General features: G+C 40.1%; 55 protein-coding genes (2 of these 55 running past the window's edge). 28 read left to right on the top strand and 27 right to left on the bottom strand.

Features of this window, described 5'->3' with window-relative positions; all coding sequences use genetic code 11:
• The 14 genes from nikA to DK861_RS02300 all read left to right on the top strand — a co-directional run.
• Nucleotides 1-188: the 3' end of a nickel ABC transporter substrate-binding protein gene (nikA, locus tag DK861_RS02365; RefSeq protein ID WP_109399140.1), read on the top strand. It extends 1,387 nt beyond the left edge of the window; the window shows 188 of its 1,575 coding nt (coding positions 1,388-1,575); its start codon lies beyond the left edge, outside the window; the stop codon is at nt 186-188.
• A gap of 71 nt (nt 189-259) precedes the next feature.
• The gene (gene opp1B / locus DK861_RS02360) at nt 260-1,186 is read left to right on the top strand and encodes a nickel/cobalt ABC transporter permease (RefSeq protein WP_109399139.1); all 927 of its coding nucleotides are present in this window, start codon (nt 260-262) and stop codon (nt 1,184-1,186) included.
• A gap of 2 nt (nt 1,187-1,188) precedes the next feature.
• A complete protein-coding gene (gene opp1C / locus DK861_RS02355) occupies nt 1,189-2,058 on the top strand; it encodes a nickel/cobalt ABC transporter permease (RefSeq protein WP_109399138.1) in 870 nt (289 codons plus the stop codon).
• The gene (locus DK861_RS02350) at nt 2,036-2,851 is read left to right on the top strand and encodes an ABC transporter ATP-binding protein (protein ID WP_109399137.1); all 816 of its coding nucleotides are present in this window, start codon (nt 2,036-2,038) and stop codon (nt 2,849-2,851) included. The genes opp1C and DK861_RS02350 overlap by 23 nt, the downstream gene beginning before the upstream one ends.
• A 24-nt stretch (nt 2,852-2,875) precedes the next feature.
• Nucleotides 2,876-3,628, top strand: a complete 753-nt coding sequence (locus DK861_RS02345; protein ID WP_109399136.1) for a dipeptide/oligopeptide/nickel ABC transporter ATP-binding protein — start codon at nt 2,876-2,878, stop codon at nt 3,626-3,628.
• A gap of 544 nt (nt 3,629-4,172) precedes the next feature.
• A complete protein-coding gene (locus DK861_RS02340; protein WP_109399135.1) occupies nt 4,173-5,759 on the top strand; it encodes an FGGY-family carbohydrate kinase in 1,587 nt (528 codons plus the stop codon).
• A 50-nt stretch (nt 5,760-5,809) separates the two neighbouring features.
• A complete protein-coding gene (locus tag DK861_RS02335; protein ID WP_109399134.1) occupies nt 5,810-7,456 on the top strand; it encodes a signal transduction protein in 1,647 nt (548 codons plus the stop codon).
• Between the two features lie 10 nt (nt 7,457-7,466).
• A complete protein-coding gene (locus DK861_RS02330; RefSeq protein WP_109399133.1) occupies nt 7,467-8,396 on the top strand; it encodes a dihydrodipicolinate synthase family protein in 930 nt (309 codons plus the stop codon).
• Nucleotides 8,397-8,418: 22 nt separating this feature from the next.
• A complete protein-coding gene (locus DK861_RS02325; RefSeq protein WP_006534529.1) occupies nt 8,419-9,471 on the top strand; it encodes an exo-alpha-sialidase in 1,053 nt (350 codons plus the stop codon).
• 20 nt (nt 9,472-9,491) lie between these two features.
• Nucleotides 9,492-10,466 carry a tripartite tricarboxylate transporter substrate binding protein gene (locus tag DK861_RS02320; RefSeq protein ID WP_228407144.1) on the top strand — a complete coding sequence of 325 codons (975 nt, stop codon included), beginning with the start codon at nt 9,492-9,494 and terminating at the stop codon, nt 10,464-10,466.
• 61 nt (nt 10,467-10,527) lie between these two features.
• Nucleotides 10,528-10,989 (top strand): tripartite tricarboxylate transporter TctB family protein, encoded by a 462-nt coding sequence (locus tag DK861_RS02315; protein ID WP_006534532.1) that lies wholly within the window; start codon nt 10,528-10,530, stop codon nt 10,987-10,989.
• Between the two features lie 19 nt (nt 10,990-11,008).
• Nucleotides 11,009-12,526 carry a tripartite tricarboxylate transporter permease gene (locus DK861_RS02310; protein WP_006534533.1) on the top strand — a complete coding sequence of 506 codons (1,518 nt, stop codon included), beginning with the start codon at nt 11,009-11,011 and terminating at the stop codon, nt 12,524-12,526.
• 56 nt (nt 12,527-12,582) lie between these two features.
• Nucleotides 12,583-13,587, top strand: a complete 1,005-nt coding sequence (locus tag DK861_RS02305) for a LacI family DNA-binding transcriptional regulator (protein WP_006534534.1) — start codon at nt 12,583-12,585, stop codon at nt 13,585-13,587.
• Nucleotides 13,588-13,842: 255 nt separating this feature from the next.
• Nucleotides 13,843-14,433: a DUF4291 domain-containing protein gene (locus DK861_RS02300; RefSeq protein ID WP_109399132.1), complete on the top strand. Its 591-nt coding sequence runs from the start codon at nt 13,843-13,845 to the stop codon at nt 14,431-14,433.
• Between the two features lie 50 nt (nt 14,434-14,483).
• Here the strand turns inward: DK861_RS02300 and metF are convergent, their stop codons facing one another.
• On the bottom strand, nt 14,484-15,383 hold the full coding sequence (gene metF, locus DK861_RS02295) for a methylenetetrahydrofolate reductase (RefSeq protein WP_109399131.1): 900 nt from the start codon (nt 15,381-15,383) through the stop codon (nt 14,484-14,486).
• Nucleotides 15,384-15,661: 278 nt separating this feature from the next.
• On the opposite strand from metF, the gene DK861_RS02290 reads away from it, so the two are divergent.
• Entirely contained in the window at nt 15,662-16,024 is a 363-nt protein-coding gene (locus tag DK861_RS02290) for a DUF488 domain-containing protein (RefSeq protein ID WP_072064908.1), read from the top strand.
• A gap of 112 nt (nt 16,025-16,136) precedes the next feature.
• On the opposite strand, the gene glpD is transcribed toward DK861_RS02290, so the two are convergent.
• The 6 genes from glpD to gntX all read right to left on the bottom strand — a co-directional run bounded on the left by glpD (nt 16,137) and on the right by gntX (nt 21,433).
• Nucleotides 16,137-17,630 (bottom strand): glycerol-3-phosphate dehydrogenase, encoded by a 1,494-nt coding sequence (gene glpD / locus DK861_RS02285; protein ID WP_109399130.1) that lies wholly within the window; start codon nt 17,628-17,630, stop codon nt 16,137-16,139.
• 309 nt (nt 17,631-17,939) lie between these two features.
• On the bottom strand, nt 17,940-18,698 hold the full coding sequence (locus DK861_RS02280) for a DeoR/GlpR family transcriptional regulator (RefSeq protein ID WP_006534541.1): 759 nt from the start codon (nt 18,696-18,698) through the stop codon (nt 17,940-17,942).
• A gap of 38 nt (nt 18,699-18,736) precedes the next feature.
• Nucleotides 18,737-19,576 (bottom strand): rhomboid family intramembrane serine protease GlpG, encoded by an 840-nt coding sequence (glpG, locus tag DK861_RS02275; RefSeq protein ID WP_109399129.1) that lies wholly within the window; start codon nt 19,574-19,576, stop codon nt 18,737-18,739.
• A 19-nt stretch (nt 19,577-19,595) separates the two neighbouring features.
• Entirely contained in the window at nt 19,596-19,922 is a 327-nt protein-coding gene (gene glpE / locus DK861_RS02270; protein WP_006534543.1) for a thiosulfate sulfurtransferase GlpE, read from the bottom strand.
• 179 nt (nt 19,923-20,101) lie between these two features.
• The gene (nfuA, locus tag DK861_RS02265) at nt 20,102-20,680 is read right to left on the bottom strand and encodes a Fe-S biogenesis protein NfuA (RefSeq protein ID WP_006534544.1); all 579 of its coding nucleotides are present in this window, start codon (nt 20,678-20,680) and stop codon (nt 20,102-20,104) included.
• Nucleotides 20,681-20,740: 60 nt separating this feature from the next.
• Nucleotides 20,741-21,433, bottom strand: coding sequence for a DNA utilization protein GntX (gene gntX / locus DK861_RS02260; RefSeq protein ID WP_109399128.1), 693 nt, complete (start codon nt 21,431-21,433; stop codon nt 20,741-20,743).
• A gap of 37 nt (nt 21,434-21,470) precedes the next feature.
• On the opposite strand from gntX, the gene bioH reads away from it, so the two are divergent.
• A complete protein-coding gene (gene bioH / locus DK861_RS02255) occupies nt 21,471-22,238 on the top strand; it encodes a pimeloyl-ACP methyl ester esterase BioH (RefSeq protein WP_109399127.1) in 768 nt (255 codons plus the stop codon).
• A 95-nt stretch (nt 22,239-22,333) separates the two neighbouring features.
• On the opposite strand, the gene DK861_RS02250 is transcribed toward bioH, so the two are convergent.
• From DK861_RS02250 to yihI, 5 genes are all read right to left on the bottom strand, one after another.
• Nucleotides 22,334-22,564, bottom strand: a complete 231-nt coding sequence (locus DK861_RS02250; protein WP_006534547.1) for a FeoC-like transcriptional regulator — start codon at nt 22,562-22,564, stop codon at nt 22,334-22,336.
• Nucleotides 22,565-22,583: 19 nt separating this feature from the next.
• Nucleotides 22,584-24,911, bottom strand: coding sequence for a Fe(2+) transporter permease subunit FeoB (gene feoB / locus DK861_RS02245; RefSeq protein WP_109399126.1), 2,328 nt, complete (start codon nt 24,909-24,911; stop codon nt 22,584-22,586).
• Between the two features lie 48 nt (nt 24,912-24,959).
• Nucleotides 24,960-25,196, bottom strand: coding sequence for a ferrous iron transporter A (feoA, locus tag DK861_RS02240; protein ID WP_109399125.1), 237 nt, complete (start codon nt 25,194-25,196; stop codon nt 24,960-24,962).
• 398 nt (nt 25,197-25,594) lie between these two features.
• Entirely contained in the window at nt 25,595-27,040 is a 1,446-nt protein-coding gene (locus DK861_RS02235) for a DUF4026 domain-containing protein (protein WP_109399124.1), read from the bottom strand.
• A gap of 225 nt (nt 27,041-27,265) precedes the next feature.
• Entirely contained in the window at nt 27,266-27,763 is a 498-nt protein-coding gene (gene yihI, locus DK861_RS02230; RefSeq protein ID WP_072064892.1) for a Der GTPase-activating protein YihI, read from the bottom strand.
• Between the two features lie 188 nt (nt 27,764-27,951).
• On the opposite strand from yihI, the gene DK861_RS02225 reads away from it, so the two are divergent.
• Nucleotides 27,952-29,424 (top strand): glycosyltransferase family 39 protein, encoded by a 1,473-nt coding sequence (locus DK861_RS02225; RefSeq protein ID WP_109399123.1) that lies wholly within the window; start codon nt 27,952-27,954, stop codon nt 29,422-29,424.
• A 2-nt stretch (nt 29,425-29,426) separates the two neighbouring features.
• On the top strand, nt 29,427-29,975 hold the full coding sequence (locus tag DK861_RS02220; RefSeq protein WP_006534555.1) for a GNAT family N-acetyltransferase: 549 nt from the start codon (nt 29,427-29,429) through the stop codon (nt 29,973-29,975).
• Between the two features lie 78 nt (nt 29,976-30,053).
• Here DK861_RS02220 and DK861_RS02215 read toward each other — a convergent pair whose 3' ends face one another.
• From DK861_RS02215 to greB, 12 genes are all read right to left on the bottom strand, one after another.
• Nucleotides 30,054-31,412 (bottom strand): NCS2 family permease, encoded by a 1,359-nt coding sequence (locus DK861_RS02215; protein ID WP_109399122.1) that lies wholly within the window; start codon nt 31,410-31,412, stop codon nt 30,054-30,056.
• 228 nt (nt 31,413-31,640) lie between these two features.
• On the bottom strand, nt 31,641-32,393 hold the full coding sequence (locus DK861_RS02210; protein WP_109399121.1) for an amino acid ABC transporter permease: 753 nt from the start codon (nt 32,391-32,393) through the stop codon (nt 31,641-31,643).
• A gap of 1 nt (nt 32,394) precedes the next feature.
• On the bottom strand, nt 32,395-33,132 hold the full coding sequence (locus tag DK861_RS02205) for an amino acid ABC transporter permease (protein WP_072064878.1): 738 nt from the start codon (nt 33,130-33,132) through the stop codon (nt 32,395-32,397).
• A 106-nt stretch (nt 33,133-33,238) separates the two neighbouring features.
• On the bottom strand, nt 33,239-34,078 hold the full coding sequence (locus DK861_RS02200; protein ID WP_072064877.1) for an ABC transporter substrate-binding protein: 840 nt from the start codon (nt 34,076-34,078) through the stop codon (nt 33,239-33,241).
• Between the two features lie 214 nt (nt 34,079-34,292).
• Nucleotides 34,293-35,027 (bottom strand): phosphate signaling complex protein PhoU, encoded by a 735-nt coding sequence (phoU, locus tag DK861_RS02195; RefSeq protein WP_109399120.1) that lies wholly within the window; start codon nt 35,025-35,027, stop codon nt 34,293-34,295.
• Nucleotides 35,028-35,041: 14 nt separating this feature from the next.
• On the bottom strand, nt 35,042-35,818 hold the full coding sequence (gene pstB, locus DK861_RS02190; RefSeq protein ID WP_006534565.1) for a phosphate ABC transporter ATP-binding protein PstB: 777 nt from the start codon (nt 35,816-35,818) through the stop codon (nt 35,042-35,044).
• A gap of 29 nt (nt 35,819-35,847) precedes the next feature.
• A complete protein-coding gene (pstA, locus tag DK861_RS02185) occupies nt 35,848-36,750 on the bottom strand; it encodes a phosphate ABC transporter permease PstA (RefSeq protein ID WP_072064874.1) in 903 nt (300 codons plus the stop codon).
• Between the two features lies 1 nt (nt 36,751).
• Complete coding sequence (pstC, locus tag DK861_RS02180; RefSeq protein WP_109399119.1) at nt 36,752-37,711, bottom strand: phosphate ABC transporter permease PstC; 960 nt, start codon at nt 37,709-37,711, stop codon at nt 36,752-36,754.
• Between the two features lie 76 nt (nt 37,712-37,787).
• Nucleotides 37,788-38,828 (bottom strand): phosphate ABC transporter substrate-binding protein PstS, encoded by a 1,041-nt coding sequence (pstS, locus tag DK861_RS02175; RefSeq protein WP_006534569.1) that lies wholly within the window; start codon nt 38,826-38,828, stop codon nt 37,788-37,790.
• A 204-nt stretch (nt 38,829-39,032) separates the two neighbouring features.
• Nucleotides 39,033-40,373 (bottom strand): two-component system sensor histidine kinase EnvZ, encoded by a 1,341-nt coding sequence (gene envZ, locus DK861_RS02170; RefSeq protein ID WP_109399118.1) that lies wholly within the window; start codon nt 40,371-40,373, stop codon nt 39,033-39,035.
• Nucleotides 40,370-41,092 (bottom strand): two-component system response regulator OmpR, encoded by a 723-nt coding sequence (gene ompR, locus DK861_RS02165; RefSeq protein ID WP_006534573.1) that lies wholly within the window; start codon nt 41,090-41,092, stop codon nt 40,370-40,372. The genes envZ and ompR overlap by 4 nt, the downstream gene beginning before the upstream one ends.
• A gap of 149 nt (nt 41,093-41,241) precedes the next feature.
• On the bottom strand, nt 41,242-41,721 hold the full coding sequence (gene greB / locus DK861_RS02160; RefSeq protein WP_006534574.1) for a transcription elongation factor GreB: 480 nt from the start codon (nt 41,719-41,721) through the stop codon (nt 41,242-41,244).
• A gap of 182 nt (nt 41,722-41,903) precedes the next feature.
• Between greB and DK861_RS02155 the strand changes: the two genes are divergently transcribed.
• From DK861_RS02155 to hemN, 5 genes are all read left to right on the top strand, one after another.
• Nucleotides 41,904-44,243 carry a Tex family protein gene (locus tag DK861_RS02155; protein WP_109399117.1) on the top strand — a complete coding sequence of 780 codons (2,340 nt, stop codon included), beginning with the start codon at nt 41,904-41,906 and terminating at the stop codon, nt 44,241-44,243.
• 485 nt (nt 44,244-44,728) lie between these two features.
• On the top strand, nt 44,729-45,403 hold the full coding sequence (locus DK861_RS02150) for a CsgG/HfaB family protein (protein ID WP_006534576.1): 675 nt from the start codon (nt 44,729-44,731) through the stop codon (nt 45,401-45,403).
• 23 nt (nt 45,404-45,426) lie between these two features.
• The gene (locus tag DK861_RS02145; RefSeq protein WP_072064868.1) at nt 45,427-45,780 is read left to right on the top strand and encodes a DUF4810 domain-containing protein; all 354 of its coding nucleotides are present in this window, start codon (nt 45,427-45,429) and stop codon (nt 45,778-45,780) included.
• Nucleotides 45,777-46,433, top strand: coding sequence for a DUF799 domain-containing protein (locus tag DK861_RS02140; RefSeq protein ID WP_109399116.1), 657 nt, complete (start codon nt 45,777-45,779; stop codon nt 46,431-46,433). Before DK861_RS02145 ends, DK861_RS02140 begins: the two co-directional genes overlap by 4 nt.
• An 836-nt stretch (nt 46,434-47,269) precedes the next feature.
• On the top strand, nt 47,270-48,643 hold the full coding sequence (hemN, locus tag DK861_RS02135) for an oxygen-independent coproporphyrinogen III oxidase (protein WP_109399115.1): 1,374 nt from the start codon (nt 47,270-47,272) through the stop codon (nt 48,641-48,643).
• A 147-nt stretch (nt 48,644-48,790) separates the two neighbouring features.
• On the opposite strand, the gene glnG is transcribed toward hemN, so the two are convergent.
• From glnG to glnA, 3 genes are all read right to left on the bottom strand, one after another.
• On the bottom strand, nt 48,791-50,215 hold the full coding sequence (gene glnG / locus DK861_RS02130; protein ID WP_006534580.1) for a nitrogen regulation protein NR(I): 1,425 nt from the start codon (nt 50,213-50,215) through the stop codon (nt 48,791-48,793).
• Between the two features lie 10 nt (nt 50,216-50,225).
• Nucleotides 50,226-51,272, bottom strand: coding sequence for a nitrogen regulation protein NR(II) (glnL, locus tag DK861_RS02125; RefSeq protein WP_072064861.1), 1,047 nt, complete (start codon nt 51,270-51,272; stop codon nt 50,226-50,228).
• Between the two features lie 188 nt (nt 51,273-51,460).
• Nucleotides 51,461-52,870: a glutamate--ammonia ligase gene (gene glnA / locus DK861_RS02120; protein ID WP_072064860.1), complete on the bottom strand. Its 1,410-nt coding sequence runs from the start codon at nt 52,868-52,870 to the stop codon at nt 51,461-51,463.
• A gap of 359 nt (nt 52,871-53,229) precedes the next feature.
• Between glnA and typA the strand changes: the two genes are divergently transcribed.
• From typA to rluF, 5 genes are all read left to right on the top strand, one after another.
• On the top strand, nt 53,230-55,065 hold the full coding sequence (typA, locus tag DK861_RS02115) for a ribosome-dependent GTPase TypA (RefSeq protein WP_006534586.1): 1,836 nt from the start codon (nt 53,230-53,232) through the stop codon (nt 55,063-55,065).
• A gap of 345 nt (nt 55,066-55,410) precedes the next feature.
• Nucleotides 55,411-56,028: a glucose-1-phosphatase gene (yihX, locus tag DK861_RS02110; protein ID WP_109399114.1), complete on the top strand. Its 618-nt coding sequence runs from the start codon at nt 55,411-55,413 to the stop codon at nt 56,026-56,028.
• Nucleotides 56,029-56,095: 67 nt separating this feature from the next.
• Nucleotides 56,096-56,533 carry a D-aminoacyl-tRNA deacylase gene (gene dtd / locus DK861_RS02105; RefSeq protein ID WP_072064855.1) on the top strand — a complete coding sequence of 146 codons (438 nt, stop codon included), beginning with the start codon at nt 56,096-56,098 and terminating at the stop codon, nt 56,531-56,533.
• Nucleotides 56,534-56,569: 36 nt separating this feature from the next.
• Nucleotides 56,570-57,484: a fatty acid biosynthesis protein FabY gene (fabY, locus tag DK861_RS02100; RefSeq protein WP_072064853.1), complete on the top strand. Its 915-nt coding sequence runs from the start codon at nt 56,570-56,572 to the stop codon at nt 57,482-57,484.
• Between the two features lie 183 nt (nt 57,485-57,667).
• Nucleotides 57,668-57,671, top strand: partial view of a 23S rRNA pseudouridine(2604) synthase RluF gene (gene rluF, locus DK861_RS02095; protein WP_109399113.1) — the 5' portion only. Its footprint extends 878 nt past the window's final position; only the first 4 of its 882 coding nucleotides appear in the window; it begins with the start codon at nt 57,668-57,670; the stop codon falls past the right edge of the window.

Here is a 57,671-nt window from a genome sequence, read left to right as displayed (position 1 = left end):
TTACACCTGATGAAACACAACGTCAGGAACTCTATAAAACCTTATTTACCTCATTAGCAGAGCAAGCGGTCTATATCCCATTAACCTATTCACGTACTAAGGCTATCCATCGCAATGAATTAGAAAATGTTGGCTTTAATCCGTCTCAATATGAAATACCGTTTGAAAAGATGCGTTTTAAGCCTTAATTAATACATCAATGAGATTAACCCAAATAAGTGTGGCACGTAATATCAACATGCCACACTGATTAAATCTTATGCTACGTTATATATTCTGGAGAGTGCTGGCTATCTTCCCACTGGCACTGATGATTTCGTTTATTGCTTTTATTCTGTTGGAATTAGCCCCGTCTGATCCTGCGGAGGTTGCGCTACGTGTCAATGAAATCGTACCAACACCCGAAGCCATTGAAGGCATGCGCCATGAGCTAGGTTTAGATAAGCCTTTTTTTACGCGTTATTTTTTATGGTTAATGGCAGGGTTTCAGCTCAATTTTGGTACTTCTTTTCTTACCAGAACCCCTGTTATTGAAGAGATGTTAAGGGCATTACCTCCAACACTTTGGCTAGCCTCGACGGCGCTATTCTTTACGATTATTTTGGCACTGCCTTTAGCATTGTGGTGTGTGGCTAAGCCTCAAAGTTTTACAGATAAGTGTATTCGTTTCATTGTGTTTGTTTTAACGGCTATACCTAATTATTGGTTAGGGTTGCTATTAATCTGGGGAGTCGCTGTTTATTTAGATTGGCTCCCTGTCAGTGGAATGTTATCGCCACAATCTGTTATTTTGCCTGCTTTGGCGCTTTCTTTAGGGTATATCGGTACTTATTTACGGTTATTAAGAGGTGCGATGTTAAACCAATGGCATCAGCCTTACGTCTTTTATGCCAAAGCACGAGGATTACCGGATAAGCTGATTTTACGTCGCCATATTTTACGAAATTCGCTGTATTCTAGTTTAACGGCATTGGGTATGAGTATTCCGAAGCTTATTGCAGGTACAGTGGTCATTGAAAATATTTTTGCATGGCCGGGAATTGGGCGACTATGTATCAGCGCCATATTTGGTCGTGATTATCCGATGATACAAGCTTATATTTTATTGATGTCACTGCTCTTTCTCTTTTTTAATTTTCTGATGGACGTCATTCAAATGGTGGCAGATCCACGGTTAAGGAGATAATAATGTGGCGAATTTTTTGGCAACGACTCGCAAAAGATAAAAGTGCACAACTGTGTTTATTGGTGATTATGATTGTGGTTATTGCAGGAATATTCGCCCCTTGGTTAGCACCGCATGATCCCACATTAACTTCAATACGTTTGAAATTTAAGCCCATGAGTGTTGATTATCCGTTAGGTACGGATAATTTAGGGCGCTGTATCTTTTCAAGGTTATTGTTTGGTGTAAGAACGACAGTATTTTATGCCTTATTAGCCATGAGTGTGACATTAATCATTGGTTGGTTAATGGGGATGTTAGCCGGATTTTTCCATGGAAAGACAGATACCTTGATTATGCGATTATGTGATGTGGTTTTGTCATTTCCTGCAGAAATTATGATCTTAGCGTTAGTGGGAATAATGGGGCCGGGCATTGGTAATATCTTAATTGCCGTTATTTTAGTGAAATGGGCATGGTATGCCAGAATGATCAGGGGGGTTGTTCGCCAATATTCACATCGTAACTATATTGCTTACGCCCGCGTGATTGGTGCGCCTTCTCACCATATTTTACGACGCCACTTATTACCTGTGACGTTTGCTGAAACTATCGTCTTAGCATCAACCGATATTGGCAGTGTTATTTTAATGATCTCGGCGCTCTCTTTTTTAGGGTTAGGCGTACAACCACCGACCCCAGAATGGGGAAATATGCTCAGTGAAGCAAAAAATGTCATGGTATTACATCCAGAACAGATGTTGCCTGCGGGGATTGCTATCACTCTTGTTGTCACCGCCTTTAACTTTTGGGGTGATTTTTTACGTGATGTGTTTGATCCTGATAATCGCCAGTCAGTAGGAGAAAAGCATGAACAACTTACTGACGCTTGAGCATGTTTCTATTACTCATCAAGAAAGCGGAAAAAAGCTGATTGATGATGTCTCTTTCTCGATAAAGCAAGGGCGTACATTCGCGATTATTGGAGAAAGTGGAAGTGGCAAAAGCTTGATGAGTAAAGCCATTATGGGATTACTGCCTGAACAATTAGTAGTATCAGGGGAGATCCTCTTTGAAGGAAAGAAAATCAGTGATGAGGCATTTTCTCAACGTCGAGCTTTATTGGGAACATCTTTAGGTTTGATTGTTCAAAATGGCATGAGTGCGTTTGATCCTTTGATGAAAATAGGTAAGCAAATCAGCCAAACTTTAATCTACCATTTTTCCTATACTAAAAAGCAAGCGCTGGAAGAAACTCAGTTGGCATTATCTCATGTTTTTCCTCATCAATTTCAATCTATTATGCAGGCATTCCCTCATCAATTAAGTGGCGGACAACTACAACGTGTGATGATTGCAATTGCGCTCGCGTTGTCACCTAAACTATTAATTGCTGATGAACCCACAACGGCGCTTGATGCACCTCTTCGTCGAGAGATTTTAAAGCTACTCCAGCATGTCGTCACCACTCATCATTCAACGCTGATTTTTATTTCCCATGACTTAGGACTCGTTAATGAAATTGCTGATGATATTGTCGTGATGCAAGAGGGAAAAATGGTTGAATGTGGTGATAAAGCAACCGTTTTGACATCTCCAACACAGGAATATACGCGTTATTTAATTAATGCACGCCGACAGCTTTCATTACGTTTCGAGCAATTGATTAATAAAAAAACAGATTAATATCATCATAATAAAAGAGATGCTATGTTATTAAACGTTGAGAATATCAGTAAGTTTTATACTCAAAGAAATAACACTTTATTCGGTGAAAAAGTGAAGGTTATTGATGCGCTTTCTTTTAATATAAATACCCAAGAAACTTTTGGTTTAGTAGGGGAAAGTGGTAGTGGTAAAAGTACCTTAGCTCGTTTAATTTGTGGATTAGAATTACCTGATAGTGGTGTTATCTCTTTAAATAATAAGCCCGTTACAAAACGACTTCATCGCCAAGGTATAATCAGTATCGTTTTTCAAGATTATCTGACTTCTGTTAATCCGACATTAACGGTAGGCGAAATTATTGCTGAGCCGATTAAAATCATTAATCCAAGTATTCGCCATCAAGCACTCAGAACACTTATTTTTGCTTTTTTAGATAAAGTAGAATTACCTAACAGTTGCTATACCCGTTATATATTTGAACTGTCTGGTGGTCAGGCTCAGCGGGTATGTTTATGTCGTGCATTAGCGTCTTATCCAAAACTTATTGTATTAGATGAAGCGCTTAGCTCTTTAGATATTCCCACTCAAGTTCAAATATTAGATTTATTAAAACAGTTAAAAGAAGAATTTTCACTCTCTTATCTTTTTATTAGTCATGATATTCAAACGGTGGCTTATTTCTGCGATAAAGTGATGTTCTTTTTACAAGGTAAGAAAATTGAATTATGTGAGGTAAATAATCTAGGTAATGTTACGCATGATTATTCTAAAAAACTTATTCAATCTGTTATCTAATTAATAAACAGCAAGACTTTTAAGTATTTTTTGATGTAATTCTTTTTCTGCTAATGTCGCTGAAAAAGCAGTAGAGAGAGACTGACAGCAATATTTTTTAACATGATCAAACACGCCAAAAATGAATATATAAATTTAAATTAACTTATTAAAAATAAAGTAATAGAGCGTTATAGCAATAGGAATATTATTGTTTTCCCAGATTTCATTATTTTTTGAATAATATCTTTCATTATTAGTGAGATATCTTTTAATAGAAGAGAGGGTATTGTTGAGGCGTTAATATTATTTTAAGTGTTTTTACTTACATTATTAATTAAATGTTCGTTAGTTTTATAGCGAACATAATCGATTCAGTACGTCATCTAAATAATGCATAAAGCCAAATAAATAAATTACCCATAAAATCATATAGTTAAATTATCTATGTAGATCTGCATCACAAACTACTCTTATTGTGATTGTTTTTTCGTCATGCTCGAATTAACTTGCTAACTCGAAGTAGCAAAAATTAGCATAGCGTTAGCAAATGATGAGGGTTCGCATGGAACAACAATATTTTATTGGCGTTGATGTTGGCTCAGCCAGTGTCCGTGCAGCGGTATTTGATAGCAATGGAAAGCGTTTGGGCTTTTCTGTCCGCCCTATTGCTCAATTCCGTCCAAAAACGGATTTCGTTGAGCAATCGTCTACCGATATTTGGCAGCAGGTTTGCACTACCGTAAAAGAAGCGGTGGCGTTATCTGCTATTGATCCTATCCATGTGAAATCTATTGGTTTTGATGCCACTTGTTCTTTAGTTGCAGTGGGTAAGGACGGTAAAGGGCTTTCTGTTTCACCAAGCGGTAACGCTGAACAAGATATCATCATGTGGATGGATCACCGAGCTGTACAAGAAACGGTCACCATCAATCTGACCAATGATCCTTCACTGCGATATGTTGGTGGTGAAGTGAGTATTGAAATGGAATTGCCAAAAATTCTGTGGTTGAAAAACCATTACCCAGAACGTTATCAAAATGTATGGCGATTCTTTGATTTAGCAGACTTTTTAGTTTGGAAAGCAACATCAGGAGATGTAGCAAGTACCTGCACATTAACCTGTAAATGGAACTATTTAGCACATCAGGGACAATTCAGTGAGAGTTTGTTAGCCGATGTAGGTTTGGATGAATTATTAGAAAAAGTACCACAAACCATTCTGGCATTGGGTGAACAAGCAGGTTGTTTAGATGAGTCGGTTGCCAATGCGTTTGGCTTGCACACAGGTGTCATTGTTGCTTCAGGCATTATTGACGCACATGCGGGTGGCTTGGCATTAACGGCATCACAACCTGAAGGGAGTTTGGCAATTATCAGTGGTACATCTAACTGCCATATGATTGTGAGCCAATATCCCATTATGGTGCCCGGTGTTTGGGGACCTTACTTTGGCGCGATGTTACCCGAATTGTGGCTAAACGAAGGTGGTCAAAGTGCCGCTGGTGCGTTAGTTGAATGGTCTGTCCGCCGTCATGAGTCATGGGCTGAATTAGAGCAAGAAGCGAATGAAAAAGGCGTTAACTACTATGCCTTATTAAACGAAGCTGTCGCTGAATTGGAAGAGAATGAACAATATCCAACGACACAGTTTCATGTTTTAGCTGACCATCATGGCAATCGTTCTCCGCGCGCCAATCCTGCTGCAAAAGGTATGGTAAGCGGATTAACACTGGAAAGTGGTCGTGTTGCATTGGCTCGTTATTATCTTGCAACACTGCAATCTATTGCTTATGGCACACGCCATATTATCGACACACTTGAAGATGCTGGACATCAAATCAATCGCATTGTGATGTGCGGTGGAGCAACGAAAAATCCATTGTGGCTACGCGAATACGCCAATGCGACAGGTCGCGAAATTCATTTAGCACAAGAAGAAGATGCGGTGAATTTAGGGGCTGCGTTACTCGGTGCTGTCGCGTGTAAAGCCTTTGATGATTTCTCAAAAGCTGCCAGCGCAATGGTACGAGAAGGCAGCATTATCACACCAGATAGCGACACGTTTGCTTTCCATCAAGCTAAATATCAAGTTTATTTGCAGATGTATCAAGATCAGCAGCGTTATAACGAAATGATGTCAGATTGTTGACCTCTAATTTTTCCGATTATGAACCAAGTTTACCTCACCAGGGATATCTTATGTTGAACTTAAATCTACCAAAATTACCAACAACCATCACAGCAGGTCAGAAAGAGATCCTGATGGTCACCAACGCAGACTTACGTGAGCCTGCAAACGTAACATGCTGGCCTGTACAGAAAAAATTTGAAGATAAATTGGCTGCAGCATTAGAAGCTCAAGGTTACAAAATGAAGCGTGCTCATGAAATTAATGAAGCTCGCGGTCATGGTTTTATCAGTAGTCAGCGTGAAGGTTGCGACATGTTTGCCGCTATCGATCCTGATGCGCCGGTTATCGTGTTATTAACTGCATGGCAATATTCACACCATATTGCCTCTTCATTAGCACACCATCGTGGTCCTATTTTACTGCTGGCTAACTTTGATGGTACATGGCCGGGTTTGGTAGGAATGTTGTGTTTAGCGGGCACGATGACCAGTTTAGGTAAAAATTATTCACGTTTATGGTCAGAAGAATTTGATGATGAATTTTTTGTAGATGGCTTAGCGACTTGGTTAAAATATGGTTATGTAAATCATAAGCTTAGCTATCTTACAGATATTGCGCCAACACACAGGGTAATGGCGACAGAAGCTGGCGAAGTGGGTCGTAAAGTCGGCGAATATATAATTAAAAATAAAGAAATAATTGGTTTGTTCGATACATTCTGTATGGGAATGATTAACGGGGTCTTCCCACAACAGGCGATGATCAATATTGGTATGCCAATTGAATCCCTTTCTCAATCTGCGTTATTGGTCGAAATGGCGAAAGTGCCGACAGAATTAAGAGAGGCATGTTTACAGTGGTACGAAGATAACGGGATGACGTTTATGTTTGGTCAAGATGACAAAACTGAACTCACTCGTGAACAGGTGATGGAGCAGTGCGCCATGATGATTGCAATGGCGCGTTTCGTCAAACGTTTTGGTTTAACTGCGGTGGGTGTGCAATATCAGCAGGGCTTAAAAGATTGTTGCCCAGCGTCTGACTTTGCTGAAGGTGCGATTGGTTCAACCGCGCGTTTCCCACTACCAGATGAAAACGGCGAGATTATCTGCCCTAATACGCCAATTCCTTGTATCAACGAAGTGGATATGGGTACGGCTATTCCTCAAACGATGTTATGGCGTTTATTAACCTCATTAGGATTACCGGCTGAAACCACATTGCATGATATTCGTTGGGGTAGTGAGTATGAAGGCACGTTCTACTGGGATATGGAAATTTCAGGATCGGTTCCTTTTGAACACCTCAAAGGCGGCTTAAAAGGTGCGACAGGTTATCGTCAGCCTCCGATGTTCTTCCCTAAAGGGGGTTCAACTATCGCAGGTCAAGGTAAAGCAGGGCGTTTGTTATGGGCGCGTGCACACTATGAAGGTACTGATGTAATTATGCATATTGGTACTGGCGTAGCGGTGGAATTACCTGAAGCAGAATTTGAACGTCGTCGTAGAGCAACTAACTACGAATGGCCATTACTGAACTGTACGTTAGATGGCGTAACACGTGATGACCTTATGGCGGGGCATCAAAGTAACCACATTACCGTGGCTTATGTTGATGAAGATAAATTGGCGTTTGTGCTTAAAGCATTCGTTGCTCAAGCATTGACTCAAGGTATCCAAGTGAAAGTGGCAGGCGATGCCATTAACTTACTGTAAGGAATTGATGATGAGCCAGCAAAAATACGTCGGTGTTTGGCCTGTTATGTTAACTCCCTTTGATGCCAAAGGGGAGATTGATTGGGCGTCATTAGAGCGCCTTGTAGACTGGTATATCGATTCTGGTGTACATGGACTCTTTGCTGCCTGCCAATCAAGCGAAATGTTTTATTTAAGTGATGAGGAAACTCAAGCACTTACCCGCTTTATCGTTGAAAAAGCAGATGGAAGAGTACCTGTAGTGGCTTCTGGCCATACTGCAACCGCATTAAGCCAGCAAAAAGAACAATTGCAGGCAATGGCAGGTACAGGTGTTGATGGCGTCATTATGATCAGTAATCGCTTAGCGCTTATTGGTGAGTCTGATGATAAAGCGCTGGAAACACTGCAAGTCTTAACCAATGTGGTACCAAAAGAGATTGATTTGGGCATTTATGAATGTCCTCATCCTTACAAACGCTTGTTATCTGAAGAGATTGTAGAGTGGTGTGCACAAAGTGATCGCTTTACTTTCATCAAAGATACGTGTTGTTCTCTACCAATGATAGAGCGCCGTTTGGCATTATCAAAAGGAACTCGCTTGCATCTTGCAAACGCCAACAGTCAAACGCTATTAGCTTCATTCCAAGCAGGATGTCAGGCATATAGCGGTGTTATGGCAAATTTCCATCCAGAGCTTTATGTTTGGCTTTATGAGAATTGGAAAGATAAACCAGAGCAGGCTGCGGTGTTAGCAGATTATTTATCAACAGCAGCGATGACCGAAACACTGGATTATCCAGCATGCGCTAAATATCATCAGCGCCTGATTGGTAACTTCAGCACACTGGTCTGCCGTTCCCGTAACAGCAGTCAGTTTGAAAACTCATTTTTCCCTTCTGCCGTCAATAGCATGACTGCATTGGGTGAGAATATGAAGAAGTGGCTTTCGTTAGATTAATTTAGGACACAGGAGTAGGAATATGCCTTTCGTGATGAAGGAAACCCAGTTTGTGCTTGATAATGCACATTCACTTTTTAATCACTGCCATGCTTCAACGATTGTGCGTGTGCCTAACTCTGAGCGTTTGTTAACCGCTTTTTTCGCTGGCGATAAAGAAGGTAGCGGTAATACCGCTATCTGGCTAGTGATGAAAGAGGGTGATCATTGGCAACACGCTCAACCTGTTGTTAAAAATCCGGGTGTTGCACACTGGAATCCAGTTTTACATGTTGACCCATCAACAGGTAATATCTGGCTGTTTTATAAAACGGGTCCCGATGTACATAGTTGGACGACCCAATACGTTATCTCGAAGGATGGCGGAAATAGCTGGAGTTTACCGAGTGAATTGGTTTCTGGTGATGTAGCACCTAGAGGTCCTGTGAAGAACAAAGTATTAGTGATGTCGAATGGCGAGTGGTTGGCACCAGGATCGGTTGAGGATGACCAATTCTGGGATGCGTTTGTCGATATTTCAAGTGACAACGGTCAACACTGGTTGCGAGTGGATATTCCGATTGAACATCATAAAGGTGGGCAGACGGAACATGAAATCTGGCAGGGTTTAAAGGACGATGCCCTATGGGAGACTGATCTACAACGCGTTTTTCAATGGGATGGCGTGATACAGCCAACACTATGGGAATCCCAGCCTGGGCATGTGCATGCCATGATGCGGAGTACGCGCGGTACTATTTATCGTAGCGATTCAACGGATTATGGGCGCAGTTGGTGTCCGGCTTATGCAACAATATTACCAAATAATAATAGCGGCATTGATGTCGTCTCCTTCGCAGATGGTCAACTGGCATTGGTGTATAACCCGAATTCAGGTAACTGGAGCCGTCGTTATCCTATCTCTGTCAGTCTTTCATCCGATAATGGCAGTACTTGGTCTGAACCATTCGATTTACTCGATGGGGAAGGCGAATTTTCATATCCGGCTATTATTGCTGAAAACAATACCCTACACGTGACCTTTACTTGGAATCGAAAAAACATTGTTTATCAGCAATTAATGGCTACTCAATAAAAATGTGGAGAAAGGGTTTTATGAAAAAGAGTCTACTCGCAGCGTTGGCGATTACGATGACACTGGGCATGGGGAATGCAGTTGCCCAACAGTTAACGTATCCTACAAAAAATATTGATGTTGTCATCCCGAAAAATCCGGGCGGTGGTACTGATACTTCTGCTCGTACTATCATTGAATTTGCAAAAGATGTTATGCCAGCTGGACGTATCTTCGTTCCTGTGAATAAGCCTGCTGGTAATGGTTTAACGGGTCTGATTGAAGTTGCTAATGCGCGCCCAGATGGCACAAAATTAGTGATGACAACCGTCGAATTGGCGATGTTCCCACACCAAGGAAAATCACCTGTTACTTATAAAGACTTTACCCCAATCGCAACAACTATTGCCGACCCAGTGGTATTAGTTGTTAATGCAGAATCACCTTACACCACGTTACAAGAGTTTATCGATGGCGCGAAAGCGAATCCGGGTAAACTGAAAGTCGGTAACTCTGGTATGGGTGCTATTTATCACTTAGCGGGCGTGAATATCGAACGTACTACTGGCGCTAAATTTAACCATATCCCTTATAACGAAGGTACAGGCCCGTCAATCGCAGCATTAGTGGGTAATCACATTGATGGCGTATTAACCACACCAGGTGCGGTTAAATCTCAAGTTGATGCGGGTATTTTACGTGTTCTTGGTGTAATGGATGAACGTCGTTTCCCATTATTCCCAGCGGTACCGACTTTCAAAGAAGCATTGAAATTAGATACTAACGTGAAAATGCGTGCTTGGGCTGTATTAGCAACAACCGCTAATGTACCTGATAACGTGAAGAAAGAGTTAGTGGATGCATTCTCTGAAGTGGTTCAAAAACCTGAATATCAAGAAGCATTGAAAAAACAAGGTATTATGCCTGTATTCATCACTGGTGACGATGCTTACCAAATGATGAAAGAAGACCACGAGATGTATGCTGAGTTAATTTCAACAACCCTGAAAAAATAACCTTTCTATTATTATAAACCACCCTACCTGTTACGGCAGGTAGGGTCGGGGAGATCCCGACATGACAAAAATCAATACAATCATCGGTGCGATTTCAGTGGCTTTCGGGGCACTAATTATCTATCTCTCCCGTGATATGAGCATGTTTGATGATTATGGTGTACCAGGGGAACGTTTTTGGCCTTACGGTTTAGCCATCTTATTTATTTTACTGGGGATTTTTCAATGGATCAGTGTTGTGGTTGATAAAATCAAACATGTACACCAGTCTGTTGACCTGAGTTCTACTGCAGTTAAACGCGCTTACGGTTTGGGCCTCTTTATGTTGGTCTATGCCACAGGCCTGCACTTTTTTGGCTTTATTATTCCGTCACTGCTTCTTATCCCGATCATTATGTGGCTGATGAATGAAAGAAAACCTATTGCATTGGTTGTTATTCCGGTTGTAATAGTTGCCGTCGTTTATGTCTTCTTTGACATTATCTTTAATTCACCTCTGCCAACCTCCGTCTTTTTTGAGTAAGCGGTAAAGGAGCTTTGAGATGGAAATACTAGACGCTTTAATGGTCGTTTTCAGTCTGGAAACGATAACGATGATCCTGTTAGGGGTGTTCGCGGGTATTATTATCGGCGCATTACCAGGCTTAACAGTGAATATGGGGATTGCATTACTTCTCCCATTAACTTATTCCTTCCAAGGAATGACAGGGATCCTCCTGTTATTAGGCATGTATTGTGGTGCCGTTTATGGCGGCTCAATTACTGCGATATTGATTAGTACGCCGGGTACTCCCGCTTCCGCTGCAACGGTATTGGATGGTTATCCAATGGCGAAAAAAGGGGAAGCAGGCAGAGCGTTGGGTTTATCTACGATGGGCTCTATGTTTGGAGGCGTCTTTAGTACGATCGCCCTGATTGTTATTGCGCCTCAATTAGCAAAAGTGGCGACGGGTTTCTCGGCGGCTGAATATTTTGCGCTCGCTGTATTTGGCATAAGTATTATTACCAGTGTATCATCGCAATCGATTGTGAAAGGATTAATGGGGGGTGCGATAGGTTTAGCGATTGCAACTATTGGGCTTGATCCAATGACATCTGGACCTCGCTTCACCTTTGATACCGTTTATCTAATGGGTGGCGTTTCGTTTATCCCTATCTTGGTGGGTCTGTTTGCTTTCTCTCAAGGACTTATTAGCTTTGAAGAAGAGTACCGTGAACGCAAACAGAAGAAGAGCGAAAAAATTAACGCACGTATTCACCGTGTATTACCAACATGGGCTGATTTTAAACGTGTATTACCAACTTATTTTCGTTCATCTGCCATTGGTACAACGATTGGAGCTATTCCAGGAACGGGCGGAGATATCTCATCATTTATCTCTTATAACGAAGCGAAACGTTGGTCTAAACATCCTGAAGAATTTGGTCACGGTTCACCTGAAGGTGTTTCTGCGCCAGAAGCCGGTGCAAACTCAGTCACAGGCGGAACCATGGTGCCGTTAATGACCTTAGGTATCCCAGGTGATGGCGCAACCGCCATTATTATGGGTGCGTTTATGGTTCAAGGATTGGCATTGGGGCCTCAGCTTTTTACGGACAATCCTGTTGAAGTAAACAGTATCTTTATTGGCTTGATGATGGCGAATATTTTCCTCGGTATCTTAGGTTTCTTATGTATGAAACTCTTTGTTCGAGTGATGGATGTGCCACGCCGTGTATTAGTACCTATTATCTTTGTATTATGTAGTGTCGGTGCTTATTCTGTGAACCATAGTATCATCGATGTATTTGTGATGATGGGGGCAGGATTACTCGCTTACATTATGATTAAGCTCGATTTTTCCATGTCTCCTGTGGTTATCGGGATTATCTTAGGGCCGATGGCAGAATCAAACTTACGTCGTGCTTTAATGATGTCTCAGGGTGATTTATCTATCCTGTATACACGCCCGATTACAGCGACATTCTTAGGTATTGCGATACTGACGTTGATCCTACCCATTATTGGACCTTCGTTAAAAGCGATGTGGAAGAAATACCGAGCTAAGCCTGCTCAGTAAAGGTTAACAGGCCCTCATCATTACGATGAGGGCACAATATCAATAATGGAATATTAATGGCAAAAACAGTTGAACAGATTGCAAATGACCTGAATTTGTCTATTACCACAGTCAGATTGGTATTAAATGGCAAAGGTGATCAATACCGGATCAGTGCAAAAACGCAAAAGAAAATAGCGGACTATGTTGAGGTGTTTGGCTATACCGTCAATCATGCAGCTAGAAGTTTAAAGCTGAATAAAACAGATACCTACGGATTGGTTATCCCTCGTCTTTCTAACCCATTCTTTGCCGCTTTAGCGGAAAAATTAGAGATGCATTGTCACCAAATTGGTTGTCAGCTAACAATTAGCTGTACCTATGGTGATATCAAAAATGAAAACAAGCTTGTTAAATCAATGGATGAACGCAATGTTGATGGTATTTTCATTGTTTCATCAAGCCGCAAAAATCAGCTACACCATGTTAAACATCGTCAAAAACCATTGGTATTTTTAGATAGAGATTTCTCTGTAAGTGAGGCTATTTGTGTCGCTTCAGATAACTGTGACAGTGGTGCTCAACTGACAAGAGCGATGATAAAGCAAGATGCACCAATCCATTTTTTTGCGGGAGATGCATTACTGCCCACGATTGCAGCGCGTTTGCGCGGTTATGTGCAAGCGATAAAAGAGCATTATGGCGATGATAGTCGTGTCACGGTCTCTTACGCAGAACAGAATACGACCAAAGATGGCGAACAAATGATGAAACAGTATTTAGAGCAACATCAGCAAATACCGACTCATTTTATTGCCTCATCACTGCCTATTCTTGAAGGTCTATTGAGTGTTATTCGTCAGCGTGAAGGTGTTATTCCTGCTCACCTCCATATTGGTACCTTCGATGATCATGTGATGTTGAGCTTTTTACCAAATAACGTGTGGTCAATGAAGCAAGATGAGGCTTTATTAGTCGAAAAAGCGTTTGAAATCATGACGGCAAAAATTTCAGGTAATACCGTGAAATCCCCTTCACTTATCAAAACACAGCTTATCGAGCGCCTAATCTCTACCCAGTGAGTCAATTAAATCGCTTATTCGCCTCACTTTGTGAGTAGATTAGCAAGATTAATTGACTTATCACTGTATAAATAAAACACAATAGGAACATGAGTCTGCTCGTTTTATTGTTATTCTTTTTTTATTTTTGTGGGCACGCATTACGCTATTTATATAGCCTTATAAAAAATAGGGACTCTTGATTATCTGTAATCAGAGGCTCATAATTTAAGCGGATAGTTCCATTTTATTAATATAAAAGGATATTAAAGAAAGATGAACGATGATGTTGACCGATGTCCTGAATGCGAAGTAAGGGCATATTATACGAATGATTTTGTTCGTGTTTATCAAGCCTATTCAAATACTATTGCTCAGAGCGCAGTCGCAAACGGAACATTTGTTTCGCCCCCCTTTAGTATGACCCGCATGACTTGGGTAAAACCTTCCTTTCTTTGGATGATGTACCGTTCTGGTTGGGGACGTAAAGACGCTAACCAAGCTTCTATTCTTGCCGTTGATATTACCCATGAGGGCTTTCAAGAGATGCTGACACAAGGTGTTGTGAGTCATTTTGACCCAGACCGCTATGTCAGTGCTGAAGCTTGGAAAGCGGCATCAGAAACCAGTAATATCTGTATTCAGTGGGATCCTGAACGTGATATTTATCTGAATCGACTCAGTTATCGCACTATCCAAATTGGTTTGCGAAATCAAGCCGTTGAAAAATATTGCCAAGAGTGGATTGTGAATATTACGGATATTACCGATAAGGCACGTAAAATAGATAATTGTATTGCTAATGGTGATCTCGACACCGCATACAGCCTATTGCCAGTAGAAAAGCCATATCACTTTGGTGAGTAATCTATCACGATGTTACCCCGCTTAATTAGCGGGGTAATTGTAAGCTAGGATCAGGCTTGTACCAGTTCAGGACGAACGCCTAGCGTATGGCAAATAGCATAGGTCAGTTCTGAGCGATTAAGTGTATAAAAATGGAAGTCTTTGACGCCTTCTCGGCTTAAGATCTTCACCATATCAATTGCAATTGATGCACCTACCAGACTACGGGTTTCAGGATCATTATCTAACCCATCAAACATTTTATGCATCCATCCCGGAATTTTTACATTGGTTAAATCGGCAAAGCGTTTTAACTGTTTAAAATTAGTGACAGGTAAAATACCTGGCACAATTTCCACATCAATACCTGTTGAAACACAGCGATCACGAAAACGTAAATAGCTTTCGACATCAAAGAAAAACTGAGTGATGGCGCGATTTGCTCCCGCATCGACTTTTCTTTTTAAGTTAATTAAATCCGCTTGTGCGCTTTTTGCTTCAGGATGGACTTCAGGATAAGCTGCAACGGAGATATCAAAATCACCCACGCCTTTGAGTAAATGAACTAAATCGGTGGCGTACATATCGGGCTTTTGAGTGTTGTCCGGTAAATCACCTCGTAAGGCAACAATATGGCGAATACCACTTTGCCAATAATCTTGTGCGATATGTTGTAGTTCTTCACGGCTAGCATCAACGCAAGTCAAATGCGGTGCGGCTTCTAATCCTGTACGCTCTTTGATCCCTTTAATAATCGAGTGCGTTCTATCTCGCTCGCCTGAGTTTGCACCATAAGTCACAGAAACAAAGCTCGGTTTTAAGGTATTTAAGCGCGCAAGAGATTGCCAAAGAGTATTTTCCATCTCTTCGGTACGAGGTGGGAAAAACTCAAAAGAAACTTGGATCTGGCCATCAAGCTCGGCAAGATTTTGGTTTAATGCTTCATGTTGGCTTGCGTGATAAAAGCTCATACCTATACCTCATCAATCATGTCACTGTGTTGTTATTCTTATTTAAGTATCACTACCTAGTCACCCATCTAACCATTTAGACGTCTAGATGTAGATTCTCTTAATTAGGTTATTTAGTCAACAACTATTCACCTTGTTTTTGATGAGGATAATTCAATCAAAAGGAGAGGAAATTTCATGTTGAAAGAGACTCTATGATGAAAATGAGCGTATTGAGAGGTCAATCTTCTCATTTTTCTTCTACAATAAAGTTAACTAACGTATTGATGAGAGGCGAAATGATCACTTGTAAACGTGTTTATGATGATAAAGACGGCGAGCATGAAGGTTATCGTGTGTTAGTCGATAGGCTCTGGCCAAGGGGTGTGAAAAAGACCGATTTTCATTATGATGAATGGAATAAAGGTGTCGCGCCTTCGACTGAATTACGAAAATGGTTTCATGGCGGAGGGGGCGATTTTACTGAATTCAGGCAACGTTATACGCAAGAATTAATGGCTGCACCTGAACATTGGCAATCACTTGTCGCAATAGCCAAAAAGCAACCGCTGGTATTACTTTATTCAGGTAAAGACGAGCAACAAAATAATGCAACGGTGTTAAAAGCTTTTCTAGAAAAGCAGTTAACTCATGATCAATGATGAGTAATTTTAGTGTTTTGGTAAAAAAAGCAAAAAAAAGTGGCGCGGTATTAGGCGCCACAAAATTGCTAATAAAAACATCGAACAGAGTCAGAGAATAGGGTGACTACTCTTATGAATTTTGTGTATTTGCCGCTAACCATTGACTAATACGTTGTTTTTGTTCGTCATCTAGCCACATGCCGAGTTTGGTACGACGCCAAATCGCATCATCAACTTCGATAACCCATTCATGTTTCACTAAATAACGTAATTCTGCTTCATACAGATTATGACCGAAGTTTTCGCCCATACCGGCTAAATCAGTAATACCTTCAAGCAGTAATTCAGTGTTGCTACCATAAGTGCGAGCAAAACGCAGCGCCAGTGCTTCTGGTAACCAAGGATGACGTTGACGAATTAAACGTGAATAACCATCACGATCACAACCTTCTAAATTACCACCCGGTAATTGACCATTTTTGGTCCACGGTTTACCCATGTTAGGGAAGTAGCTTACGAGTTTATCAACGGCGTGTTCGCCTAATTTACGATACGTCGTTAATTTACCACCAAATACAGATAATAGTGGTGTTTGACCATTATCATCGTGAACATCTAAGGTGTAATCACGGGTTATCGCTTGTGGTGAATCGGATTCGTCGTCGCACAATGGGCGTACACCAGAGTAATTCCAAACGATATCTTCTTTGGTTAACTGCTTTTTAAAGTGATCGTTATAGACTTTCAGTAAATACTGAACTTCGTTGTCATCAATAGCGACATCTTTAGGATCACCTTTATATTCAACATCCGTAGTACCGATGATAGAGAATTCATCCATCCAAGGAATAACGAAGACAATACGGTTATCTTCGTTTTGTAAAATATAAGCTTGTGGTTCGTTATGAGCACGAGGAATAACAATATGGCTACCTTTAATTAAGCGGATACCATAAGGTGATTTCAGTTTTAGGCCTTCGTCAAACAGGGTTTTAACCCAAGGGCCAGCCGCATTGACAAGAGCTTTTGATTGATAAAGCGCTGTTTTACCAGTACGTAAATCTTGCGCTTCTACCATCCACAAATTATTTTCACGCCAAGCGCGGGTTACTTTTGTGCGAGTACGCACTTCACCACCACGACGGACGATTTCTTGTGCATTGAGTACCACTAAACGTGCATCATCAACCCAACAATCTGAATATTCAAAACCGCGTGTTAATTCTGGTTTTAAAACAGAGTTTGCACCAAATTTAATGCCTTTACTGCTTGGTAGACTGACACGTTTTCCTAAATGATCATAAAGGAATAGACCAATACGGATCATCCAAGCTGGGCGTAAGTGTGCTTGATGTGGCAGGCGGAACCGCATTGGAAATGCGATATGTGGTGCTAAGCGTAATAATACTTCACGCTCTGCCAGTGCTTCGCTAACTAAGCGGAATTCGTAGTGTTCTAAATAACGTAAACCACCATGAATAAGTTTAGAGCTCGCGGAAGATGTCGCACTTGCTAAGTCTTGAGCTTCCAGCATAAGTACTGAAAGGCCTCGGCCAGCTGCATCCGCCGCAATTCCAGCGCCGTTTATCCCGCCGCCGATGACAATCAAGTCTTGAGTTTTCATAACATCCTCCTACGAATGCGCGAAATAATTCTTTAATGTTCGTTTTCGCTCACAATTGTAATGAAGTTTGATGAAAATGCCAACTATATAACTGATAAAAAACATAACCGCGTGATATGGGTAACAATTTATTATCATATCCACATTTTTTGTGGGTTTATTAATAATAAGCAACATTGTTCATGTATTAATGAAAAAGAGTGTAGACAGATCAAAAATGAGAGCAAATAGAATGGGTTAATCCGAGTTTAGTAGAAAATAGGCGAAAAAAAAGTACCTGATAAGGTACTTTTTGAGGAATTTATTCAATTAACATAATTCGAGTTGAACGTTGTGCTGCTCAACAATTTTTTGGATCCCTGCGGGGGGTTCTTGATCGGTAAATAAGTAATCGATTAGATTCATATTGCCCAAATTCACCATCGCATTACGACCAAACTTAGAATGATCAGTCACCAACATTACACAGCGTGAATTTTCGATAATTGCGCGTTTAGTGCGAACTTCATGGTAATCAAACTCAAGTAGAGAACCATCCATATCAATACCGCTTATCCCTAAAATACCGTAATCAAGACGGAATTGAGAGATAAAATCAAGTGTCGCTTCACCGACAATGCCACCATCTCGTGTACGTACTTCACCACCCGCAAGAATTAAGCGAAAGTCTTCTTTGCCCATCAGTAACGTTGCCACATTGAGATTGTTGGTCACGATACGTAGGTTTTTGTGGTTAATTAATGCATGTGCGACTGCTTCAGGTGTTGTACCGATATCAATAAACAGTGTTGCACCATCAGGAATTAAGCTTGCTACTCGTTGTGCGATACGTGATTTTTCATCAGACCACATAATTTTACGATCATGATAAGCCGTATTCACTGAGCTTGAAGGTAATGCCGCACCACCGTGATGACGTTGGATTTTGTTCTTTTCCGCTAATTCATTTAAATCACGTCGGATGGTCTGTGGGCTGACTTCAAAATGCTCCACCAATTCTTCAGTGCTGACATAGCCTTGTAGGCGTACCAGTTCAATGATGGCATCATGTCGTTGCGTTTGCTTCACAGGTATCCCCTAATGTTAAAAATATCATGTTAATTTTATTATGATCTACGAGATAATTGATGTCGATTATCCCACAAAGCCATCAATAAGCCGATAAGGAAGCCTGCAAAATGTGCAGCATTTCCGATAGAGTCACCTAAAACACCCATATAACCAGCAACAATCCACAAAATTGAAAAGACGATTAAACCTGTTGGAGCACCAATACCTTTTTCTGGATTACGTATTCCTGTTAAACCGACATAGCCAATTAATGCGTAAACAACGCCAGAAAGCCCGCCAAAGTTGGAATCTGTAAACAAGGATTGTGCCCAATTACTAAAGAGCGCAGAAACGAGCATGATCACAAATAATTTACCGGTGCCTAATTGTTGCTCTGTTTGACTTGCGAGATACCACCACATAGCAAGGTTGAAGGCGATATGCATCAGTGAAAAATGAATAAACGCTGGAGTAATATAGCGCCAAACTTCAAGGTTTAAGCTCTCTTCATAAGGCCATGCTAAATGGAGCATGACATCATAGTCACCAACCACTTGTTGCCAGATAAAAACGAGGATACATAAAATAATCACCAGTACCGTTAACGGCCCTGAACGTTGTACCATATTTTTTATCGAAAAAGCTGGGCGATATTTGATACCCGTATTTTGCGGATTACCGGTTTGCCAACTTGCGGCTTGGTAACGTGGGTGAAAAGGCTCGCGTAAAAAAGTATTGAGTTCTTTTTCAACCATATCCAATTGATGTTGGTCTTCTAACCAAAGTGAGATCTGCTGATTTTCATTTTTTGCGTGAATTCGCACACCTTTTGTTGCCATATAATTGACAAATAAATCAGCTGCTTGAGGGTTAGAAAGCGTAATAATGTGGATCATTAACAAAACTCATCTGTAGTTATTGCAGAGAGGTTATCGCTTGTGGAAACTCTCTTAGCCATGCTTCAAAACCACCATTAACACTGTAAACGGTTTCAAAGCCCATATTGACCAGATATTGAGCTGCTCCTTGACTGCTATGACCGTGATAACACATCACCATCACAGGCACATCAAAGTCAGCATCTTGTAAAAATTTGTTTAGCGTATCATTGGTGAGATGAAATGCGCCGGTAGCATGACCCATGCGGTAACTCTGAGGATCTCTAACATCAACTAAGATTGCCGATTGAGATGTCCAGAATTGATAGGCTTGTTCAATGCTGAGAAATTGAAACTTATCCATAATTGTCTTATTTATTATATTGCTAATTGATTTATTTGTTCTGAGCGAGAGAACGGTACATTTATCATAACGTCAAATAGGTAAAGATGACGTTATACTTTGTAAATGATTATTTTAATAAACAAATCCCCCATGATATCCGTGCAGGTGAGTATCATAGGGGATGTGATACTGAAGGATCAGTAGTAGGAATGTTCACCACGTTGGTGTTCAGTTAAGTCTTTCACACCTTTTAATTCATTTGGGAACTGGTTTAACAGTTCTTTTTCGATACCATCTTTTAATGTGACATCAATCATTGAACAACCGTTACACCCACCACCGAATTGTAAGATAGCATAACCATCTTCTGTGATTTCCATTAGACTAACACGACCACCATGCCCTGCTAATTGTGGGTTAATTTGTGATTGTAGTACGTATTCTACGCGTTCAATTAATGGTGCATCAGCATCGACTTTACGCATTTTTGCGTTAGGTGCTTTCAGGGTTAATTGTGAGCCTAGTTGGTCAGTAACAAAATCAATTTCTGCATCTTCTAAGAAAGGTGCGCTGATGTCATCAACATACGCAGAAAGTTTTTCGAACTTAATTTCAGTATCGTTTGGTTCTACGGCATCAGGTGGGCAGTATGAAACGCCACATTCAGCATTAGGTGTGCCTGGATTGATAACGAATACGCGAATTTGGGTGTTGGGTTCTTGGTTAGCCAGTAGTTTGGCAAAATGCGCCTGTGCGGCATCAGTAATAATAATCATATCGTCTTGCTCAATAGTTGACTGTTCTGGTTGGTTATCATACGCCCAATTGGCGGTTAACTACAAGGTTCGACAAATCGCCCATACCTCAACAGAGCGTGCTCCCGCACGAAATAACAAGGGGACAATACTCTTTAATGTCGCGCCTGTAGTGATAACATCATCAATTAGTGCCAGATTTTTCCCTGATACCGACACTGTGTTATTTAATATAAATGCATTCTTTAAATTTTGTTGCCTTTGCTTGGCATTAAGATGCGTTTGCACCAGTGTAGCACGAGTTCTTATCAGGGTATCCGGTTGATAAGCACAATTTAGCCACCTTGCCAAAGGTTTAGCAATCGCTTCTACTTGGTCAAAGCCCCTAGACCAACGGCGATGGCGATGCGAAGGAACGCTAATAATTCTATCGGGTTTCTGCACCCCATTTTCTCTATGATGTGAAAGCCATCGCAATAGAAAAAGTCGTGCGAGACATAAAGCTATTTGAGGGCGAGGTTGGTATTTATAAAGGTGTAATAATTTATTTAATGGAGGTTGATAGTCTGTGACTGTCAACATCTGTTTCCATGGTGGAGGCGATTGTAAGCAGCGCCCACATAGCATCATAGTGTGAGATGAGGGATATAAACAGCATGGGCAACGGTTATGTTGTTTAGGTAAATAGCGAATACAACTCGAACAAATACCTTTAGTATCATAATGTAAGGGTTGGCGACATAACCAACAATATCCTGCTATTGTTATCCACATAATCAAAATCCCTGTATTAAGAGAAGAGATCATAACAATGAATAAATTGTATTGGCAGACAATCGGTGAAGGAAAAACAGATCTTGTGCTATTACACGGGTGGGGATTGAATGCAGAGGTCTGGCAATCATTAATACCGCGGCTAAGCTCGCATTTTACACTGCATCTTGTTGATTTACCGGGTTATGGGCGTAGCCAAGGTTTTCCTGCCCTCACATTAAAAGAGATGGCAGAGATTGTTTTTACAAAAGCGCCTGCTAATGCTATTTGGCTAGGATGGTCTCTAGGTGGATTAGTCGCGAGCCGTGTTGTTTTAGATAATCCTAATAATGTGCAAGCGTTGATTACCGTAGCTTCTTCACCTTGTTTTGGTGCTCATGACGATTGGCCTGGTATCAAACCTGAGGTTTTAAGAGGGTTTGAACAGCAGTTAAATGAGAATTTTCATCGTACAGTTGAGCGCTTTTTAGCACTGCAAACATTAGGTACTCAAAGTGCGCGTGAAGATATGAAGGCATTAAAATCAGTGGTATTAGAGCAACCTCTTCCTTCTGTTGAAGTGCTTAATGGTGGATTAGAAATTCTGCGCACTGAGGATTTACGAGAAGAGTTGAAAATGCTGAGTTGCCCTTTTATTCGTTTTTACGGTTATTTAGATGGGTTAGTACCTCGAAAAGTGGCTGAATTATTAGATGCTATTTATCCACAATCACCTTCGGTTATTTTCCGTAATGCGGCTCATGCACCGTTTATTTCACATCCAGATGAATTTAGTGACGCACTTATTCATGCATGTAAAGAATGAACTACTATATGTACCAATTAAGATAGAACCGAGTGTGATGATAGAAAAATCCCCTATAAAAATAGGGGATTTAAGTCGGTTATACACTATTATTGTTAGCGTAATTGATAAAGCTTTGTCTGGCAGGCGGTGGCTTCAGGGCAACTTTTACAACTACCCGTAAGACAATCCTCGACATCTACCTCTTGAAGCTTACCCATCAATGTGAGCCGCTCTAACATTGCTTGCACCAACGGTTCAGGCATATTGAGTTGATGGCTGATAAGACGGGCATCGGCTCGACCATTAAGGGCGATACAATCACGTACTTCTATCAAACTAGCCATCTTACTTTTCCTTGGTCACTTAGTGACAACTACCTTTTGAACAACATTGTTTAGCCAATGAAGGTTTATTGCTTAAGTTAATTGTTAGACGATTACGGGCATTACGCAACAAGATAAACAAAATTAAGTTGAAGATAACTACAGCCGCAATGGTGATACCACTACTTTGTGGATGTTCGCTAAAGGTTGCGGTTTGATAGAACAGCGCAGCCAGTGAGTAAGCAATATTTAATCCCCAAAGAATAGAGAAGGTCATCCAGCCACGACTGGTTTCACGCGCAATAGCACCCATCACTGAAACACAAGGCACATACAGTAAAACAAAGATTAAATAGCTGTATGCAGCAATGCCGGAGCCAAATTTTGCCCCCATAGTTCCCATTGTGCCGGTATCCATTTCACCATCACCTTTACTTGCTTCAATTGGATTAGAAAGCGCAGCTAGCGTGAAAGTCTCTTTTAAGCTATCCCATGTTTCACCAAAGGCGTCACCAATTTCACCCCACAGATCGAATTCTTCAGGATCAAAAGGCTCGTTCACAATGCTTTCCGCGGTATAAAGGGTATTTAATGTTCCCACAACCACTTCTTTTGCCATTGCACCAGTGACTAAACCTACCGTTGCTTGCCAGTTATCGTTATGAACACCAATAGGTTGCAATAATGGTGTGATCACTTTACTGACTGATGCCAATGCAGAGTCATTGATGTTATCGGCAGGCTTACCTGAGAAAGTAAAGCTATTTAATGCACCGATAAACATACTGGCAATAATAATGACTTTACCCGCACGTACCACGAAGCCTTTTAAACGCTGCCAAGTTTGCATTAGTAACGTTTTTAGGTGAGGAACATGATAAACAGGCAGTTCCATCACGAAAGGTGACGCTTCGCCGCGCATAATGGTGTGTTTTAGCAACAAGCCTGTGAGGATAGCAACCACAATACCCAGAAGATAAAGCGAGAAAACAACACTCGCGCCGTTTTTACCAAAGAAAGCTGCCGCAAATACCGCGAAAATCGCTAAACGAGCACCACAAGACATAAACGGTGCCATTAATACGGTGATTAATCGCTCTCTAGGTGCATCAAGAGTACGCGCACCCATAATGGAAGGTACGTTACAACCAAAACCGACAATCAGTGGTACGAATGATTTACCGGGCAATCCCAGAGCTTGCATCAATCTATCCATAACAAATGCGGCACGAGCCATATAACCTGAGTCTTCAAGGATAGATAAAAAGAGGTACATCATCCCGATTTGTGGCACCAATGGAAGAACAGTATTGATACCGCCACCGACACCTTGAGCAAGGAAAATTGTCAGCCATTCAGGGAAGTTAAACGTTGCACCAACCCATTGAATACCATGAATAAAGATAGCTTCGGAGCCACCTTCAAAAGCAGGTTGTAATGCACCACCAATGTTAATTGCTAGAACGAACATTAAATACATAACAAACAGGAAGATAGGAACACCTAACCAACGGTTTAATATCACTTTATCGATATTTTGTGTCAGAATATTCGGCTTAATGGACTCCATATTGATCACGGTATGACAGATGCGCTCAATATTTTGGTAACGGGCATCCGCAATGACTAATTCTGGTTCATTATTCTGTTCGTCTTGAATGCGTTGGCGGATGTTTTTGATATCTTCACTCGTGATTTGAGCTCGTTGGTGAGTATAGATATCGCCCTCTAAGCACTGTAATGCCATCCAACGACGTTGCTGTAAATTAAACTCATCATGATTAATTTTTTCAGCAAGTACCTCAACTTCATTTAATAACCATAGTGGATAAGAAGTGAGTAATTCTTGTGGTTTTTTCTTTTCAGCCGGGAAGGTATCAATGGCTTCTTTGAGCTTATCAATGCCAGATGCTTTGGTTGAAATCATTGGAATAACAGGACAACCCAAATGCTCTGAAAGTGCCTTGATATCAATTTGCATATCTTGGTGTTCTGCAATATCGAGCATGTTTAATGCCACGATACACGGAATACCAAGCTCAAGCAGTTGCAATGTCAAATAGAGGTTACGTTCAAGATTTGATGCATCAACTACGTTAATCAACATGTCTGCTTCATTACTTAAAATGAAATGGCAGGCGATTTGCTCATCAAGCGATGTCTGTTCTGAGATTGTCGTTAAAGAGTAAGTTCCGGGTAAATCGACGAGCTCAATTTTATGATTTGCAGTTGTGAAACGACCAACTTTACGTTCGACCGTTACACCCGCCCAGTTACCCACACGCTGACGAGAGCCTGTTAACTGATTAAAGAGTGTTGTTTTACCGGCATTGGGATTACCGATAAGGCCTATAGTGAGAGGAGTCATAATAGTGATGCCAATAGTTGTCTTGTCAGGTTGAATGAGAAATAACGATTATTTTTCGTTATGAACTACTTCGCTAAGATTAATGAATGCGAGATCTTTTTTTCTTAAAATTAGGGAGACTCGGTGCGTTTCTATTTGAATAGGATCACCCAGTGGGGCGATACGAATAACGTTAAACACAGCGCCAGGTAACATACCTAAAGATAACAATTTTTGTCTGTATGCAGGGCTAATCTGAGGTGAGTAGCTCAAGATTTTATAACTGTGATTTGGGATCAGAGACATAATCGTCCTTCCACGAATGTTGATACAAAAAATAATGATACTGATAATTATTAACGAGTATGAGAATTCACATAATAATAGTCAGGATAATTATAATAAATATTTTTAATGCTAATGAGAATTATAATTATCCTTATTGGGTATAATTTAGCCTAGACTACACTTATCTGCACTTGATTTAAATCAACCAGAGAAAAGATATTGGGAGGAAATCAGGCTGTTTTCTCTATCTGTTACTAGACAAAAACAAAATGTGAAGTATTGAGATGTCAATGTAGCAATAAAATAATAATCAATTAATAGTATTAACAAGGAACAAGATAAACGTAGATTTCAAGAATATGAAGATCGCGAGCTTAAGTAAAAAAGCTCGCGTTGTTATTGTGAATGCCTACTAATTAGTGAGTTTGCTGGTGGCTAAAAAGCTGGTAAATATTGTTAGGGGTATAGCTATCACCTTCAAATGAAACGACCCAATCAGTAATTAAATCTATATTGATAGGATAGATTTCACCTTCTTGCATCTCTTTCACATAAAAAGGCACATTGAGTAATTTTGCATAAACAGTGCCTCCATCACGAGACTGTGGCACAAACCACATATGCTCTAGCTCTTTTTCTTCCTCTTCACCATAAGGAATGCCGAATTTGATCATAAATTGCCACGGGTTTTCGGTCTCTTCAGGTTTGTCTTTTCCTAATAACTTGGAGAGAAACCCACTTTTTTTCTCAACAGGTGGTTGATTGTAGTTATCAAACATAGAAACGAAGTATTCCCAACGTCGCTTGGCTTTTTCAGACATCTCATAGGTTTCTTCATTGCTACGCAGTAGCATCATCGCTTGCTGCTCTTCATAACCTTTAAAGAAGGTTTCTAAAACAGGATTTTCTTCATTGGTTCTAAATAGCATAGAAGAAGGATGTTGATGATATTCATCACGATCGGCCAAATCACCCAAGAAAACGCCGTGTGGTGCACCTTCTGTGTCGTAACGCATCTCTTCTAAAGGTCTAAGGCTTTCGAGTGGTGTTGATTGATTAATATGGCGAATACCTTCTTCAAAAGGTAATGCGACAAGATACTCCAAGCCTGATGATGTTTGACCGCAAAGCATTGGTTCACCAAATGCAATTTGGCGATGATTAATGCTGTTATTAACAAAGCAACGGAAGAGATCAGGAATACCATAGTAAGATTCAAGCATACTTGGAATAACTAAATCGACTTCTGTTAAACCACAACGAGCTAATCCATGTGTATGGAACCAGAACATGGTTGGTGGTTCATTTTCTGTGTCATAGACAGCATGAATAACATATAAGCTTTCTACTTCAGGATAAAGATCGGGCGTTTCTAATTGGAAGCGTATCCACTCAGGCGTTAATGCTTTACCTGCCGCTGATTCATCTAATGCTAAAACTATTTCGGGTGCGATGATATTAAGAAAATTTAGTTGATGGCGATAACTCGCTAAAGGATGCAAGGTTTCAGTAAACAGTGTTTCCAACAATAAATCTTGAGTTGTGGCATTTGCGTGCGCTAATAATTGCGGGGTAAGTTCATCTGTTGAATACATTGGGCGTATTTCGTAATTTTCATCACGAGGGTAAAGACAGACAAAAAAATGTAACTCGTCATCACCATGTTGGCAACGATAGAAAAAACCGTCGTCAATATTTTCACTGAGATAATTTATTTCACCGTCAGTGTAATCTGTCTGTTCGTCTAGACGTTGTTCAATAAGCGCATAGTTTAGTGGCTGTGCAGGGAAGGCCACTATACGAGAGGGCACTTTTTCTCCTTGCCCGGCTGCGATATCTAAGTACTGCTGTCTGTTATCCATATTTTTTATCACTCGTATATTAAAGATAGAAAAATAGGATATCAGGGATAACAAGAGAGGAATAGATGGAGTTATCTGAGCTTGTGAGGGTTATTTAATCTATTGTTGATAATAAAAATTAATGAAAAGTAAAACAGAGAAAACGTTATAAAAAATAACGGATATCAATAAGTTATTAATATCCGTTAGATGTCAGCTAATCAAGGAAAATAATTAATCTTTTGATTATTTACCTTTCAGCAATTGCATGATGTCTTCTGTTTTCTCTTCATCGTCATCATCTTCAAACTCAATACCCAGTTCAACCATTAATTCGTCAATACGATCAAGGGTTTTCTCAGTATAAGCCTGTTCTTCTGCGTTGAGTTTTTCACCGTTTTCAAGACGAGACAGTAATTCATCTAAACGAGCATCGTTTTCTAACAGGTCTAATTCTTGCTCAGATGTTAAACGAACGGGCTCTTCTTTAACGGGTGCCGGTTTTTTCTTCGCCACTTTTGGTGTATCACCCACAATCAGAGGGATCGGTTTTTTGCTACCAATACGGGGATCTTTCGGCGCTGTATTTTTCGTTTGCTGTTTATTTTCCGCTTCCTGCTGACGGTTACCGGCAGGATTGCCGCGGTGTTTCTTTTGACGTTTACGTTCACGTCCTTCCGCGTTCAGCTCTTCACGAGATTTCTTACGTGTTTTAGCTGCGGGTTTTCTTTTAATCATATTCATAATGGTAACTCGATAGTGATCTTCTTGGTTGCGCAATCTATCAGAAACAAATTTTCAATAAAAGCGCAAATTTAAGACAATTTAATTTTTGCTCACGTACAATGTGCGGTTCGTTTCACTATACTTTACTGTGTTGTGACGTCAATCAACGACCAAACTAAATTAATTAACTTAAATTTTTATTTATTATGACATTATTATCTGCACAATTACGTAAACCAGTATATTGGTGGGTTATTGGTTATGCGACGCTCTGGATCTTAGTGAGTTATCTCTTTGACCCTACCGTGCCTTATGATGCTGTTGAGGCTGTTAATTGGGGCACTAATGGAGGGTGGGGATCTCCAAAAAATCCTTGGTTTGTTGGTTTTATAATGACACCGGCTATTTATGGCGGTATCGATTTTAGCTTTTATTGGTATTTTATCCACTTTATTGTCATTGCCATTGGGCTATTAGGTGTTTGGAACTTAGCCTATAAGTTGACACAAAATACTAATCTAGCTTGGTTTGCTATGTTGTCGCTTAATTTATCTGGCGTTATCAACTTTGATATTATCCCGTATAACGATAATTATATTCTAGTGGGTTGTTGGGCATGGGCGTTCTATTTTTTCCTTTGTGCTATTAATGACAATCAAAAATATTGGATTGGTTTTGCGATTACGATGGGTATCGCCACAATGGGGAAATATTCATCGTTAGCTTTTATGGGTTCTGTGTTTTTATCAAGCCTTTTTGTACCTAAAGTTCGAGCAAGTTATTGTTCTCCCTATTTCTATATAGCGTTGGTTATTTGGTTTGCTTTTGTTATCCCTAATTTTATTTGGTTATGGCAAACCGACTTTGCCGCTTTTAAGTGGGTCGATTCACAAATAGAAAACCGTTTTAATTTGCGTACAACGCGTGCTGTACTGACGGTTTTTTATCCCATTATCTTGATGTGGGTAATATTACGTCTTTATGGTGGCCGAGTAAGTTGGTCTGCATCTAAAGATAGCCAGTTGTTGAATTTTGTATTGCTATTCCCATTGGTAATTATTTTTGTCTGGTTTAGTTTTCATGAAGGTGGACGTATCACGGAATGGTTACAGCCCTTTATGTCAGTTGCAACTGCGCTTTTTGTGGGTTCAATCAGTGTCATGCCTAAGCGTTCATTGCGTGGTGTATTGTACGGTTTAGGTGTGTTTGGCATGTTGGTTGTTTCTGGCTATACCGTCGTTCAAGCCGCTAATGTGCGTAATGCAGGTCAAAAATTTATTGGTGTAAAAACCTTTGTGCAAGAGGTTGAACAAGCATGGCATCAGCATTATCACACGCCACTTGCATATGTTGGTGGTGAGTATATGCATGAATGGGTGACTTTTTATGGTAAAGATAGACCATTATCTTCACAGCCTTGGGTGTTAGAAGAAAATGTTCAACCACCTAATATTTATAATCGATATATAACACTTCAACAATTAGAAGAAAAAGGTGTCGTCTTGGTGAGTGAAGTCGGCTATTACTGTGAAAAAGCACATTTTGATGAGGGATTAAAGCACTGGCCGAGCTTAAAAATAGCGGATACTCAAGAGATAATGTTTCGTGCTGAACCCGATGCCATTGCCGAGCCAGTTTGTATTGCATTTGTGGCGCCAAAAACACATAAGGAAAAGTAGAGATGCGTTACGCCGATATTCAGGTTGAAACAGAAAGATTAAGATTGCGCCCTTTTGAAATGGGGGATGCGGAAGATTGGTTTAAGATCATGAGTTCACCTGAAGTGACGCGCTACTGGAGTCATCTCCCTTGGCAATCTCTGCAAGAAGCGCAAGAAGATATCATTCAAGATATCACCCATATGGAAAGAAAAGAGTATCTGCGTTTAGCGGTGATAGATAAAGCAACTAATACACTGATGGGGATGTGTGTTTTCTTTAATCATTACCCTAATTCACGACGTGGCGAAATCGGATATTGCCTTGATACGGCTTATCAAGGCAGGGGGGTGATGAAAGAAGCTATGGCTGCGTTTATCACGTATCTCCAAACGCATTTATCTGTTCGTCGTTTAGAGGCCGATATTCACCCTGATAATAAAGCTTCAGCTGCTTTATTAGCGAAATTAGGTTTTGAACAGGAAGGGTATCTTAAACAGCGTTGGATAGTCGGTGATGAGGTTTCTGATTCGATTATCTTTGGTTTGTTGTTGCCCACGAACGTTGCATAATCACCTCTTTTCTTATAAAAAACGGCACGTTATTGGTGCCGTTTTGTCTGTATCATCATGATCTTAATTTATTAAATGTTAAAATAAATTATTTAAATCAATCACGTGAGTATCAATCAGTAATATTTTTAAAATAAATAGCAGTGAAACAATCACAACACATAGATTAATTTCTTTCCAGCGGAAAGTACCCACTTTCATCACACAATAGGCAATAAAACCAAGAGCAATACCTTCAGTAATTGAGAAGCTAAATGGCATCATGACAGCAGTGATAAAGGCTGGAACAGATTCTGTTAAATCATCCCATTTCACGCGCGTAAGGCTGGATGTCATTAATACACCCACATAAATCAGTGCGCCTGCCGTCGCATAGCTAGGTACCATGCCTGCGAGTGGTGATAAGAAGATCGCGAGTAAGAAAAGAACACCGACAACAACCGCCGTTAAACCTGTACGACCGCCGACAGAAACACCCGAAGTGCTTTCGATAAAAGCAGTGACAGACGATGTTCCCATTGCAGAGCCTGCAACAGAGCTTAAGCTATCGACATATAATGCTTGTTTCATCCGTGGAAATTTGCCTTTGTCATCGGTTAAACCCGCTTTATCAGTGACACCAATTAATGTGCCTGAAGAGTCAAATAGGTTAACTAACATAAAGGCAAAAATCACACCAGAAAGGCCGATATCTAACGCACCAACAATATCCACTTTACCTACCACGGTAGTGATAGAAGGTGGCATAGCAAAGATACCTTGATATTGAACATCTCCTAAGAGAAGACCAATGACTGTGGTGATAACAATTGAGATAAGAATTGCAGCATGAATATTACGAGCAGCAAGAATAGCGATAATAAAAAAGCCTAATGCACCTAGTAATACGTTATGAGAAGCAAAATTACCGATAGTCACGATAGTGTCGTTATTAGGAATAATAATACCGGAGTTTTTTAAGCCCATCATGGCGATAAAAAGGCCGATACCGCTCGTAATACCCACACGTAAACTCAGTGGAATATGGGCAATTATCCAATAACGAATACGAAAGAGCGTGAGTAAAAACAGACCTACGGCACCCCAGAAAATCGCTCCCATAGCAACTTCCCATGAGTAGCCCATTGCGCCAACAACCACAAAAGCAAAGAAGGCGTTTAGACCCATAGCGGGGGCAACGGCGATAGGTAAATTTGCCACTAATCCCATTAAAATACTGCCGAAAGCCGCAATTAAGCAGGTCGTTACGAAGACGGCTTTGATATCCATATTGGCAGCGGCGAGAATTTGAGGGTTAACGAAGATAATATAAACCATCGTTAAGAAAGTCGTGATACCCGCAATTAGTTCAGTGCGAGCGTTTGTACCGTGTTCTTGTAGCTTAAACACACGTTGGAGCAAACCCTGTGAACCAGAGTTTGGTGATGACATGCTCATAGACAAAAGATCCCAAAAAAAATGTTTTTCGCTTTATCCTACACAAATAAAACCATAACTGCACCTAAAAAAGTAATCGATTGCGTAGAGGGAAAATCTAAAGCTTAAAAAACGTTGAGATCCTTTAAGGGTTAAACTGGATAAATGTAAGGAGGCTAATAAGTCTAATAATGGTATCGACATGATGCAATTTCTATAGCGAGATCAGTCATACATTTAAATCCTTTTCTATGCCTTTTCTTTTTCGGTGAAATATTTTTTTCTAAACGGCAACACCCTTTGCCAAAAAGGGCGCTTTTCTTTTTGTGTGGAAAATAATTTAGCCACTCTATTGGCAATAATTTCCAATGAAAAACAGAGCACAAAATAGATAAAAGCAACAAATAGAAAGACTTCCATTGGGTAAACCATACTGCGGTTATTGACTTGTGTCGCTAAGAACGAAAGCTCACCGACACCGACGACATAAGCTAATGAAGTATCTTTGATTAAGGCTATCCACTGATTAATAAATGAAGGCACCATCATGCGTAATGCTTGTGGCAATACGATATGCCACAACACTTGCCAGCGATTAAAGCCTAAAGATAATCCAGCCTGCCATTGCCCTTTTCCTATTGCTAAAATGCCAGCTTTGACGCCATGTGCAATATAAGACGATGTAATTAACGCCAATGCACAAATTACGGTGGTGATTTCAGGTATTTCCATCCCTAATACAACGGGCAATAAAAAATAGACCCAAAATATCAACATAATGACGGGAATAGCGCGGAAAAAACCTAAAAAAGCCGCGAAAAGGTTAACCCAGATGCCTCTGAGCATAGCTAGGGCAATGCCACCTAATGTACCTAAAATAATAGATGCAATACCCGCAATGATACTGATAAAGATGGTCAGCGCTGCACCTTCTAAAGGCCCATCAGGATAAGCACCAAAGAGTAAGTACTGCCAGTTATCAGCAATAACAGTAAAATCCATTTTAATATCCTTGTGCTAATTTACGTTGCTGATGCCATTGTCCCCAAGCCTCCATCAAGGCTATCGCCGCAATATAAAGAATGGTTGCGACACCAAAGGCTTCAAAGGTACGTAGTGATTCTGTTTCGACTTGTCTTGATGCGTAAGAAAGCTCTGCAACACCAATAGCCATAGTCAGTGATGAATTTTTTATCACATTCATGTATTGACCCAACAAAGGAGGCAGAGCAATACGAAACGCTTGAGGTAAAATCACATAACGCATAGATTGCCACGGTGTTAAGCCTAGTGCTAAAGCGGCATATTTTTGCCCTTGTTTAACACCTTGAATGCCCGCTCTCAGCTCTTCGGCAATAAATGGCGTTGAGTAAAATGTCAGCCCCACAATGCCAGCCAAAAACTCAAAAGAAGGCCAAGAAAGTGTTACACCTAAGAATACAATCTCATGAGGTGTGTTTAACCACATCATGGCGCTTTGTGGCAGAATTTCTCCTGAGGCGAAATACCAAAAGAACAACTGTACTAACAGTGGAGTATTTCGAAAGAGTGAAGTATAAGCAGTGGCTAACCAGCGTAATGGTGCAAACGCGCTATCTCTTGCAGCACTAAGGGCGAAGCTCATTAATGTTGCGATGACAATAGTCCAAAAAGAGATAAGCAAGGTGATTAGAAAACCGTTCCAGAGCCAGCTTAAATAGTGTGGCTCAAGAAGGTAATGTGATAGAAATTGCTCAAACATATAATAGGCCTATTGTAGACACCAAACCCCGCAAAAGCGGGGTAGGTGTTTTAGTAAAGGAATAACTTTATTTTGATGAAAGAAGAAAGTTATTACGCTTTAAAGATCAAGATTGTGGTGTTTGCTCTGATAGTGGGGCAAATTTAAAATCACCGCGAGGTTGAGCTGATTTGGTTTCAGGGCCAAACCAACGGTTATAGATCTCTTCTGCTTTGCCTTCTTTTTCCAATCTTAATAGCGTGTTATTGATTTCATTAATTAAACGTTCTTCACCTTTAGCTGCTGCAACTGCTTGGTATTCACGGGTGATGCTAAACGGTGAAATTTCAAAATCTGCTTTAATGGCATCAGGAAGATTGGCTAATAAACCCACTAATTTTGCATCGTCTTGTGTGATGGCTTGTACGTTACCATTACGTAATGCGGCGAAAGCCAGTGGTGTATCGTCATAAGAGATAACTTTGGTGTCAGGATAGCGTTCACGTAACGTGATTTCTTGAACGGTACCTTTATCTGCACCAATGCGCAGTGAATGAATTTGTTCTGGGTTAGTTAAAACCCCTTTACGTGCAATAAATTTTTGTCCGGTTGCAAAGTAAGGAATAGAGAAGTCAACCTGCTTAGCGCGTTCATCGGTAATGGTGAAGTTGGCCGCGATTAAATCAACTTTCTTAGAACTTAAAAGTGGGATACGGTTTGCTGGGTTTGTTGGGCGAAGTTCCAGTTTTACACCTAAATCGTTGGCGATCTCATTGGCGATATCCGCATCATAACCTGCCAGTTTTTTGGTTTGAGGATCAATGAAGCCAAAAGGAGGATTGCTATCAAAAATCGCGATACGTACTACACCTGCTTTTTTTATATCATCGAGTTTATCTGCTTTTGCAAGACCAGAGAAAAGCACAGAGCCTGCAATTAATGCGGTTGCCAAAACACGTAGTTTCATTATTCACCCCAAAGAAAAGAATTATCATCGTTATGTTGGATATCACGCTATCAAGTTGATCTAAGTTCATAAAATAATAAAAATTGATATGGATATGCTTTTAAGGAATAAGATGAAAAAACGTGTTGAGCTAGAAGGGGATTAATTGATAAGAAAATAAAAAAACAGCGACATAAGCGTCGCTGTTTTGAAGAAAAGAAAAAGAGAGATAAATTTATTTAGAGGTGCTGCTGTCGTCACTTTTGGTGAGCATTTTTTCTACTTGGTCGCCCCCTAAATGGCGGAAATCATGACCTTTTACGTAATAGAAAATAAACTCACAAATATTCTGGCAACGGTCGCCGATGCGTTCAATTGAGCGTGCACAAAAGAGTGCGGTTAACACACTTGGAATAGTGCGAGGGTCTTCCATCATGTAAGTCATTAATTGACGGACAATCCCCTCATATTCGTTATCAATTTTAGCGTCTTCACGATAGATGCGTACAGCTTCATCTAAATCCATGCGCGCAAACGCATCAAGAACATCATGAAGCATTTGTATGGCGTGTTGACCTAAAGATTCTAAACTCACAAGCAGAGGTTGATGCTGGTGTGAAAACTTTTCAAGCGCCGTTTTACAGATTTTTTCAGCAACATCACCAATACGTTCTAGCTCAGCGATCGTTTTTGATATCGCCATAATTAAACGTAAATCACTCGCGGTTGGCTGGCGTTTAGCAATAATTCGCATACACGCATCATCAATGGCGACTTCCATCATATTGACGTTATGGTCACCTTCAATAACTTCATTTGCCAATGCTTGGTCTTGATTATGCATTGCCATAACGGCTTTTTTCAGTTGTTCTTCAACAAGCCCACCCATAACCATCAGCTCGGTACGGATATGCTCTAACTCAGCATTAAATTGACCAGAAATATGCTTGTTGTGATTTAAATTATCCATTGATTGCCTCGTTATCAGCCATAACGCCCAGTGATGTAATCTTCAGTTTGTTTTTTCGCAGGACGCGTAAATAACGTATCCGTATCGCTAAATTCAATTAACTCACCTAAATACATAAATGCAGTGTAATCAGAACAACGTGCTGCTTGTTGCATGTTATGTGTCACGATAACCACGGTATATTCTGATTTGAGTTCGCTGATAAGTTCTTCAATACGACCTGTTGAGATTGGGTCAAGTGCTGAACAAGGCTCATCGAGTAATAACACTTCAGGACGAATAGCGATACCGCGTGCAATACATAAACGCTGTTGTTGACCACCAGATAAACTATATCCACTTTGATGTAATTTATCTTTGGTTTCGTTCCATAATGCGGCTTTAGTCAAAGCCCACTGAACACGTTCGTCCATATCAGCGCGAGATAACTTTTCGAATAAGCGTACACCAAAAGCGATGTTGTCATAAATTGACATCGGGAAAGGTGTTGGTTTTTGGAACACCATACCGACTTTGGCACGCAATAGCGCGATATCTTGCTTATCTGTCAGGATATTGTTGCCATCTAGCAGAATCTCGCCTTCTGCACGTTGTTCGCCATAAAGCTCATACATCTTATTAAAAGTACGCAGTAAGGTTGATTTACCACAGCCAGAAGGGCCGATAAATGCAGTCACCTTATTTTTGGCAATATCTAAAGAGATATTTTTCAGCGCATGGAATTTACCGTAGTAGAAGTTCAAATCACGAACTTGAATTTTATTTCCTGCGTTATCATTAGCCATAATCATTCAACGTCTCTCTTGCTTAACTTTCTGCGTTAACCGTGCTTGCGTTTAGCAAACAGCACGCGCGCAATAATATTGATAAATAGAACACAGAGGGTGATAAGTAATACGCCAGCCCAAGCAAGCTCTTGCCATTGTGCAAAAGGACTCATGGCGAACTTAAAGATAGTCACAGGTAAGTTAGCTATCGGTTCGTTTAAGTCTGTGCTCCAGAATTGATTTGATAGTGAAGTAAATAACAGTGGTGCTGTTTCACCTGCAATACGTGCAATCGCTAATAACACACCCGTGATAATGCCTGACACCGAGGCTTTTAAGGTGATTTTAGAGATCATTTTCCACTTTGGTGTTCCTAATGCGTAAGCGGCTTCGCGTAAGCTATCAGGGACTAACTTCAACATATTTTCAGTGGTACGTATCACGATAGGAATTTGCAGTAACGCTAATGCGATAATCCCAGCCCATCCTGAAAAGTGCTGCATCTGTGCAACCACAATGGTGTAGACAAAGAGTCCGACGACGATTGATGGCGCTGACAGCAAAATATCGTTAATAAAACGTGTAGTTTCAGCAAGCCATGAACGACGACCATATTCAGCCAGATAAATCCCTGCAAGAATACCTAACGGTGTTCCAATAACCGTCGCCCACAAAATCAGTAAGCCACTACCAGCAATGGCGTTCGCCAATCCACCACCATCAGTATTCGGTGGTGGAGTCATTTCAGTAAAAAGCGCAATTGACATGCCATCAAAGCCTTTGGTGAACGTAGAGAATAAAATCCACGTTAACCAGAAAAGACCAAATGCCATAGTCGAGATAGATAAAAACAGCGCGATACGGTTTTTTTGACGACGCCAAAGTTGGCGTTTATGGCGTACACGCAGTTCGTTTTCTGTTTGAACTCGTAATGAAGAAGAGGATGTTTTAGACATATCAGCGCGCCCCTTCATTTTTTGATAAACGTAATGTCATAAACTTAGAAATCGCGAGAACGATAAAGGTGATGACAAACAAGATAAGCCCTAATTCCATTAATGCAGCAGTGTGTAATCCCGTTTCTGCTTCAGCAAATTCGTTCGCTAATGCAGACGTGATACTGTTACCTGGCATAAACAGTGAGACAGAGTCTAATTGGTAGGTATTACCGATGATAAAGGTCACCGCCATGGTTTCACCTAAGGCACGGCCTAATCCCAACATAACGCCACCGATAACACCGTTACGGGTATAAGGTAGAACGATATTCCAAATCACTTCCCATGTTGTACAACCAATACCGTAGGCTGATTCCTTCATCATGACAGGTGTCTGTTCAAACACATCACGCATCACAGAGGCGATATAAGGAATGACCATGATCGCGAGGATAACACCTGCAGCTAAGATACCAATACCAAAAGCAGGGCCTGAGAACAGCTCACCCACAATAGGAATGGATGAAAGCACATTACCGACAGGCTCTTGGAAATAGGTGGCAAACAGTGGTGCGAAGACAAATAGCCCCCACATACCATAAACAATACTTGGGATAGCCGCGAGTAACTCAATCGCAATACCTAATGGACGTTTTAGCCAATTAGGCGCTAATTCAGTGAGGAAAAGGGCGATACCAAAACTGACAGGAACAGCAATAATCAGTGCGATGACTGAGGTCACAATGGTACCGTAGATCGGTACTAATGCACCAAACTCCTGTGCTGGTGGATCCCATTCTTTTGTCCATAAGAATGAAAGGCCAAACTGCTGAATACTTGGCCATGAAGCAAAAATCAGTGAAACAATGATACCTGTTAAAAGCAAAAGCGTAATCAACGCAGCTAGACGGACTAGTGCGCTGAAAATAACGTCCCCTCGTTTACTAGGGGCCTTTATTACCGTTGTGTGCTCGGCCATAAAGCCTCTTTTAATTTATTACCCCCTGTTTTACAGGGGGTGAACGTTAACTAATTTCTTAATGGTTGCCGTTTTATTAGTAAATCGGTTTACCATTACTGTCTTTAATACTTGTTTTCCACGCTGTGCGGATTTGTTCTACAACTTCGGTTGGTAAGACGGCATAATCAAGATTTTTCGCTTCCTGATTACCTTTCTCATAAGCCCAGTTGAAGAAATTCAGTACTTCTTTACCTTTCACTGCATCTTTTTGTGTTTGATGCACAAGGATAAAGGTGGTTGAAGTAATCGGCCATGCATTTTCACCTTTTTGGTTAGTCAGATCTTGTGCAAAGCTTTTGCTCCAATCGATTTTTCTTGCTGCCGCACTGAAACTGTCTGCTGTAGGCGCGATGACTTCGCCGTCAGCGGTGACTAATTTAGTATAAGCAAGATTGTTTTGTTTCGCGTAAGCATATTCAACATAACCAATTGAACCCGGTACACGTTGAACGAATGCAGCGATACCATCATTTCCTTTTCCACCTAAGCCTGTTGGCCATTTAACGGTAGAGCCAGCACCTACGCCATCTTTCCATGCACTATTTACTTTTGATAAGTAGCTAGTGAAAACGAAAGAGGTACCTGAACCATCAGCACGACGAATAACCGCGATATTTTGGTCTGGTAATTTTAAGCCTGGATTGAGTTTAGCGATGGCCGGGTCGTTCCATTTTTGGATCTTGCCTAGATAGATATTACCGATAGTGTCGCCATCTAAGGTCAGTTCACCTGATTTGATACCAGGAATATTGACTGCCATAACAACGCCACCAATCACAGTAGGAAATTGGAATAAACCGTCAGCTTGTAATTTATCGTCTGCTAATGGCGCATCAGAAGCACCAAAATCAACGGTATTAGCAATGATTTGTTTAACACCACCAGAGGAGCCAATGCCTTGGTAGTTAATTTTGTTACCCGTTTCTTTCTGATAGGAATCTGCCCATTTAGCATAAACTGGGGCAGGGAACGTTGCGCCAGCACCAGTCAGCGAGGTCGTTGCCTGTGCAGAAAGAGCGGTCATTGAAAACGCAGCGGCAATGACACTAGTCAGGGTGGTACGCATCAGTTTCATAATCCCTCCTGTGGGATAGGTAGAATAATTTTCGACATCTATCAACTTCGGTTACGGTACGCACAGACAATAGGTCAGTTAGATGACAATTAAATGTCTTAATTGTGACAGTTTTATGACAAAGCATAAAAATGATGAAATATTTATAGGGGAGAAAGAAAAAAAGGAAGTGAGGAAGATAAAAAAAGATAGATTAAGATGTGCCTAATCGTCTTCGTCTTCTCGCTCTTTTAATGGAAAGTTAGCTCGAATTAATAATCCACCTTTAACACTATCATCAAGTTCAACATAACCACCGTGAGCATCCATGATACGGCGAATAATGGATAACCCTAAACCCGCCCCCGTTGAGCTACGCGCTTGTTCACCTTGAACAAAAGGCTGGAAAAGACGTTGTCTATCCTCTTGTGGAATACCAGGGCCATCATCTTCGACTTGAAACCATGCATATTCTTCATTTTTTCCACTTGAAACGCTTATCCAGCCATTGCCATAGCGAGTGGCATTGACAACCATATTGGCAAGTGCTCGTTTTACAGCGATAGGATTAGCTGTGATATTAATGGGTTCTGGATAAAGATGTTCTTCACTGATTTTTCCTGAATTAGATTCAGCTGAAATGACTTCTTGTAATAGATTATTCATATCACACAGTTCTAAAGATATCTCTTTACCCGTGCGCATATAGTCTAAAAATTGCCCAATAATAGCATCACAATCTTCGATATCTTTATTAATAGAGTCTGCGAGGTAACTATCTTCGGGACTCATCATTTCAGTTGCTAAACGAATACGAGTCAGTGGTGTACGCAAATCATGACTAACACCTGCCATAACAAGTGTTCTATCATTGTCTAATGAGCGAATTCCTGATGACATCTGGTTAAAGGCGCGAATGATTGAACGCATTTCTGAAGAGCCAGATTCAGGAATAGGCGGAGGAATAACGCCTTTTCCGATCCGGCGCGCAGCATACTCTACTTCATTGAGTGGGCGATTTTGAAAACGACTATAAAGCCAGAAAAAAGCGACAACGATAATAATAAAAATAATCGCTTGTCGATAAACAGGCAGTAAGAAGTTTTGCCCTAATTCAGTTAGTGGTACACGGATCCAAAGAGAAGGGGAAATATGTGTATTGACCCATAAAACAGGATATTCCAGCGTATTCTCGATCCAAATTTCAGTTTTCCCCTCAAGATATTCAGTCATCTGTTCACTTAATTCATCGTCTATTTTTGCCCAATAGAGCCCTTCCTTAAGTGCAGCTTCTTTATCAAAGAAAGAAATGCCTAATTCGTTATAGATTTTATTGCGTAAAGCTGGGGATATTTTGAGCGGAGTGCCGTCAACTAGGATCAGTTCTTCAGGTATTAACGTGCGTATTTCATACGCTAATACTTTATTAAATTGCTGAAGGCTTGGCCCAACAATAAGATGCTGCACAAGGATATAGCTGGCTATCAAGCTAAAAAAAAGCAGCGAGATAACCAGAAATAACGAGCGTGTCAGTTTATTGTGAGGGGAAAGCCTCAGCCTTCTCATTGAACGTTGGTTCCATCAGGAACAAAGACGTAACCAAGACCCCAAACCGTTTGAATATAGCGAGGATGTGTTGGATCTTCTTCAATCATGCGGCGTAAACGAGAAATTTGCACGTCAATTGAGCGCTCCATTGCACTGTATTCGCGACCACGAGCAAGGCTCATTAACTTATCACGAGAAAGCGGTTCACGAGGGTGTGATACCAACACTTTCAATACAGCAAATTCACCACTTGTCAGAGGCATATGCTCTTCTTCGTGGAACATTTCACGTGTACCAAGGTTTAGCTTGAATTTACCAAAAGAGATAATGGCATTATCTTGTGATGGTGCACCGGGCAGCTCGTTCGCTTGGCGACGAAGAACGGCGCGAATACGTGCGAGTAATTCTCTTGGATTGAAAGGTTTTGATATGTAATCATCAGCGCCAATTTCAAGCCCTACAATTCTATCAACCTCTTCCCCTTTTGCAGTAACCATAATAATAGGAATAGGGTTATTTTGGCTTCTTAAGCGACGGCAAATAGATAAGCCATCTTCACCTGGAAGCATTAAATCGAGCACAATAAGGTGGATAGATTCACGTGTGAGCAGACGATCCATTTGATCAGCGTTTGCAGCAGTACGGATTTGAAAACCCTGCTCTGTCAAATAACGCTCGAGTAGTGAACGTAGACGTAAATCATCATCTACGATTAGCACTTTATAACTTTCTTGCATTTTTTAAGCTCCCGAAGTGCAAATGCTTCTATTAGCGAATTCTATCATCGATAAGAATATTAAACCAAAAACAAAGAATAAACATTAATGATTTATAGATAAAACTTGTTCTTTGGTGAGGATAAAGAGAATAAATCTATTTATTTGCCTTATTCTGAATGATACTTGATAGATAATACGCAGTAATTAACTTCACCACCTGGTGTTTGCACACTAATTTCATCATCAACTTGCTTACCAATAAGTGCTCTGGCAACAGGGGAATCAATAGAAATCCACTGCTTTGCTGGGTCAAATTCATCGGGACCCACAAGTCTAAAGGTTTTGACATTTTCGTCATCATCTTCAAGCGTAACCCAAGCACCAAAATAGACTTTTCCTTCTTGGCGAGGATCTGGGTCAACGATTTTTAGCTCATCAAGACGTTTTGATAAAAAACGAACACGTCTATCAATTTCGCGTAATCGCTTCTTTCCATAAATATATTCAGCATTTTCTGAACGGTCACCTTGTGCCGCGGCTTCTGAAACCGATTGTGTGACACGGGGGCGTTCTTCTTTCCAAAGATATTTTAGCTCTTTGTCTAAGGCATACCAGCCATCACGAGTAATATAGTTACTTTTTGCCATTACAAATAAAAACTATCATCAACATTGAATTTCATAAAGATACTATAACGTGAATGTTAAAATAATCTGTTAATTTCCTCATAATTGTCGAGATAGATAGGAAATTTGCCCAATTTTTTTAGTGCTCTGCGTGTATAATAACCATCTTTTTTTAACTATTCCTCTCGGTAGGTAAATATTTTATGAATGAATCATTAAGCCGAATTATTGCAGATGAGCTCTCAGTTAAGCCCCAGCAAGTCCTTTCGGCTATAACGTTACTGGATGAAGGGAATACGGTGCCATTTGTTGCCCGTTATCGTAAAGAGGTCACCGGCGGACTAGATGATACGCAATTACGTCAATTAGAAACTCGCCTTAGTTATCTACGGGAACTCAACGATCGCCGCCAAACAATTTTAAAATCAATTGAAGAACAAGGAAAATTAACGCCTGAGTTACGTTCTTCAATTAATGACACTCAAAGTAAAACAGAGCTTGAAGATCTCTATCTTCCTTATAAGCCTAAGCGCCGTACTCGTGGTCAGATTGCGATTGAAAATGGATTAGAACCCTTAGCGGATTTACTGTGGAATGAACCACAAAATAATCCAGAAGAAGTGGCAACCGCTTATATCGACGCAGAAAAAGGCGTGAATGATACGAAAGCCGCTTTAGATGGTGCGCGTTATATTTTAATGGAGCGCTTTTCAGAAGATGCTGGATTATTAGCGAAAGTCCGTCAATATCTATGGAAAAATGCACACCTTGTTGCCAAAGTAATTGAGGGTAAAGAAGCAGAAGGGGCGAAGTTTAGTGATTATTTTGATCATCATGAACCTATTGCTAATGTTCCTTCTCACCGCGCATTAGCAATGTTTCGTGGTCGAAATGAAGGTATTCTTCAATTATCACTTAATCCAGATCCACAATTTGAAGAAGCACCCAAAGAGAGCTACGGTGAACAACTGATTACGGAACATTTAGGGTTACGTTTAAATAATCAACCCGCAGATAGCTGGCGTAAAGCGGTTGTAAGTTGGACTTGGCGCATAAAAGTTTTAATGCATATTGAAACAGAACTGATGAGCCAATTACGAGAAAAAGCGGAAGAAGAAGCGATTAATGTTTTTGCTCGTAACCTTAATGATCTATTGATGGCTGCTCCTGCCGGCATGCGTGCCACAATGGGGCTTGATCCTGGTTTACGTACCGGTGTTAAAGTTGCAGTTGTTGATAGCACTGGTAAATTAATCGCCACAGATACGATTTATCCACATACAGGCCAAGCGGATAAAGCGGCAGCCAGTGTTGCGGCGTTATGTATTAAGCATAATGTTGAACTGGTGGCAATTGGCAATGGTACTGCTTCTCGTGAAACCGAACGCTTTTTTGCTGAAACTGTAAAACGTTACCCAGATGTCAAAGCACAAAAGGTAATTGTGAGTGAGGCAGGAGCGTCCGTATATTCCGCATCAGAGCTTGCTGCTAACGAGTTTCCTGATTTAGATGTTTCTATTCGTGGTGCGGTATCTATCGCTCGTCGTTTACAAGATCCGTTGGCTGAACTGGTAAAAATTGATCCTAAATCAATTGGTGTTGGTCAATATCAGCATGATGTTAGCCAAACATTATTAGCCAGAAAACTGGATACTGTCGTGGAAGACTGTGTGAATGGTGTTGGTGTGGATTTAAATACAGCATCAGTACCATTATTAACGCGTGTTGCAGGACTTAGCCAATCTATTGCTCAAAATATTATTAGCTGGCGCGATGAAAACGGTCGTTTTGTTGATAGAAAACAGTTACTCAAAGTGGCGCGTTTAGGGCCAAAAGCTTTTGAGCAATGTGCAGGATTCTTGCGTATTCGTGATGGCAAAAACCCACTTGATGCCTCAACAGTTCACCCTGAAGCGTATCCTGTTGTGGAAAATATCCTGCAATCTACGCAGCAAAAGATTGACGATTTAATGGGAAATAGCGCTTTGATCTCACAGGTTGATGCAAGAGCGTTTATCACGGAGCAGTTTGGTCTACCAACGATTAATGACATCTTAAAAGAGTTAGCAAAACCAGGGCGTGACCCTCGCCCAGAGTTTAAAACGGCAACGTTTGCTGAAGGTGTCGAAACAATGAATGACTTAGTCAGTGGTATGATCCTTGAAGGAACTGTGACTAACGTGACGAACTTCGGCGCATTCGTTGATATCGGTGTACACCAAGATGGCTTGGTTCATATCTCTTCTTTAGCAGATCGATTTATTGAAGATCCACATACTGTGGTAAAAACGGGTGATATTGTTAAAGTTAAAGTTCTTGAGGTGGATTTAGCTCGCAAGCGCATTGCACTGACTATGCGTTTAGATGAAGTCGCGGGTGATAGTGATAAAAAACATTCATCATCAAATAACACGAATTCTGTTAGAAATAACAAAGGGCAAAAAACAGCTCGTAATAACCGTCAGCCAATGAGTAATGGTAATAATGCAGGAAATAGTGCAATGGGTGATGCTTTAGCCGCAGCATTTGGAAAAAAACGCTAATAGCGCATTTATTGCTACCCTATTAGTTGGTAGTTGGTAAAAAGAACGAGAATAATAAGTGCGATATAACTAATATAGGTTATATCGCCTTTTTTATTACACATTATTTAGATGTTTTCTTTTGATAAAGATACTTATAAGAATTAATTAAATAGTAAGGTAATATAAATTCTCTTCTATTTTTTATAGCTTTAATATTGAACTGACTTAAGTGATATTAAAAAAATAATAAACAAAGCATTCTCTGTTTTATCTCTATATTTATTTGTTATTATTTTTATCATTCATCTTCTATTCTCCCTATCGCTGATTACCTTTATATTATAAATATGAGTTGATCGCCTTATAACCTTATTATTACTAAGGTTTTTAAGTGAACGTCTATGAGCTAGAACTGGAAACCATTGTTTCTGTTTATATCAACTCTATCTTAATTAATAGAATGAATATCTATAGGTTTATTTCACCTTTATTAGGTTATTAATATGAATTTAAATAAATTATCGTTTGGTTTGATCATGATTTCTGCTTCATTACTAGCAGGCTGTGCATCAGAATCTTCACGCTCTTTAGAGGTTGCTAAAGTCGCAACCTATCACACAACTTATACAGGCACTAAGAGCGCTATTTCAATTGGTAAGTTTGATAACCGTTCTAGTTATATGAATGGAATATTCTCTGATGGTGTTGATAGATTAGGTAATCAATCCAAAACCATTTTAATGACGCACTTACAACAGACTGGGCGTTTTAATGTATTAGATAGAGCTAATTTATCTGAATTAAAAGAAGAAGCGGGTATTAAAGGCCAAAGCCAGCAATTAAAAGGTGCAACCTATGTTATTACGGGTGATGTCACTGAATTTGGCCGTAAAGAAGTCGGTGATCGCCAATTATTTGGTATTTTAGGCCGCGGTAAAACCCAAGTTGCTTACGCAAAAGTCAATTTAAACGTTGTGAATGTAAACACATCAGAAGTGGTGTTCTCATCTCAAGGTGCGGGTGAGTACGAGCTTTCTAACCGTGAAATCATTGGGTTTGGTGGAACAGCAAGCTATGACTCAACACTTAACGGTAAAGTGCTAGATTTAGCGATTCGTGAAGCGGTTAATAACTTAGTTGCAGGTATTGAGAGCAATGCTTGGCAGCCTTCAAAATAATATGTCTTTATAAGGATATAACGATGTCTAAATCATTAGTAAGCCTTGCTTTTGGGGCATTATTACTGACGGGCTGTGCAAGTGGCCCTAAACCACTTTATAACTGGGACAGTTATCAACAAGTGGTTTATCAACACTATCAACAAAGTGAAAGTGACCCTCAAGCACAGATTGATGCATTAAAGAAAAGCATCGAACTTTCTCGTGCTAAATCATTAGGTATTCCACCAGGATTACATGCGCATTTAGGCATGTTATATGGTGCGACAGGTGCATTAGATTTAGCGATGGCTGAATTTAATGAGGAAAAAGCACTTTACCCTGAATCAGCAGAATTTATGGATCGCCTGATGAAAAATAAAGGAATGCAAAAATGAGTCGCTTATTCACTTTAGTTTGCTTGGCTTTTACGTTGGTATTAACGGGTTGCGCCCAGCCAGTTAAAACAGATTACACTGCATTTAAACAGAGTAAACCAAAAAGTATTTTAGTCTTAGTGCCGCAAAACCACACAACGGAAGTTGAAGCAGGGCACAGTTTCTTATCTCAAGTGACATACCCTTTGGCAGAAGCAGGATATTATGTTTTCCCGGTTGCTGTCGTTGAAGAGACATTTAAGCAAAATGGTTTATCCATGGCTGGGGATATTCACGCGGTAAGTCCTAATAAATTACGTGAAATCTTTGGGGCAGATGCTGTTTTATACTTAGATATCACCGAGTTTGGAACGTCATATCAAGTTATTTCCAGTGATACGAGAGTGACCGTGACTGCTAAGCTTGTTGATCTTCGTAATGGTGGCGTGTTGTGGAGCAGCTCTGCAACGGCATCAAGTACAGAAACAGACGGTTCATCAGGTAGTTTAGTCGGGATGTTGGTTTCAGCTGTTGTGAATCAAATTGTTAATACCGTTTCTGATAAGAGTTACCAAATTGCAGGAATAACCAGTGTGCGGTTACTTTCAGCCGGTAAAGTCAATGGTATTTTATACGGTCCTCGCTCACCTAATTATGGTAAAGATGCAAAATAAGTAAATACACTAAAATAAGCATCATAATGAAAGGCTCTGTTTAATTAGTTTAAAATAAGCAGAGCCTTATTTTATTTACGGATAATAATTATTCTTATTTAATGTTAGGTAATACTGCTTATACTTACGATCTGATAAGTATGAGATAGAGAGGAAATAAAAAAGAAGTGATGTTATTGAAAAGATAAACCATCCTTGGTTGCTAGTCCATTTCCTTCCATGGTTAATAATCCATAATTCGGGTATATAAAAGAGACTGGTCAATTAGAATAAGATAAGGTATGGGGGATGCTATCTTTCCTTGTAATATAGCGACCTTTATTCTTTAAATGACTCTCAAATTTAAATCAAAACACGACTGATTTGGATATTAATCAATGTTTGTCTCTAGGATATGTAATATTATAATTTAGGTAAAGGTATAAATGTTACTATTATTATAATCATCGAATTAAGAGGGAATAAAAGAATAATAAAACCAATATAACGAGATATTTAATTAATTTAAATCGTATTTTGAGTAATATATCGCTTTAAACTCGGTGTAAAAGTTTTCTTCTGATATTCCACAATAAATTTAAACGACTAACATATTGAATAAACTTAATTTATTCATGAATATCTTTAATGGATAAGACTATTTTTATATAATGTGATTTACATCACGCCGTATATTTGAGAGTTATCGTCTATCAATAAGAAGATAGAGATTTATGCGATACCTCTTTCGATCATATTCAGTTTCTGATTTATTGGTTACACTATATCTTTCAGATATTCATAATGTCTGTTTGCTGGTATGAAATATCAGCGGTTCACTTTTGGAAGGTAGAGGCATGTCAGAACAAACAATTATTTGGGATCTTGACCTGATCCATAAGTATAACTATTCAGGTCCTCGCTATACATCATACCCAACAGCATTAGAGTTTAATCAGCAATATGGCGATGCTGATTTTATCAAAGCGACTCAACGTTATCCTGAGCGCCCTTTATCACTTTATATCCATATTCCTTTCTGCCATAAGCTGTGTTATTTCTGTGGCTGTAATAAAATTATTACGCGCCATAAACATAAAGCAGATGAGTATCTTGATGTTTTAGAAAAAGAAATTATTAATCGAGCACGCTATTTTAAAGACCGAAAAGTGACTCAAATGCATTGGGGTGGGGGGACACCGACTTTTCTAGATAAGCAACAAATTAGTCGATTGGTTTCGTTATTACGTCAGCATTTTGATTTTGTCGATAATGCAGAGCTTTCTATTGAAATTGACCCGCGTGAGATTGAATTAGATGTTATCGATCATTTGCGTAATGAAGGCTTTAACCGCCTGAGTATGGGCGTGCAAGATTTCAATAAAGAAGTACAACAAAAAGTCAATCGTGAGCAAGATGAAGCGTTTATTTTTGCATTAGTAGAGCGTGCGCGTGAAGTGGGTTTTCACTCCACCAGTATTGATTTAATTTATGGCTTACCTAAGCAAACCAAAGAGAGTTTTGCCTTTACATTAAAACGTGTCATTGAATTATCACCAGATAGATTAAGTGTATTTAATTATGCTCATTTACCTAATTTATTTGCAGCTCAACGTAAAATTAAAGATGAAGACCTCCCTTTAGCGGAAGAAAAATTAGAAATATTACAAGAAACCATTTCTACGCTAACGACAAATGGCTATCAATTTATTGGAATGGATCATTTTGCAAAGCCTGATGATGAATTAGCCGTGGCTCAGCGCAAAGGTATTTTACATCGTAATTTCCAAGGCTATACCACTCATGAAGAGTGTGATTTATTAGGTATGGGTGTTTCTGCAATTAGTATGTTAGGGGATAACTATGCGCAAAATGAGAAGGTATTGAAAGAGTATTATGCGCGCGTAAATAGTGAAGGTAATGCACTATGGCGAGGTTTATCACTGACTCATGATGATTGTATTCGCCGTGATGTAATTAAAACCTTAATTTGTAATTTTAATCTGCATTTTTCTGATATTGAAAAAATGCACGATATTGTTTTCCATGACTATTTTAAAGAAGATTTAGAATTACTTGTGCCAATGAAAGATGACGGTTTAGTTGAAATAACAGCTGACGGCATTCAAGTGACACCAAGAGGACGTTTGCTTATTCGTAATATCTGCATGTGTTTTGATACCTATTTACGAAATCAAATGCGCCAACGTCAATTCTCTCGTGTAATTTAAATACAAAAGAGGGTATATATTCTAAATCATTTGAGTTGCAGGTAGGCGGCAAGCAAAGATATCCCGATGAGCATACTCATGTATGTGATTCGGGTAGCTGAGCGTAGCCAACACCCTTGCAACTTGAAGGATGACGAGTATAGAGGATTAATATTCCTCTATCCCCAACTCTTTTAATTTACGGGTTAGTGTATTTCTGCCCCAACCTAATAGTCGTGCGGCATCTTGTTTATGCCCTTGTGTATATGCCAAGGCACTGAGTAATAGTGTGCGTTCAAATTGAGGTAGAGCATCTGTTAAGATGTTTTCTTTTCCTTCCCCTAATGCTTCATCTGCCCATAATGAAAGATGTTGTGACCAATGTTGAGAAGAAGCAATTCGATTGATATTTTTGGCTCTCTCATCAGGTTGGCGAATTTCTTGTGGTAAATCTTGAGGCATAATCTCTTGGCTTGCCGTCATTACCGTTAACCAGCGACACACATTCTCTAATTGTCTAACGTTGCCTGACCAGTTGTATTCCATCATGATTTGCAAACTTTGTTGATGCAATACTTTGGCTTCGACGCCCAATTCTTTTGCTGTTTTTTGCAGAAAATAGCGCGCTAAGCTGGGAATATCTTCCGTTCTATCACGTAATGGTGGTAATTGAATACGTATTACATTAAGTCGATGATAGAGATCTTCACGAAAATCACCGGCTTGAACGCGCTTTTCTAAGTCTTGATGTGTAGCGGCAATAATGCGCACATCAACTTTAACTGGAGCATAACCGCCGACTCGATAAAATTGCCCTTCAGCAAGCACTCGCAGTAACCGTGTCTGAATGTCGAGAGGCATATCACCAATTTCATCAAGAAAAAGAGAACCGCCATTGGCTTGTTCAAATCGCCCTTGGCGTACTTGAGAAGCGCCTGTAAATGCCCCTTTTTCATGACCAAAAAGCTCTGATTCAATTAAATCTTTAGGAATAGCTGCCATATTGAGAGCAATAAAAGGAGAGGAAGCTCTTGGGCTGTGGCGATGCAATGCATGTGCGACTAGCTCTTTTCCCGTACCCGATTCTCCATTAATAAGTACACTGATTGAGGAACGAGAAAGTCGACCAATAATACGATAAACCTCTTGCATTGCAGGCGCTTCACCAATCATATCGGTAACTGATTGCAGTGAGGTTTCATCGGTATTCGGTTGTTTTTGCTCGCGATAATGCGTAATAGCGCGGTCAATTAATGCTAATGTTTCGTCGATATCAAATGGCTTTGGTAAGTAATCAAAAGCCCCTTGTTGATAAGCATTTACTGCAGCATCCAGATCAGAATGCGCAGTCATAATTATCACGGGTAAAGTAGGGTAGTTTTCTTTAATGATTTTAAGAAGAGATAAACCATCAATATCAGGCATACGAATGTCTGATAACAACACATCAGGTATTTCTGTATTGAGTGCATTAAGCACATCATTCGCATGTTCAAAGGTTTTACAAGATATACCTTCACGAGAAATGGCACGTTCAAGTACCCAGCGAATTGAGCTGTCATCATCAACAACCCATACATTTCCTTTTTGCATTGGTTATCTCCTACTTAATTGGTAAATAAATAGAAAACTCAGTATTTCCGGGCCAACTGGTAAATTCGATTTTACCTGCATGTTGATCGACTAAATTACGCGCAATTGATAATCCCAACCCATTACCTCCTTCTCTACCACTCACCATGGGGTAAAAAAGTGTATCTTGTAGATGAGGAGGAATGCCATCACCCGTATCAATGACATCAATACGCGCAACCAGTTTGTAGCGCTCCCCATGAAGCGTGACTTGAAACGCTGTACGAGTACGTAAAATAATCGTCCCTCCTGTTTTTTCAACAGCTTGTAAGGCGTTACGAGTAATATTTAGGAGTACTTGTTCTATTTGATCGGGGTAATGTGATAACTCAGGTAAGCTGGGATCGTAATCTTTTAGCAAGGTAACATTTTCAGGGCATTCGAGAGAAATAAGTTGAGCAACGCGCTCAACGACATGGTGAATACTCTGATGTGTTTTTGTACCTGGATGTTGGGGGCCGAGTAATCTGTCCACCAGCACACGTAGGCGATCAGCTTGTTCAATAATGACTTGCGTATATTCCGTTAAAGCAGGATCAGGTAAGGATTTTGCTAGCAATTGAGCCGCACCTCGTAATCCTCCCAACGGATTTTTAATTTCATGTGCCAGCCCCCTAACCAATTCCCTAGCAGCCATTTGCTGGGCTTGTTGTATCTGCTCTTGGCTTAACCGGCGTTGACTATCCATAGGCGCCAGTTCCAGCAAAATATGTTGCTCGGAAATAGGTTGGGCACTGAGCGACATTGTGTGTGATTGGTTATTTACAACCAATATCACTTCATTGTCGGTAAAGCTTTGTCCATTTGCTAATGTTTCACGCATTAAATCAGCATCAAAGGAGTAATAGCTGAAAAGGGCAGTGAAAGGCGTTTCAAATAATTTTCGACGGCTTTGTGCTAAAACCTGTAACGCAGAATGATTTGCGTAGCAAATAATAAACTCTTTGTTGATAACCAATACTGAGTGAATCAATGAGTCTAAAATTAATGTATTGTCAGGTAAGTCCGCCGTTTCCATATTATTGAATACCTCTTTGCACCATTTTAGTGCATCTTACCTTTATTGCATTAATGAACCAATGCGTAAGTGAATAGATGGACTCCTTAAGTGGGAGAAAAGTGCCCATCCGAAGATGGGCAAAATAGCTTCACGGCAAAAAAAACAGTTTTACATCTTGGCTTAAGTTTTTATCAGTAAAACTTATCTTAAGCGCTGTAATACATTTCAAATTCAAGAGGATGTGGCGCCATACGTACACGTTGAACATCCGCACGTAATAACTCTAAATAAGCATCAATAGCATCATCAGTAAATACACCACCGCGGGTTAAGAATTCACGATCTGCATTTAATGCATTTAATGCTTCTTCTAATGAGCCTGCGACAGTTGGGATCTCTTTTGCTTCTTCTGGCGGTAAGTCATAGAGGTTTTTATCCATAGCATCACCAGGATGAATTTTATTGATAATTCCATCAAGACCGGCCATTAATTGAGCTGCAAACGCGAGATAAGGGTTTGCTAAAGGATCAGGGAAACGTACTTCAATTCGGCGTGCTTTCATGCTGGCAACCACTGGAATACGAATTGACGCTGAACGGTTACGCGCAGAGTAAGCCAGCATTACAGGTGCTTCAAAACCAGGGACTAAACGTTTGTAAGAGTTAGTGGTTGGGTTAGTAAATGCATTTAATGCACGAGCATGTTTGATAATACCGCCGATGTAATACAGCGCCATTTCAGATAATCCGCCGTATTTGTCGCCTGCGAACAGGTTTACACCGTTTTTAGACAGTGACATATGACAGTGCATACCTGAACCGTTATCACCCACGAGAGGTTTTGGCATAAAGGTCGCTGTTTTACCAAATACGTGAGCCACGTTTTGTACCACGTATTTATAAATTTGGGTTTCATCTGCTTTTTTGGTCATGGTATTGAAGCGAGTTGCTACTTCGTTTTGACCTGCAGTTGCTACTTCATGGTGATGTGCTTCAACCACTAAGCCCATTTCTTCCATAATGTTACACATGGTAGAACGAATATCTTGTGATGAATCAACAGGTGGCAGTGGGAAATAACCCCCTTTCACCATAGGGCGGTGACCTTTGTTGCCATCTTCATATTTGGTATTGGTGTTCCAAGCCGCTTCAATATCGTTGATAGCGTAAGAAGCACCCGAAATATCGTTTTTGAAACGAATGTCATCAAATAGAAAGAATTCGGGTTCTGGCCCAAACAGTACTGTGTCTGCAATACCACTTGATTTTAAATAGTCTTCAGCACGTTTTGAAATAGAACGAGGATCGCGGTCATAACCTTTCATTGTGCCCGGTTCTAAAACGTCACAACGAATAATCAGGGTTGGATCTTGGAAAAATGGGTCGAGCATTGCGGTTGTTGCATCAGGCATCAGTACCATGTCTGATTCGTTAATGCCTTTCCAGCCACCAATAGAGGAACCATCGAACATTTTTCCTTCTTCAAAGAAATCATCGTTAACCTGATGAGCCGGAATAGTAAGATGTTGTTCTTTACCGCGGGTATCAGTGAAACGTAAGTCAATATATCTAACTTTATGTTCTTCAATCATGGATAACACATGTTCAAGGGACATAGGAACTCTCCTGGCGAATGGTTTTATTGAGTGCAGTGGCCTTACACATTTTTCGGTGAATTTTTTGCTCACCTAAATTCTATTGCGAAAAGCATGCCAACTTATCTAAAAAGGGATATATACTGTATTGATGAAGTTTAGTGTAGAATATCTCCTGTGATTTTTTAATTATTGCACAAACTTGGTGCAAATTAAGCCTAATTAGTTGCACTGTTTTGGTGCAATGGAACGGATACTACTAAATTCTGAGGCGTGAAAAGGATCACAATTCAATTAATTGCATATTGTTAAGCAATCATTATTGTGATCTTGTTTAGTCTCTCGTCTAAAGCGTGTACAATACTGCGCTTATTTCTACAATGCCTGAGGCAAATTTTGTGATCGAAAACTTGCGTAATATCGCCATCATCGCCCACGTTGACCATGGTAAAACAACTATCGTCGATAAATTACTACAGCAATCTGGTACGTTCGGTGAACGTGAAACCGTTGCTGAGCGCGTGATGGACTCAAATGATCTCGAAAGAGAGCGCGGAATTACTATTCTTGCGAAAAATACAGCGATTAAATGGAATGACTATCGTATTAACATCGTAGATACCCCAGGACACGCCGACTTCGGTGGTGAGGTAGAACGCGTTATGTCTATGGTAGACAGCGTTCTATTGCTGGTTGACGCGATGGATGGCCCAATGCCACAAACTCGTTTTGTGACACAAAAAGCGTTTGCTAACAACTTAAAACCAATTGTTGTTATCAATAAAGTTGACCGCCCTGGTGCGCGTCCAGACTGGGTTGTTGATCAGGTATTTGACCTGTTCGTAAACTTAGGTGCAACTGACGAACAACTTGATTTCCCAATTATCTATGCATCTGCATTAAACGGTATTGCGGGAACAGATTATAATGACATGGCTGAAGATATGACTCCGTTATATGAAGCTATTGTCAAATATGTAGAGCCACCAAAAGTTGATCTGGAAGGTACATTCCAGATGCAAATTTCTCAGTTGGACTACAACAACTACCTAGGTGTTATCGGTATCGGTCGTATCAAGCGTGGTAAGGTTAAACCTAACCAGCAAGTGACTATTATCGATAGCGAAGGTAATACCCGTAATGGTAAAGTCGGTAAAGTTTTAGGCCATTTAGGTTTAGAGCGTATCGAAGTTGATGTTGCTGAAGCTGGCGATATCATTGCAATCACTGGTTTAGGTGAACTGAATATCTCTGATACGATTTGTGAAGTGGGTGCTGTTGAAGCGCTACCTGCATTAGCCGTTGATGAACCAACTGTTAGCATGTATTTCTGTGTTAATACTTCACCTTTCTGTGGCCGTGAAGGTAAGTTTGTGACTTCTCGTCAGATTTTAGATCGTCTGAAAAAAGAGTTAGTCCATAACGTTGCATTACGTGTAGAAGAAACAGAAGATCCAGATGCATTCCGTGTATCAGGTCGTGGTGAGCTTCACCTGTCAGTTCTGATTGAAAATATGCGTCGTGAAGGTTACGAATTAGGTGTATCTCGCCCTAAAGTTATCTTCCGTGATATTGACGGTCGTAAACAAGAGCCTTTTGAACAAGTGACTATCGACATTGAAGAACAGCACCAAGGTGATGTGATGCAAGCGATGGGTGAGCGTAAAGGCGAAATGCGTGATATGCAACCAGATGGTAAAGGACGTGTACGTTTAGACTACATTATCCCTAGCCGTGGTCTGATTGGTTTCCGTACTGAATTTATGACCATGACATCAGGTACTGGTTTACTGTATGCAACATTCAGTCACTATGATGATGTTCGTCCAGGTGAAATTGGTCGCCGTAATAATGGTGTTATGATCTCTAATGGCCAAGGTAAAGCCGTTGCTTACGCACTGTATAGCTTACAAGACCGTGGTAAATTATTCGTTACTCATGGTGCAGAAGTTTATGAAGGCCAAGTAATTGGTATTCATACTCGCTCTAATGACTTAACAGTAAACTGTTTAACGGGTAAAAAGCTGACTAACATGCGTGCTTCTGGTACCGATGAGGCGACAACGCTGACTCCACACCTGAAACAAACATTAGAACAAGCACTAGAATTTATTGATGACGATGAGTTAGTTGAAGTTACTCCGCAGTCTATTCGTCTGCGTAAGCGTTATCTGTCAGAAAACGATCGTCGTCGTGCTTACCGTAGCAAAGACTAATTCGTTATTTTGATAACATAATTCTTAGGGCGCGTTTAGCGCCCTGAGTTTATACTCATCAAGAGTATATATTGCTATAAAAGACGAATGCGGTGGAAAATAATCTCTGCCGCATAAGTTTTCTCTCAATCCTTTCTTCTCCCACCTTTTATCATGTTTTATCATCACCTCATAATTCCATTCTAGATAATGATGCTTCTCATCTCTTTTTTTATCTCTCCCTCTTCTGGTTTTATGTTTTACAAAAAATTAAGTGTGATTATTGTACTTTTTTAGCGTTTAAGCCTGTTCAGTAACGCGATTTATGATTAAAGTAAAACGAGTTTTCTATTATGGAGAGGATTTATGCTTTATATCTTTGATATGGGTAATGTGATTATTGATATCGATTTTAACCGAGTATTCGCAGTATGGAGTAAGCTTAGTGGTGTTCCATTAGCAAGTATAAAAAAGAACTTCACAGCCGGCGAAGTTTTTAAATTACATGAGCGCGGTAATATTACAGATATCGAATTTGCTGAAGAAATTAACTCAGAACTTGGCATGAACTTAAGTTTTGAGCAATTTGCTGAAGGATGGCAGGCTATTTTTATCGCAGTACGACCTGAAGTCATTGATATAATGAATAAATTAAGAGAGCAAGGACATCGGGTTGTGGTGTTATCAAATACGAATCGCTTGCATCATGATTACTGGCCAGAGCATTATCCTGAAATCGCAGCTTCTGCTGATTTCCTCTACTTATCGCAAGATCTTGGTATGAGAAAACCCGATCCTGAACTGTTTAAGTATGTTTTGGAATCTGAAAATGTTGAAGCACAAGACGCCATTTTTTTTGATGATTTACAAACTAATGTCGATGCTGCTCTTTCGGTTGGTATGAAAGCCGTGCATGTGGTTGATAAAAATACCATTATTGATTACTTCAAAGATTATGATTTTTCTCTCCCAGTAGAAGAATAATGCTATCGTAAGGATAACAATAGGTTGAGTTTGTTATCCTTTTTTATTGATTTATTTTGGAGAGAGTATGATCGCATTAATTCAACGAGTGACACAGGCAAAAGTGGATATTGCTGGTGAAACAGTCGGTGCTATTAATCAAGGTTTATTGGTTTTATTAGGTGTAGAGAAAGACGACAACGAACAGAAAGCCAAAAGATTATGTGAAAAAGTATGTGGTTATCGCATCTTTAGTGATGAAAACGACAAAATGAACCTAAATGTGCAACAAGCTGGTGGCAGTTTATTAGTTGTCTCTCAATTTACACTTGCCGCGGAAACACAAAAAGGAATGCGTCCTGGGTTTTCGAATGGCGCCCCCCCAGAATTAGCGAAAAATCTCTATCACTACTTTATTGAACAATGTCAGCAACAAGGCTTAGAAACGCAAACAGGCCAATTTGCCGCAGATATGCAAATTACACTGACGAATGATGGCCCTGTTACCTTCTGGTTGCAGGTATAACGTCGAACGAGCAGTGATGTTAAAAGGAGCTCAGATATGTACCATTTACGAACCCCAAAAACAGAGGCCGAATTTGATGCCTATTATGCTTTTCGCTGGGAAATGCTTCGTAAACCTCTACATCAACCTGAAGGCTCTGAAAAAGACGGTTATGACACCTTTGCACATCACCAAATGGTTGTCGATGAAACAGGACAACCTGTTGCGATTGGACGACTCTATATCAATGCCGATAATGAGGGTGCTATTCGCTTTATGGCGGTGCACACGGATGCACAAGGTAAAGGTTTAGGTACTCTCGTTGCTATGGCACTTGAGTCATTGGCTCGCCAAGAGGGTATAAAACGAATAGTGTGTAGTGCGAGAGAAGAATCTGTAAGTTTCTTTGAAAAATTGGGTTATGAAAATTGTGGTTTAGTGACAGGCCCGCAAACAACACCCATTAAGCACTTTTTTATGAAAAAAAGTATTGAGTCTTTAGATGATATTCTTCATCGGCCTGATTGGTGTGCTGAATTACAAAAACAGTGGCATCAACATATTCCTTTAAGTGAAAAAATGGGGTTACGTATTACTCAATATACGGGAACACGTTTTTACACCACTATTCCAGAAGCGGGGAACCAAAACCCTCACCACACTATTTTTGCAGGCAGCCAATTTTCACTCGCAACATTAACGGGTTGGGGATTGATTTGGCTATTAATGCAAGAACATAAGTTGCAAGGTGATATTGTGTTGGTGGATGCGCATATTCGTTATCGCAAACCTGTATCAGGGCGTCCTGCTGCCGTTGCTGATATGGAAAATTTAAGCGGAGATTTAGGGCGATTAGCGAAGGGGAGTAAGGCACGAATTAAGCTAGATGTTGATATTTGTGGTGATGAAGGTGTTGGTGCTGTTTTTAGTGGTACTTATATTGTTTTACCTTCACAAAATAAGCAGTGCTAATTCAGCTAGCTATCTTTAAAGTCATTTAAAGGGAAATTATTATTTTCTTTTGGGTTACTTTTTCTATTTTCTGCGTTTTTAATTAAAAAAACAGAGTATAAAAAATCTATTCTTGAATGCTAGTGTTATAGAGTTTCTATCCCTATCCAATTGATGTATATTTCGCAGTTTACGGAGGGAAGCATGG

The sequence above is a fragment of the Proteus sp. TJ1640 genome (assembly GCF_003144445.1).
Lineage (GTDB): Bacteria > Pseudomonadota > Gammaproteobacteria > Enterobacterales > Enterobacteriaceae > Proteus > Proteus penneri.
The sequence above is the reverse complement of the archived record's forward strand: the minus strand, read 5'-3'. Positions and strand labels throughout refer to the sequence as shown.

Bases quoted from the DNA above. Each gene is read 5' to 3' on its own strand.
- opp1B (WP_109399139.1), top strand. From the start codon at position 260: ATGCTACGTTATATATTCTGGAGAGTGCTGGCTATCTTCCCACTGGCA.
- opp1C (WP_109399138.1), top strand. From the start codon at position 1,189: ATGTGGCGAATTTTTTGGCAACGACTCGCAAAAGATAAAAGTGCACAA.
- DK861_RS02350 (WP_109399137.1), top strand. From the start codon at position 2,036: ATGAACAACTTACTGACGCTTGAGCATGTTTCTATTACTCATCAAGAA.
- DK861_RS02345 (WP_109399136.1), top strand. From the start codon at position 2,876: ATGTTATTAAACGTTGAGAATATCAGTAAGTTTTATACTCAAAGAAAT.
- DK861_RS02340 (WP_109399135.1), top strand. From the start codon at position 4,173: ATGGAACAACAATATTTTATTGGCGTTGATGTTGGCTCAGCCAGTGTC.
- DK861_RS02335 (WP_109399134.1), top strand. From the start codon at position 5,810: ATGTTGAACTTAAATCTACCAAAATTACCAACAACCATCACAGCAGGT.
- DK861_RS02330 (WP_109399133.1), top strand. From the start codon at position 7,467: ATGAGCCAGCAAAAATACGTCGGTGTTTGGCCTGTTATGTTAACTCCC.
- DK861_RS02325 (WP_006534529.1), top strand. From the start codon at position 8,419: ATGCCTTTCGTGATGAAGGAAACCCAGTTTGTGCTTGATAATGCACAT.
- DK861_RS02320 (WP_228407144.1), top strand. From the start codon at position 9,492: ATGAAAAAGAGTCTACTCGCAGCGTTGGCGATTACGATGACACTGGGC.
- DK861_RS02315 (WP_006534532.1), top strand. From the start codon at position 10,528: ATGACAAAAATCAATACAATCATCGGTGCGATTTCAGTGGCTTTCGGG.
- DK861_RS02310 (WP_006534533.1), top strand. From the start codon at position 11,009: ATGGAAATACTAGACGCTTTAATGGTCGTTTTCAGTCTGGAAACGATA.
- DK861_RS02305 (WP_006534534.1), top strand. From the start codon at position 12,583: ATGGCAAAAACAGTTGAACAGATTGCAAATGACCTGAATTTGTCTATT.
- DK861_RS02300 (WP_109399132.1), top strand. From the start codon at position 13,843: ATGAACGATGATGTTGACCGATGTCCTGAATGCGAAGTAAGGGCATAT.
- metF (WP_109399131.1), bottom strand. From the start codon at position 15,383: ATGAGCTTTTATCACGCAAGCCAACATGAAGCATTAAACCAAAATCTT.
- DK861_RS02290 (WP_072064908.1), top strand. From the start codon at position 15,662: ATGATCACTTGTAAACGTGTTTATGATGATAAAGACGGCGAGCATGAA.
- glpD (WP_109399130.1), bottom strand. From the start codon at position 17,630: ATGAAAACTCAAGACTTGATTGTCATCGGCGGCGGGATAAACGGCGCT.
- glpG (WP_109399129.1), bottom strand. From the start codon at position 19,576: ATGATCCACATTATTACGCTTTCTAACCCTCAAGCAGCTGATTTATTT.
- glpE (WP_006534543.1), bottom strand. From the start codon at position 19,922: ATGGATAAGTTTCAATTTCTCAGCATTGAACAAGCCTATCAATTCTGG.
- nfuA (WP_006534544.1), bottom strand. From the start codon at position 20,680: ATGATTATTATTACTGATGCCGCACAGGCGCATTTTGCCAAACTACTG.
- gntX (WP_109399128.1), bottom strand. From the start codon at position 21,433: ATGTGGATAACAATAGCAGGATATTGTTGGTTATGTCGCCAACCCTTA.
- bioH (WP_109399127.1), top strand. From the start codon at position 21,471: ATGAATAAATTGTATTGGCAGACAATCGGTGAAGGAAAAACAGATCTT.
- DK861_RS02250 (WP_006534547.1), bottom strand. From the start codon at position 22,564: ATGGCTAGTTTGATAGAAGTACGTGATTGTATCGCCCTTAATGGTCGA.
- feoB (WP_109399126.1), bottom strand. From the start codon at position 24,911: ATGACTCCTCTCACTATAGGCCTTATCGGTAATCCCAATGCCGGTAAA.
- feoA (WP_109399125.1), bottom strand. From the start codon at position 25,196: ATGTCTCTGATCCCAAATCACAGTTATAAAATCTTGAGCTACTCACCT.
- DK861_RS02235 (WP_109399124.1), bottom strand. From the start codon at position 27,040: ATGGATAACAGACAGCAGTACTTAGATATCGCAGCCGGGCAAGGAGAA.
- yihI (WP_072064892.1), bottom strand. From the start codon at position 27,763: ATGAATATGATTAAAAGAAAACCCGCAGCTAAAACACGTAAGAAATCT.
- DK861_RS02225 (WP_109399123.1), top strand. From the start codon at position 27,952: ATGACATTATTATCTGCACAATTACGTAAACCAGTATATTGGTGGGTT.
- DK861_RS02220 (WP_006534555.1), top strand. From the start codon at position 29,427: ATGCGTTACGCCGATATTCAGGTTGAAACAGAAAGATTAAGATTGCGC.
- DK861_RS02215 (WP_109399122.1), bottom strand. From the start codon at position 31,412: ATGAGCATGTCATCACCAAACTCTGGTTCACAGGGTTTGCTCCAACGT.
- DK861_RS02210 (WP_109399121.1), bottom strand. From the start codon at position 32,393: ATGGATTTTACTGTTATTGCTGATAACTGGCAGTACTTACTCTTTGGT.
- DK861_RS02205 (WP_072064878.1), bottom strand. From the start codon at position 33,132: ATGTTTGAGCAATTTCTATCACATTACCTTCTTGAGCCACACTATTTA.
- DK861_RS02200 (WP_072064877.1), bottom strand. From the start codon at position 34,078: ATGAAACTACGTGTTTTGGCAACCGCATTAATTGCAGGCTCTGTGCTT.
- phoU (WP_109399120.1), bottom strand. From the start codon at position 35,027: ATGGATAATTTAAATCACAACAAGCATATTTCTGGTCAATTTAATGCT.
- pstB (WP_006534565.1), bottom strand. From the start codon at position 35,818: ATGATTATGGCTAATGATAACGCAGGAAATAAAATTCAAGTTCGTGAT.
- pstA (WP_072064874.1), bottom strand. From the start codon at position 36,750: ATGTCTAAAACATCCTCTTCTTCATTACGAGTTCAAACAGAAAACGAA.
- pstC (WP_109399119.1), bottom strand. From the start codon at position 37,711: ATGGCCGAGCACACAACGGTAATAAAGGCCCCTAGTAAACGAGGGGAC.
- pstS (WP_006534569.1), bottom strand. From the start codon at position 38,828: ATGAAACTGATGCGTACCACCCTGACTAGTGTCATTGCCGCTGCGTTT.
- envZ (WP_109399118.1), bottom strand. From the start codon at position 40,373: ATGAGAAGGCTGAGGCTTTCCCCTCACAATAAACTGACACGCTCGTTA.
- ompR (WP_006534573.1), bottom strand. From the start codon at position 41,092: ATGCAAGAAAGTTATAAAGTGCTAATCGTAGATGATGATTTACGTCTA.
- greB (WP_006534574.1), bottom strand. From the start codon at position 41,721: ATGGCAAAAAGTAACTATATTACTCGTGATGGCTGGTATGCCTTAGAC.
- DK861_RS02155 (WP_109399117.1), top strand. From the start codon at position 41,904: ATGAATGAATCATTAAGCCGAATTATTGCAGATGAGCTCTCAGTTAAG.
- DK861_RS02150 (WP_006534576.1), top strand. From the start codon at position 44,729: ATGAATTTAAATAAATTATCGTTTGGTTTGATCATGATTTCTGCTTCA.
- DK861_RS02145 (WP_072064868.1), top strand. From the start codon at position 45,427: ATGTCTAAATCATTAGTAAGCCTTGCTTTTGGGGCATTATTACTGACG.
- DK861_RS02140 (WP_109399116.1), top strand. From the start codon at position 45,777: ATGAGTCGCTTATTCACTTTAGTTTGCTTGGCTTTTACGTTGGTATTA.
- hemN (WP_109399115.1), top strand. From the start codon at position 47,270: ATGTCAGAACAAACAATTATTTGGGATCTTGACCTGATCCATAAGTAT.
- glnG (WP_006534580.1), bottom strand. From the start codon at position 50,215: ATGCAAAAAGGAAATGTATGGGTTGTTGATGATGACAGCTCAATTCGC.
- glnL (WP_072064861.1), bottom strand. From the start codon at position 51,272: ATGGAAACGGCGGACTTACCTGACAATACATTAATTTTAGACTCATTG.
- glnA (WP_072064860.1), bottom strand. From the start codon at position 52,870: ATGTCCCTTGAACATGTGTTATCCATGATTGAAGAACATAAAGTTAGA.
- typA (WP_006534586.1), top strand. From the start codon at position 53,230: ATGCCTGAGGCAAATTTTGTGATCGAAAACTTGCGTAATATCGCCATC.
- yihX (WP_109399114.1), top strand. From the start codon at position 55,411: ATGCTTTATATCTTTGATATGGGTAATGTGATTATTGATATCGATTTT.
- dtd (WP_072064855.1), top strand. From the start codon at position 56,096: ATGATCGCATTAATTCAACGAGTGACACAGGCAAAAGTGGATATTGCT.
- fabY (WP_072064853.1), top strand. From the start codon at position 56,570: ATGTACCATTTACGAACCCCAAAAACAGAGGCCGAATTTGATGCCTAT.